General features: G+C 58.0%; 43 protein-coding genes, 2 tRNA genes and 1 rRNA gene (1 of these 46 running past the window's edge). 12 read left to right on the forward strand and 34 right to left on the reverse strand.

The window, feature by feature from the left end; all coding sequences use genetic code 11:
- Positions 1 to 81: 81 nt before the first annotated feature.
- The 11 genes from ACTNDJ_RS05490 to ACTNDJ_RS05540 form a co-directional block, all read right to left on the reverse strand.
- Positions 82 to 1,587, reverse strand: a 16S ribosomal RNA gene (locus ACTNDJ_RS05490).
- 775 nt (positions 1,588 to 2,362) lie between these two features.
- A tRNA-Lys gene (locus ACTNDJ_RS05495) sits at positions 2,363 to 2,438 on the reverse strand.
- Positions 2,439 to 2,466: 28 nt separating this feature from the next.
- Positions 2,467 to 3,747, reverse strand: coding sequence for an aminopeptidase (locus tag ACTNDJ_RS05500; protein ID WP_441063298.1), 1,281 nt, complete (start codon positions 3,745 to 3,747; stop codon positions 2,467 to 2,469).
- Between the two features lie 93 nt (positions 3,748 to 3,840).
- Entirely contained in the window at positions 3,841 to 4,416 is a 576-nt protein-coding gene (locus ACTNDJ_RS05505) for a hypothetical protein (RefSeq protein ID WP_427717870.1), read from the reverse strand.
- Entirely contained in the window at positions 4,417 to 5,295 is an 879-nt protein-coding gene (locus tag ACTNDJ_RS05510; protein WP_154516897.1) for a phosphoribosylaminoimidazolesuccinocarboxamide synthase, read from the reverse strand.
- A 118-nt stretch (positions 5,296 to 5,413) separates the two neighbouring features.
- Positions 5,414 to 6,979, reverse strand: coding sequence for a sensor histidine kinase (locus ACTNDJ_RS05515; protein ID WP_441063297.1), 1,566 nt, complete (start codon positions 6,977 to 6,979; stop codon positions 5,414 to 5,416).
- A gap of 11 nt (positions 6,980 to 6,990) precedes the next feature.
- A complete protein-coding gene (locus ACTNDJ_RS05520; RefSeq protein WP_271744359.1) occupies positions 6,991 to 7,713 on the reverse strand; it encodes a response regulator transcription factor in 723 nt (240 codons plus the stop codon).
- Between the two features lie 152 nt (positions 7,714 to 7,865).
- Positions 7,866 to 9,077, reverse strand: a complete 1,212-nt coding sequence (locus ACTNDJ_RS05525) for a hypothetical protein (RefSeq protein WP_427748135.1) — start codon at positions 9,075 to 9,077, stop codon at positions 7,866 to 7,868.
- On the reverse strand, positions 9,077 to 9,340 hold the full coding sequence (locus ACTNDJ_RS05530) for a TIGR03905 family TSCPD domain-containing protein (protein ID WP_427717875.1): 264 nt from the start codon (positions 9,338 to 9,340) through the stop codon (positions 9,077 to 9,079). The genes ACTNDJ_RS05525 and ACTNDJ_RS05530 overlap by 1 nt, the downstream gene beginning before the upstream one ends.
- 129 nt (positions 9,341 to 9,469) lie before the next feature.
- Positions 9,470 to 10,816 (reverse strand): adenylosuccinate lyase, encoded by a 1,347-nt coding sequence (gene purB / locus ACTNDJ_RS05535; protein ID WP_427729011.1) that lies wholly within the window; start codon positions 10,814 to 10,816, stop codon positions 9,470 to 9,472.
- Positions 10,817 to 11,008: 192 nt separating this feature from the next.
- Positions 11,009 to 11,083 (reverse strand) — tRNA-Gly (locus ACTNDJ_RS05540).
- A 298-nt stretch (positions 11,084 to 11,381) separates the two neighbouring features.
- On the opposite strand from ACTNDJ_RS05540, the gene ACTNDJ_RS05545 reads away from it, so the two are divergent.
- Entirely contained in the window at positions 11,382 to 14,813 is a 3,432-nt protein-coding gene (locus ACTNDJ_RS05545) for a SpaA isopeptide-forming pilin-related protein (protein WP_441063295.1), read from the forward strand.
- A 62-nt stretch (positions 14,814 to 14,875) separates the two neighbouring features.
- Here the strand turns inward: ACTNDJ_RS05545 and ACTNDJ_RS05550 are convergent, their stop codons facing one another.
- On the reverse strand, positions 14,876 to 15,094 hold the full coding sequence (locus ACTNDJ_RS05550; protein ID WP_427729007.1) for a hypothetical protein: 219 nt from the start codon (positions 15,092 to 15,094) through the stop codon (positions 14,876 to 14,878).
- A gap of 20 nt (positions 15,095 to 15,114) precedes the next feature.
- The gene (locus ACTNDJ_RS05555; RefSeq protein WP_441063294.1) at positions 15,115 to 18,225 is read right to left on the reverse strand and encodes a hypothetical protein; all 3,111 of its coding nucleotides are present in this window, start codon (positions 18,223 to 18,225) and stop codon (positions 15,115 to 15,117) included.
- A gap of 198 nt (positions 18,226 to 18,423) precedes the next feature.
- Here ACTNDJ_RS05555 and ACTNDJ_RS05560 point away from each other — a divergent pair, with 198 nt between their 5' ends.
- Positions 18,424 to 19,446 (forward strand): helix-turn-helix transcriptional regulator, encoded by a 1,023-nt coding sequence (locus tag ACTNDJ_RS05560; protein ID WP_441063293.1) that lies wholly within the window; start codon positions 18,424 to 18,426, stop codon positions 19,444 to 19,446.
- Positions 19,433 to 20,350, forward strand: a complete 918-nt coding sequence (locus tag ACTNDJ_RS05565) for a helix-turn-helix transcriptional regulator (protein ID WP_441063290.1) — start codon at positions 19,433 to 19,435, stop codon at positions 20,348 to 20,350. Before ACTNDJ_RS05560 ends, ACTNDJ_RS05565 begins: the two co-directional genes overlap by 14 nt.
- On the opposite strand, the gene ACTNDJ_RS05570 is transcribed toward ACTNDJ_RS05565, so the two are convergent.
- Both ACTNDJ_RS05570 and ACTNDJ_RS05575 read right to left on the reverse strand, forming a co-directional pair.
- Positions 20,347 to 23,241, reverse strand: a complete 2,895-nt coding sequence (locus tag ACTNDJ_RS05570; RefSeq protein WP_441063289.1) for a helicase C-terminal domain-containing protein — start codon at positions 23,239 to 23,241, stop codon at positions 20,347 to 20,349. The two genes, ACTNDJ_RS05565 and ACTNDJ_RS05570, sit on opposite strands and share 4 nt — an antisense overlap.
- Entirely contained in the window at positions 23,235 to 24,200 is a 966-nt protein-coding gene (locus ACTNDJ_RS05575) for a D-alanine--D-alanine ligase family protein (protein WP_427748142.1), read from the reverse strand. The genes ACTNDJ_RS05570 and ACTNDJ_RS05575 overlap by 7 nt, the downstream gene beginning before the upstream one ends.
- A gap of 85 nt (positions 24,201 to 24,285) precedes the next feature.
- On the opposite strand from ACTNDJ_RS05575, the gene rlmN reads away from it, so the two are divergent.
- Positions 24,286 to 25,338 (forward strand): 23S rRNA (adenine(2503)-C(2))-methyltransferase RlmN, encoded by a 1,053-nt coding sequence (gene rlmN / locus ACTNDJ_RS05580; RefSeq protein ID WP_441083426.1) that lies wholly within the window; start codon positions 24,286 to 24,288, stop codon positions 25,336 to 25,338.
- Between the two features lie 191 nt (positions 25,339 to 25,529).
- Here rlmN and ACTNDJ_RS05585 read toward each other — a convergent pair whose 3' ends face one another.
- The 9 genes from ACTNDJ_RS05585 to rpmH all read right to left on the reverse strand — a co-directional run bounded on the left by ACTNDJ_RS05585 (position 25,530) and on the right by rpmH (position 30,565).
- Entirely contained in the window at positions 25,530 to 25,784 is a 255-nt protein-coding gene (locus tag ACTNDJ_RS05585; protein ID WP_441063287.1) for a hypothetical protein, read from the reverse strand.
- Positions 25,774 to 26,652, reverse strand: coding sequence for a ParB/RepB/Spo0J family partition protein (locus tag ACTNDJ_RS05590; protein ID WP_441083427.1), 879 nt, complete (start codon positions 26,650 to 26,652; stop codon positions 25,774 to 25,776). Before ACTNDJ_RS05590 ends, ACTNDJ_RS05585 begins: the two co-directional genes overlap by 11 nt.
- A gap of 19 nt (positions 26,653 to 26,671) precedes the next feature.
- Positions 26,672 to 27,472 (reverse strand): ParA family protein, encoded by an 801-nt coding sequence (locus ACTNDJ_RS05595; protein ID WP_427729019.1) that lies wholly within the window; start codon positions 27,470 to 27,472, stop codon positions 26,672 to 26,674.
- Between the two features lie 130 nt (positions 27,473 to 27,602).
- The gene (rsmG, locus tag ACTNDJ_RS05600) at positions 27,603 to 28,340 is read right to left on the reverse strand and encodes a 16S rRNA (guanine(527)-N(7))-methyltransferase RsmG (protein WP_441083428.1); all 738 of its coding nucleotides are present in this window, start codon (positions 28,338 to 28,340) and stop codon (positions 27,603 to 27,605) included.
- A 96-nt stretch (positions 28,341 to 28,436) separates the two neighbouring features.
- The gene (locus ACTNDJ_RS05605) at positions 28,437 to 29,006 is read right to left on the reverse strand and encodes a Jag family protein (RefSeq protein WP_154516793.1); all 570 of its coding nucleotides are present in this window, start codon (positions 29,004 to 29,006) and stop codon (positions 28,437 to 28,439) included.
- A gap of 44 nt (positions 29,007 to 29,050) precedes the next feature.
- Complete coding sequence (locus tag ACTNDJ_RS05610; RefSeq protein ID WP_441042215.1) at positions 29,051 to 29,821, reverse strand: YidC/Oxa1 family membrane protein insertase; 771 nt, start codon at positions 29,819 to 29,821, stop codon at positions 29,051 to 29,053.
- A gap of 29 nt (positions 29,822 to 29,850) precedes the next feature.
- A complete protein-coding gene (yidD, locus tag ACTNDJ_RS05615) occupies positions 29,851 to 30,075 on the reverse strand; it encodes a membrane protein insertion efficiency factor YidD (RefSeq protein WP_154516787.1) in 225 nt (74 codons plus the stop codon).
- Positions 30,072 to 30,410, reverse strand: coding sequence for a ribonuclease P protein component (rnpA, locus tag ACTNDJ_RS05620; protein ID WP_154516785.1), 339 nt, complete (start codon positions 30,408 to 30,410; stop codon positions 30,072 to 30,074). Before rnpA ends, yidD begins: the two co-directional genes overlap by 4 nt.
- 20 nt (positions 30,411 to 30,430) lie before the next feature.
- On the reverse strand, positions 30,431 to 30,565 hold the full coding sequence (gene rpmH / locus ACTNDJ_RS05625) for a 50S ribosomal protein L34 (protein ID WP_019127408.1): 135 nt from the start codon (positions 30,563 to 30,565) through the stop codon (positions 30,431 to 30,433).
- 366 nt (positions 30,566 to 30,931) lie between these two features.
- Between rpmH and ACTNDJ_RS05630 the strand changes: the two genes are divergently transcribed.
- The 7 genes from ACTNDJ_RS05630 (at position 30,932) to gyrA (ending at position 42,013) form a co-directional block, all read left to right on the forward strand.
- Positions 30,932 to 32,287: an ATP-binding protein gene (locus tag ACTNDJ_RS05630; protein WP_441083429.1), complete on the forward strand. Its 1,356-nt coding sequence runs from the start codon at positions 30,932 to 30,934 to the stop codon at positions 32,285 to 32,287.
- A gap of 15 nt (positions 32,288 to 32,302) precedes the next feature.
- A complete protein-coding gene (locus ACTNDJ_RS05635; protein WP_441063280.1) occupies positions 32,303 to 34,006 on the forward strand; it encodes a DnaA ATPase domain-containing protein in 1,704 nt (567 codons plus the stop codon).
- Between the two features lie 238 nt (positions 34,007 to 34,244).
- A complete protein-coding gene (dnaN, locus tag ACTNDJ_RS05640) occupies positions 34,245 to 35,348 on the forward strand; it encodes a DNA polymerase III subunit beta (RefSeq protein WP_427748154.1) in 1,104 nt (367 codons plus the stop codon).
- Positions 35,349 to 35,357: 9 nt separating this feature from the next.
- A complete protein-coding gene (gene recF, locus ACTNDJ_RS05645) occupies positions 35,358 to 36,464 on the forward strand; it encodes a DNA replication/repair protein RecF (protein ID WP_441063278.1) in 1,107 nt (368 codons plus the stop codon).
- Positions 36,451 to 37,014 (forward strand): DciA family protein, encoded by a 564-nt coding sequence (locus ACTNDJ_RS05650; RefSeq protein ID WP_427795194.1) that lies wholly within the window; start codon positions 36,451 to 36,453, stop codon positions 37,012 to 37,014. Before recF ends, ACTNDJ_RS05650 begins: the two co-directional genes overlap by 14 nt.
- 104 nt (positions 37,015 to 37,118) lie before the next feature.
- Entirely contained in the window at positions 37,119 to 39,149 is a 2,031-nt protein-coding gene (gyrB, locus tag ACTNDJ_RS05655; RefSeq protein WP_427717924.1) for a DNA topoisomerase (ATP-hydrolyzing) subunit B, read from the forward strand.
- A gap of 209 nt (positions 39,150 to 39,358) precedes the next feature.
- Positions 39,359 to 42,013 (forward strand): DNA gyrase subunit A, encoded by a 2,655-nt coding sequence (gene gyrA / locus ACTNDJ_RS05660; RefSeq protein WP_441063300.1) that lies wholly within the window; start codon positions 39,359 to 39,361, stop codon positions 42,011 to 42,013.
- 148 nt (positions 42,014 to 42,161) lie between these two features.
- Here gyrA and ACTNDJ_RS05665 read toward each other — a convergent pair whose 3' ends face one another.
- From ACTNDJ_RS05665 to ACTNDJ_RS05710, 10 genes are all read right to left on the reverse strand, one after another.
- On the reverse strand, positions 42,162 to 43,106 hold the full coding sequence (locus ACTNDJ_RS05665) for an IS3 family transposase (protein ID WP_441083430.1): 945 nt from the start codon (positions 43,104 to 43,106) through the stop codon (positions 42,162 to 42,164).
- Entirely contained in the window at positions 43,034 to 43,351 is a 318-nt protein-coding gene (locus ACTNDJ_RS05670) for a helix-turn-helix domain-containing protein (protein WP_441063273.1), read from the reverse strand. The genes ACTNDJ_RS05665 and ACTNDJ_RS05670 overlap by 73 nt, the downstream gene beginning before the upstream one ends.
- A 2-nt stretch (positions 43,352 to 43,353) precedes the next feature.
- Positions 43,354 to 43,524 (reverse strand): hypothetical protein, encoded by a 171-nt coding sequence (locus ACTNDJ_RS05675; RefSeq protein ID WP_441063272.1) that lies wholly within the window; start codon positions 43,522 to 43,524, stop codon positions 43,354 to 43,356.
- An 84-nt stretch (positions 43,525 to 43,608) separates the two neighbouring features.
- The gene (locus tag ACTNDJ_RS05680; RefSeq protein WP_441063269.1) at positions 43,609 to 44,682 is read right to left on the reverse strand and encodes a type IV pilus twitching motility protein PilT; all 1,074 of its coding nucleotides are present in this window, start codon (positions 44,680 to 44,682) and stop codon (positions 43,609 to 43,611) included.
- A gap of 17 nt (positions 44,683 to 44,699) precedes the next feature.
- Positions 44,700 to 45,200: a hypothetical protein gene (locus ACTNDJ_RS05685; protein WP_441063268.1), complete on the reverse strand. Its 501-nt coding sequence runs from the start codon at positions 45,198 to 45,200 to the stop codon at positions 44,700 to 44,702.
- The gene (locus ACTNDJ_RS05690) at positions 45,201 to 45,611 is read right to left on the reverse strand and encodes a hypothetical protein (RefSeq protein WP_441063266.1); all 411 of its coding nucleotides are present in this window, start codon (positions 45,609 to 45,611) and stop codon (positions 45,201 to 45,203) included.
- 1 nt (position 45,612) lies between these two features.
- Positions 45,613 to 46,152, reverse strand: a complete 540-nt coding sequence (locus tag ACTNDJ_RS05695) for a DUF4860 domain-containing protein (RefSeq protein ID WP_441063264.1) — start codon at positions 46,150 to 46,152, stop codon at positions 45,613 to 45,615.
- Complete coding sequence (locus tag ACTNDJ_RS05700; RefSeq protein ID WP_441083431.1) at positions 46,149 to 46,415, reverse strand: hypothetical protein; 267 nt, start codon at positions 46,413 to 46,415, stop codon at positions 46,149 to 46,151. The genes ACTNDJ_RS05695 and ACTNDJ_RS05700 overlap by 4 nt, the downstream gene beginning before the upstream one ends.
- A gap of 74 nt (positions 46,416 to 46,489) precedes the next feature.
- Positions 46,490 to 47,542 carry a type II secretion system F family protein gene (locus ACTNDJ_RS05705; protein WP_441063261.1) on the reverse strand — a complete coding sequence of 351 codons (1,053 nt, stop codon included), beginning with the start codon at positions 47,540 to 47,542 and terminating at the stop codon, positions 46,490 to 46,492.
- A gap of 31 nt (positions 47,543 to 47,573) precedes the next feature.
- The gene (locus tag ACTNDJ_RS05710) at positions 47,574 to 48,506 is read right to left on the reverse strand and encodes a transglutaminase-like domain-containing protein (RefSeq protein WP_441063260.1); all 933 of its coding nucleotides are present in this window, start codon (positions 48,504 to 48,506) and stop codon (positions 47,574 to 47,576) included.
- A gap of 268 nt (positions 48,507 to 48,774) precedes the next feature.
- Between ACTNDJ_RS05710 and ACTNDJ_RS05715 the strand changes: the two genes are divergently transcribed.
- Positions 48,775 to 57,671 carry the 5' portion of an Ig-like domain-containing protein gene (locus ACTNDJ_RS05715; RefSeq protein ID WP_441063258.1) on the forward strand. Its footprint extends 5,602 nt past the window's final position, so 8,897 of the gene's 14,499 nt are visible here — the first part of the coding sequence; the start codon lies at positions 48,775 to 48,777; its stop codon lies off the right edge, out of view.

Here is a 57,671-nt window from a genome sequence, read left to right on the forward strand (position 1 = left end):
ATCCGGGCCAGACATCAACCGGACGGGCTCCTGCCCCTATTCGAGTTAAAGTGTTCTCTCTCTAAGAATGTGTCTCCCTAGAAAGGAGGTGATCCAGCCGCACCTTCCGGTACGGCTACCTTGTTACGACTTCACCCCCCTCACCCTCCACACCTTCGGCGCCTCCCCCCTCTCGGTTGGGCCGGCGACTTCGGGTGCAGACGACTCGGGTGGTGTGACGGGCGGTGTGTACAAGGCCCGGGAACGCATTCACCGCGGCATGCTGATCCGCGATTACTAGCAACTCCGACTTCATGGGGGCGGGTTGCAGCCCCCAATCCGAACTGGGGCCGGCTTTCCGGGATCCGCTCCCCCTCGCGGGGTGGCATCCCTCTGTACCGGCCATTGTAGCACGTGTGCAGCCCAGGGCATAAGGGGCATGATGACTTGACGTCGTCCCCGCCCTCCTCCGCCTTGACGGCGGCGGTCCCGCGTGGGTTCCCGGCATCACCCGATGGCAACACGCGGCGGGGGTTGCGCTCGTTGCGGGACTTAACCCAACATCTCACGACACGAGCTGACGACAGCCATGCACCACCTGTATGGGCTCCTCTCGGCCACGGGGTCTCCCCCGCTTCACCCATATGTCAAGCCCTGGTAAGGTTCTTCGCGTTGCTTCGAATTAAGCCACATGCTCCGCTGCTTGTGCGGGCCCCCGTCAATTCCTTTGAGTTTTAGCCTTGCGGCCGTACTCCCCAGGCGGGACGCTTAATGCGTTGGCTGCGGCACGGGGGGATCGTCCCCCCACACCTAGCGTCCATCGTTTACGGCTGGGACTACCAGGGTATCTAATCCTGTTCGCTCCCCCAGCTTTCGCGCCTCAGCGTCGGTCTCGGCCCAGAGGGCCGCCTTCGCCACCGGTGTTCCACCCGATATCTGCGCATTCCACCGCTACACCGGGTGTTCCACCCTCCCCTACCGGACCCAAGCCGCGGAGGTTCCGGGGGCTTCGGGGGGTTGAGCCCCCCGCTTCGACCCCCGGCCTGCCGGGCCGCCTACGCGCGCTTTACGCCCAATGAATCCGGATAACGCTCGCCCCCTACGTATTACCGCGGCTGCTGGCACGTAGTTAGCCGGGGCTTCTTCTGCAGGTACAGTCTCGTCTCTTCCCTGCTGAAAGCGGTTTACGACCCGAAGGCCTCCGTCCCGCACGCGGCGTCGCTGCGTCAGGGTTGCCCCCATTGCGCAAGATTCCCCACTGCTGCCTCCCGTAGGAGTCTGGGCCGTGTCTCAGTCCCAATCTGGCCGGTCGGTCTCTCAACCCGGCTACCCGTTGTCGGCACGGTGGGCCGTCACCCCGCCGTCTACCTGATGGGCCGCGGAGCCATCCCCTCCCGTCGGGGCTTTAGCCCGGGCGCCATGCGGCACCCGGGGGTATCCGGTATTACCCGTCCTTTCGGGCGGCTATCCCGGGGGAGGGGGCAGGTTCTCCACGTGTTACTCAGCCGTTCGCCACTCGCCTCTATCCGAAGATAGGTGCCGTTCGACTTGCATGTGTTAGGCGCGCCGCCAGCGTTCATCCTGAGCCAGGATCGAACTCTCCGTCCAAAGTAAATGGGCTTCGAGCCCGTCCGGTCCTCTCAGTCATTCGCTGATCGGTTCCGTTCGATTCATATGGTTCTGTTTGATAGGAAAAGGAATTCCTCGGGGCCGCCTCTCGGCGGCCTTGCGAAAAACGAATCCAAGTCAGACCATTTCAAATGGTTCGATGTCTGCCCGGATGCGACACATCATGTGTGTCCATCCTCGCAGTATCCGGTTCTCAAGGTGCACGCCTGCGCCGGTTCCCGGTTCGACCGGGCCGCGCGGCAAGGAGATATATTGCCAGACCGGAGGGGCCCGCGGGGCGGGAATCACGCACTCCATATTTTGTTCACAAATAAATTGATCCTTCAGCTGTTCCACTGAAGTCATATCTGAAGCATCGGCTTCCGGTATTGGCGATGACCAGCTGGTTTATAGGTGTTGAGGTATCGGTCATCTCTGGTGCGCTACTTTACTCTAACGGCATCTGGTTTTGGTTTCCTGTCGGTAAAAGGCTGGTTTTGGCCGCCAGGCGTCCTTATATATAGAGAAGATCGGGTTCGAACCCGTGCACCGGCAACAAAAAAGCGGCCGGCATCCGCCAGTCGCTTTTCTATTCTATGGTGGGCCGTCAGGGGTTCGGGCCCGCTGCGCGGGCGGCCGCTTCGGCGCCTCCGCGCCTCGCGCGCTGCGCTGGCAAACGCTGACGCGTTTCCTCAGCTCCGCGCCCTTTCGGGTTCGAACCCGTGCACCGGCAACAAAAAAGCGGCCGGCATCCGCCAGTCGCTTTTCTATTCTATGGTGGGCCGTCAGGGGTTCGAACCCTGGACCTTGGGATTAAAAGTCCCCTGCTCTGCCAGCTGAGCTAACGGCCCGCGGATGGCATTGTACCACGGTCTGAGACTATTCCCAACTCCATTGGCCGTTCTGGAAAATCACAATTTCACGTCCATCAGGTGTAATGCCCGTAATATCGATGTCGTCCGTGCCAATCATAAAGTCAACGTGCGTGCTCGAAACGTTGACGCCATGCTCCAGAAGTTCCTCTTTGGACATGTCATACCCGCTTTCGATGCACTCGGGAAAACCGACACCCAACGCAAGGTGACAGCTGGCGTTCTCGTCATAGAGTGTGTCGTAGAATAGAATGCCGCTTTCACGAATCGGTGTGTTCTTGGAAATAAGCGCGACCTCGCCCAGATGAGCAGCACCTTCATCGGTTTCAATAATGCTCGCAAGCGTTGCCTTACCCACGCGAGCGTCATAGTCCACTACGCGGCCGTTCTCGAACTTAATCCAAAAATCGTCAACCTTATTGCCGTGGTGAATGAGCGGCATAGCCGAGTACACGATGCCGTCGGCGCGCATACGATCGGGCGAGGTGAAGACCTCCTCGGTGGGAATGTTGGGGAAGAAAGGGTGACCGTCGGGAGTTTTTCCCTTGCCGCCGGCCCACTCATGGCCTTTCGTCATTCCAATCGTCAGATCAGTTCCATTCGAAGCGGTGTAGTGCAGGCAATCAAATTGATTATCGTTTAGGAAGCGCAGGTTCTTTTCGAATGTGGCGTCATGGAGCTCCCAGTCGCTCTCCGGGTCCTGGCCATCAGCACGAGCGGTGTGCAGAATCGCATTCCACAGCTTATAGACCGCAACCTCATCGGCGTCTCCCGGGAATACCTCGCGCGCCCAAGCAGCGACCGGAGCGCCGGCGATGCACCACGGGTTAATGTTGTAGTCCAGTCCACGGCGGAAGACCTTACACTGCATGTTCCTCGCCTTAGAAGCTGCGGCAGGCCTAGCGGGATCGATGCCCTTGAGGGCAGCAGGGTCCGTGCCCTCAATAAAGATAAAGCAGGCACCGTCCTGGGCAAACGAATCCAGCTGTATGCGCTTCCACTCGGGAGTCTGCTCAAAATAGCTTTTCTCGACATGCTCGTAGGTAAGCCTCGTCACGGCATCGTCAGCCCAGATGACCGTCACGTGACCGGCACCGGCGTCATAAGCCTCCGCAACCACCACGCGCGCAAATGACGCGCACTCGACGGGAGACTGAACGACGACCTCCTGACCGGGCTTAACGTTGACGCCCTTGCGGACAACGAGACGCGCATAATTTTTAATCTTGGGCTCCAGGGACTTCATACCCTCCAGAGCCTCTTCGACCGTCAGGGCAGCTCGAATCATGTGCCACTCCATCTATCTACAGAACAGTAAAAAGGCACGCCGCAAAAAACGACGCGCCTTATATCTTAGCGATATCTATAGGTTGTAACGCTACTACTTCTTCTTGGAGGCCTTCTTGTCCTCTTTGGCAGCCGAGCGCTCGATGATAGCGTTGAGCTTGTTATCGGACATGCCCTCGGCCTGCGCGCGATACATATTACGCAAGGGACGGATGCGCACGAAGTCGTAGATGAAGTCACCCAGAATGACGATGTAGGACAAAACAATGCCGGCCATCTGGACGGGGCTGGACACCATGCCAGCGGGAGCGAAGTACAGCGAAGACCAAATGGCCACGACGAGCACCATGCCGATAGTAAGCACGGCCCACCAGATGCGGCGGCGCTTGGTGTAGTCCTCATCCTGCTTGAGAAGGATGCTCGACACCGTGTAGATGCGGTCCTCCTTGGCGCGCCGCTTAGCCTTGCGGGCGCGCTTCTCCTCTTTAGAGAGGCCCTCAAGGCTCTCGCCCTTCTCGAGCTCCTTGCGGCGTGCCTTGGATGATGCCGGCACGACGCGAACAGAACTCGCTGCCTGACGAGCTGGCTTGGCGGATGCGGCGGACTTGCGCGCAACCCCGGTAACCTCGTGGGATTGCGTGCGCTTGTTCGTGGCGCTGCGGGTACTCACTTACGCGTTCTCCTTCATGCTTGTAAACTGGGAGCCCGTGATGATCTGGAAGGCCTCGCGATAGCGCTCGGACGTGCCATCGATGACCTCGGCGGGCAGATGCGGGGTCTCCCCCGTCATATCCCAGTTGGCCTTGAGCCAATTGCGGACGAATTGCTTGTCGTAGCTAGGCTGAATCTTACCCTCCTCGTAGCTGGCGGCAGGCCAGAAACGGCTGGAGTCGGGCGTGAGGCACTCGTCGATCAGCGTGACCTTGCCATCGATGACACCAAACTCAAACTTGGTGTCGGCAATGATGATGCCACGGGTCGCTGCATACTCGGCGGCAGCTTTGTAGATCTTAAGAGACAGATCTCGGATCTGCGTGGCGATGTCCTCGCCAACGATCTCGCAGCAACGCTCAAACGAGATATTCTCGTCGTGATCACCGATCTCGGCCTTCGTGGACGGGGTGAACAGCGGCTCGGGGAGCTTGGAGGCCTCGGTCAGGCCCTCAGGCAGCTGGATGCCGCAGACGGTGCCGTTCTCGTCGTAGGTCTTCTTGCCCGAACCGGTCAGATAGCCGCGGACGATGCACTCGATAGGAATCGTCTGGGCCTTCTTAACCAGCATGGCGCGGCCTGCGAGATAGTCACGATACTCGGCAAACTCCTTGGGGAAATCCGCCGGATCGATGGAGACGAGGTGATTGGGGACGATATCGGCAAACTTGTCGAACCAGAACGCCGAGATACGGTTGAGCACCTCTCCCTTAAACGGAATTTCGTCGGGAAGAATAAAGTCGAACGCAGAAATGCGATCGGTGGCGACCATCAACAGGTTTTCGCCGGCATCGTAGATATCACGAACCTTGCCACGGGAATCCGGACGACGCTCCATCGTTGTCACGTGAGTCACTCCTTACCTAAATACGATAGAAATGCGGGTTCTTTCCCGCACGTTTTCGCAAACTCGGAGCGGCAGGGACGCGGCCCCTCCTTCACCGAATAGCGAAAAGCTAGTGCTCCATTGTAGTAGATGCCGCGTCCGCCGTGTGCTCGCGGGACAGATGAATCGTAAAAGTCGTACCCTTTCCAAGCTCCGACTCCACGGATATGTAGCCATGGTGACGCTCGACGATCTGTTTAGTTACGGCGAGGCCGACGCCCAGGCCGCCAGCTTCGCGGGCGCGGCTGGCATCGGCGCGCCAAAATCGTCCGAAGATACGCGACAGATCGTCCTTGGCAATACCGATACCGGTATCCGAAACGGCAATACTGACATGCTTGCGGTCACTGAGCACCGACACTACGACCCAACCACCCTCGGGGGTGTAGCGCATGGCGTTGCTCATGAGGTTGATGACGCATTGCGTGATCATGTCGGGATCGGCCTCGACGACATCGTCGTGCCCCTGGGTTTCATCTGCAAAGCGAAGGCGAAGGTCACGGTCGGCAAACAGACGCTCCTGGCCGTTCACAATCGATCGCACGAACGGAACCATGTCCACCGGTTCGAGATTGAGCGGAGCCGTGCTGTTTTCCATACGCGATAGGTCGAGCATCTGCTGCACCAAACGAGCGAGGCGACGCGTCTCGGAAGCGACCGTCTCCAGATGCTCGTCGTCGGTGGGGTACACGCCGTCTTGCATGGCCTCGACCGTTGCAAGCATGGCCATGAGCGGTGTACGAAGCTCGTGTGCGACATCCGAGGTCAGGCGCTTTTCGTGCTTCATATCTTTCTCGAGCGAGGTGGCCATCTCGTCAAAGGTCTCACCCAGCTGATCGATTTCGTCATCGCCGCGCAAGCCCGTACGAGCAGACAGATCGCCGTCGCGAATTTGCTTGGCTGTGCTCGTAATACGATGAATCGGCTTGGTAAGCATGCGCGACACGAGCGATCCGATAACGACCGAGATGCAGATTGCAACAACCGCGGCAAGAGCCATGGCGTTAAAGGTCTTCTCCCTAAACGCAGAATCTGCCTTAGTGAGCAGAGCGTCGGAGCCGATAGCCCATAGCTTTACCTGTCCGACATGCTCGCCAGAGGACGTAACGATTTCGACGTTGGCAACGCTATCGGAGTCGGTGGGCGCTGACGAGACCGGGCTATGCGAGGCCTTTTTACCGCTCGAGCTGCTCGACGGCAATTCGCTCTCGCGCACATCGGCGGTCGCACTTGCCGAAGGCCATGAGTCGTCATAAACGACAACGCCCTTTTTGTTGACGACCTGCATACCCAGGTCGTCGGACACCAAGCTCGATGTCGCGACCGTGCGCAGCTCGCCCGCAGTCCAATTGCCGTTTTCCCCATACGACGTCGCAAGCTTTTCGGCAGCAGAATTGGCGATCTCGACGATATTGGAGCGCGTGTAATCTGAAAAGACGGTGCCCCACACAACGGAGACAACGCCCACCAGCACCAATACCGTCATGAGCGATGTCAGGGCAAAAGCCAAAGCCATACGCGAGGGATAGCTCATCGCCGGCCGTGAATCGGAACGAGGCGTGTTCCAACTTGCCTTGGAACCCGCCTCGTTCTCCTGCTTGTGCTTTTGTCCGATTTCAAAGCGCGCAGGTGTCATATGTGATTTACCTATTTCTCGTCCGGCTTATCGGTCTTGGCCGGAGCCTCGAAGCGATAACCGACGCCGTGAACGGTATAGAGCCACTTAGGCTTCTTGGGGTCGTCGCCCAGCTTGGCGCGAAGGTTCTTCACGTGGCTGTCGATGGTGCGCTCGTAGCCCTCAAAGTCGTAGCCGAGCACCTTCTCGACCAGTTCCATACGGTTATAGACGCGACCGGGATGGCGAGCAAGCGTGGTAAGCAGCTTAAACTCGGAAGCGGTCAAATCAACTTCCTTGCCCTCGACCAAGATCTTGTGGCCCGAGATATCGATGACCAGATCGCCAAAGTCGAGTACCTCAACGGCGGGCTCGTCTGCCTGGTGAGCACGACGGAACAGGGCGCGAACGCGGGCGACGAGCTCGCGCGGCGAGAACGGCTTGATCAGGTAGTCGTCGGCACCAAGCTCGAGGCCGATGATGCGATCCTCGATCTCGCCCTTGGCGGTAAGCATGATGATGGGCACATCCGAGGTATCGCGGATAGTGCGGCAAACGCGCTCGCCGGGGATCTTGGGGAGCATAAGGTCGAGCACAACCAAGTCGAACTGGTGCTTCTCGAACTCCTCGATCGCAGACTGGCCATCGCCAACGCCAACAACCCAGTAGCCCTCGCGCTCGAGATAGGCAGCGACAGCGTCACGGATCGCCTTCTCGTCCTCGACCAGCAGAATCTTTTTTGCATCTGAAGCCATAACACGGCCCCCCTGTCTCAATTAGCTAAGAACAAGCCCATTTTAACGCACCTGAGCCCACCGGGCATCGCATGGGCGCGACAGCTCGGCGGGCGGTACTCACGGTTACAATGGGCTTATTCCCCCGTTGGCGCCTTTTTAACCCCTCGGCGCTAAAGAGAGAACAGGCGAGCGGTAACCGTCTCGGGAATTCCTTGGCTATTACGCACCGTGGCATAGGTTAAAAACGTATTCGATTTTCCCGCCGTAGCTGGATAGTCGCCATATTCGAGAGCGCGGTCGGGCGACAGCAGCGAACCATAGGTTTTAGCGGAGGTATCGATCAGAAAATGCGACGCCTGAACCTTAACCAGATATTTGCCCTTCCTGCCGGCGGCGCACGCAAGCGGTTCGCGCGATAGAAATTGATACGGGCCGCCCTCGTTGCCAATGTAGGTACCCATATTGCCCAGGCCGCCCACGCCGGCATAGGTCGCCTCAATGGAGAACACAAACGTATCGCCCATATATACGGCCTCGAAAGGTGACACCGACGAAGGAAGGACCAGCTGAGCCCTCTTGGTATTGTTGCCGTCCGTCAGGTCGATCGCCGTCATGCCGTAGTAGACGCCCTCGTCATTGCGCACGCGGGGTGAGATAGTCAGGATGCCATCGCTCACGCGCGGTGCAGACGCAAAGCGGCCTGTCGACTTCCAGATTGCCTCCGCTTTAGATTCATCGAGCGAACGGCGGTAGCAATATGAATCGCTGCCGGTCTTATTGCCACCGGTCGAAGGCATCTTGTACCAGATGACCGACGAGTCAAAGGCGGTAAACAGCGGAGGGTCGTAGTCCTCACCGCCGCGATCAAGCTCAACGGCATTACCAGTAAGCGCCGCGCCCGACAGGGTTTGCGCATAGAGCTTCCACGACGAATTCGCGTAGTTCATCTCAACCCACGCAAACACGCTATCGGTGGCGCGAACGTCGTAAAACGCATAACCGGAACCCTCGACAGGATCGTCAATCAACGTGGTGAGTGAGCCGTCCCCCATGTTGAACACGCCAAGCGTGTTGGCATGCAGCGCAGATGCGGGCGCCATCATCGCCGCAGCGTAACCGCCATCGCAGTAGTACAGGAGCGTCCCCAATGGCAACGTCCACGACGCCGTCGGCTTAAGATCAATGTCGACGGCCTCATACTCTTCGGTAATCGAGACGATCTTGGAATCATCTTTGATAACCTGCGGCTCACCGGCAGCATCATCGCTGGTGCCCGTTTTTTTCGAGCACCCCGCAAGCAGCGTGGCAGCACTCGCGGCAGCACCACCCAACACAAATCCTCGGCGCGTTACCCCATTCTTAACGCGATCAAAAATACTCATTAGGCAATCTCGGCACGCGCGGCCTCGATGGCACGCGTAAGCTGGTCGGCACAGGAGGTCTTTTTCGTGCCGCACGTATTGCCGGCCAACACCTCAATCACACGATCGGAAGAAACACCTTCGACCAATTTAGAGATGGCCTTGAGGTTGCCGTTGCAGCCGCCGGTAAACTCAACGCCCAGCACTTTGCTGCCGTCATCGGAAAGATTGAGGTGAATATTGCGAGTACACACGCCCTGGGGCTTGTAATCAAACGAAATCATGCGATCTCCTTCTCAGAATGTCATTCGAGACGACTATTATCCCCGTCTTTCCATGAATGCAACGAGGCGCTTTACCGGCAACACACATTACCAGCAAAGCGCCCTAAAAAGCTAACGTTATGCCCGAACCTACTCGAAGCTCAGCTGCTCCAGACGATCGAAGACCGTATCGATGCGGGTGAGGAAGTCCCACGGATCAAAGATCTCGTCGAGCTTCTCCTGGCTGACGGTGCAGCGCGGATCGGCCTCGAGGCGCTCCTTGAAGGTGGGGCCGGAAACGCAGTCCTGCACCTCATGCCAGGTCGCCATGGCGTTTTCCTGCACGATTGCGTAGGCGTCCTCACGGGTAATGCCCGTATCGACGAGGGCCAACAGAACCTTGGAGGAGAAGATGAGACCGCGGGTCTTGTTGAGGTTGGCCATCATGCGAGCCGGATACAGCTGGAGGCCATCGATAACGCGGATAAGGCACTGGAACATGTGGTCAAGCGCGATAAAGCTATCGGCCTGGGCGACGCGCTCGGCAGAAGAGTGCGAAATGTCACGCTCATGCCACAGGGCAACGTTGTCGAAGGCGACCTGGGCGTTGGACTTCACGATGCGCGACAGGCCACAGACCTTCTCCATGGTGATGGGATTACGCTTGTGCGGCATGGCGGAACTGCCCTTTTGACCCTTGCGGAACGGCTCCTCGGCCTCGAGTGTATCGGTCTTCTGCAGATTGCGAACCTCGGTAGCGATGCGCTCGCAGGTGGCAGCCGTGGTGGCAAGGACGCCGGCGAGGTAGGCATGATGGTCGCGGCTGATAACCTGCGTGGACAGCGGGTCGTGAACCAAACCCAGGTGCTCGCAGACATACTCCTCGACAAACGGCTCGATGGAGCTGTAGGTGCCAACGGCACCCGAGATGGCACCGAAGGCGACGTTCTTGCGAGCGTCCTCAAGGCGATCCAGATCGCGCTTGAGCTCCCAGGCCCAAGAGCCAAACTTCATACCAAAGGTCATAGGCTCGGCGTGGATGCCGTGAGTGCGACCGGCGCAGAGCGTGTTACGCTCCTCGAAAGCGCGACGTTTGCAGATCTCGCCGAGTTTCTTGACGTCCTCGATAATTAGGTCGCAGGCCTGGGTGAGCTGATAGCACAGGGCCGTATCGCCCAAGTCAGAGCTGGTCATGCCATAGTGAACCCAACGGCTGGGTTTAGGCTCGCCCTCGGGAACATCGGCGTCGATATACTCCTTCATATTGGTCAGGAAGGCAATGACGTCATGGCGCGTGACTTCTTCGATCTCGTCGACCTTCGCCTTCTCAAAGTTGGCGTGGTCGCGGATCCACTGAGCTTCTTCTTTAGAAATACCGATCTTGCCGAGCTCCGCCTGGGCCTCGCAGGCCAGAACCTCAATCTCCTGCCAAATGGCGTACTTGTTCTCGAGGGAGAAGATGTGTCCCATCTCCGGGCGGGTATAGCGATCGATCATAGCGGCTCCTTTTTGGTTATTGGCACGTTGGTCGTAACTCAACCATTGTACCGTGCGCAGGTGCAAGTATAGGCAGCAGGTATTAACCTAACATTTTGCCATTTGCCTAACGTTCACACCCTGTCGGGTTCGAGTCCCGGCACTTTATTGAAAAAAGCACGGTACCGCAGCGGTGCCGTGCTTTTATTTTTTTGGAGCGGGCAACGGGACTCGAACCCGCGAGTGTCAGCTTGGGAAGCTGATGCCTTACCACTTGGCGATGCCCGCATATGTGGGGGATAGTATAACGCGGTTGTCTTGTTTGATACAAGGGCGCTAACCCTTGTTTTACGCATGGAAAATCATCTTCTTGTTGCTCGAATTGCGAAAACAGGGACTCGAGTAACCTGTTTTACACCGTCTTCTACCTGCTTTTTTGTTTGATTATCTAAAACCGGTCTCCATTTGTTGGGAACTTGGCAAGTTCTTGGTCAGCTCGCGGTACTTACCCGTATGACCCCCGGCGCTAATCTCATCCCACGCGCCGCAATCTCCCAGCGCGGCGCACAAAGGATAAGGAGCAGCCATGTCCAATGCACCCACGCACTCTGTCCACAGCGCAATCGCAACAGCACCGCTGCTCCTATTCCTCTTGTTGTTTCTAGCCTGCGCCACGCCTGGTACCGCCTGCGCCGTCGATGGAAACGATACGCTTAGTTTTCGCACCATCAGCGATATGTGCGGACCGTTTGGCATTGGCAAGTACGAGGCACAAGACGCCTCGATTTCTTACTGCATGAACCAAGACTGCCCCGGCCCCAGCAGCCCAGGAGGACCATGGCGGACCTACAATCAGGGTTGGACATGGCTCGACAACGAGTTTGCCGCCGTCATCTGCCATGGATACCCTTCCGCCACATCATTTGGCGGCCATAACCTAACGGCCGAACGCGCCCGCGCCGCAACCCAGATTGCCGTGTGGATGCTCAAAGGAACCACGCGCCCCGACGGCTCTTTTGCGTATACAAACAACGCCGGCGTTGCCAAAAGCGGCAAGTTCGATCAAGACGCCGAGGTTGTCGCGGCGGCGCGCTGGCTCTACGACAACGCAAAAGCCGGAAATATTAAGGCCGACCCGCATCGCGCCAGACGCTATCACGGACCCGTCTCTAACGAAGGCCGTCACCAGGATATGCTCTACGTTTTGCCCACCATCAACGTATCCTTTGAAAAAAGATCTGCAAACACTGTCATTACCAGCGGGAACGATACGTATCAGTTAGGTGGGGCGACGTTTAACATCTTTGAGAAAAACACGGACAAACACGTCGGCAGCATCAAAATGGACGGCAACGGTCGTGCACGGGCAACGCTTTTGCCCAACACGGCATATTACCTAATCGAAACCAAAGCGCCGACAGGCTATCTGTCCCGACGCGATCGCATTGACTTTACCACCGGAAAAAGCGGCGGACATGTCACAATCAACGAGCAGCCAGGTTCTATCACGCTGCGTGTCGTCAAAACCGATGCCGCCACGAATGCCGGAGCGCAGGCGGGAACCTCGCTCGCCAAAGCCGAATTTACCTGTGTCTCGCAGTCTACCCCTGGGTGGACGCGCACCTTCACGACCGAAGACGATGGCCAGGCGACCTTAAGCGGCATTCCCCTGGGAACCTTTACCCTCTACGAATCGAAAGCACCAGAGGGCTACCTGCTCCCCCATGACAGCTGGACCTATACGGTCGGCCCCAATCAACTAAACGACATGGGCGTCGTTGAGCTCGAACGCCGCATCCCCAATACTCATGTTGCGTTTGACATCGAGATTTCCAAGTTCAAGGATTACGGGAACGGCGAGCAATCGGGATTAGAACAGCCAGCGGAAGGCGTCGTCTTTGAAATCGTCAGCAACAGCTCTAAGCAGGTCGTAGGCACATTGACGACAAATATCTATGGCTTCGCATCCACCAAAGACCAGCCCAAGGCCTGGTTTGGCGCGGGCACACGACCGGACGGCGTCCACGGCGCCATCCCCTACGATCGTGAGGGGTATACCGTTCGCGAGGTCCCGGAAACTGTTCCCACAGGCTTCAAGCGGGCAGAGGATTGGACCATCACGCCCGAGCAAATCGCCGACGGAGCCAAGCTTCAGTACATAGTGGACAATCACACCCTTTCGACACATCTCCAAATCATCAAACGCGATGCCCAGACGGGAGCTTCCGTCCCCCTTGCCGGCTTTAGTTTTCAGCTGCTCAACAGCAACCGTGAACCCATCTCTCAAACATGCTGGTATCCGACGCACAACGTTATGAACACCTTTACCACCAATGCGACCGGCACCGTCACGTTGCCAGAATCGCTCAAGCCGGGCACATATTACGTACGAGAAGTCGCAGCCAAAGCGCCCTACCTTGTGGGCGACGAACTGAAGGTGACGATTCCTGCCGATGCAGATCTCACACCTATCGCCGCCGTCTCGTATTTCAACAGCGCGGCAACCGGAAGCATCGAGATCGCGAAGGCTGACGCAGTAGACGGCAGTGCCCTATCTGGTGCCAAGTTTGAAATTCGCGCTGCCGACGATATCGTTTGTCCCGATGGCCACATTGCCGCCCTTGCCGGTGAAGCCGTTGCCGCCGTCACAACTGATGAACAGGGTAAAGCTCGCGTAGACAACCTTTCGCTGGGTTGCGGAACGGCACGATACGAAGTCGTTGAAACCCAGTCTCCCGACGGCTATCTACTTGATCGGACAGCACATATCGTTGAGCTTACTTATATCGACCAGAAGGTCCCCGTGGTCGAGTCGCAGATCGAATTGCCTAATGATTACACCAAGGTCGATTTCTCCAAGGTCGATATGACAGACAAGCATGAAGTTAAAGGCGCCCGACTGGTCTTATGCGACGCCGATGGAACAGAAATTGATTCTTGGATATCATCCGAGCAGCCCCATCGCGTGGAGCACCTTGCACCCGGTTCTTATACCCTACGCGAAACAATGTCCCCGCGCTCCTATGACCTCGCTGAAGATGTATCCTTTGAAGTCGAGGATACGGGGAAGATCCAGGCCGTAACCATGACGGATGCACCGATTGAGATTAAGGGGAGCGTCGACAAGCGACAAGAAATCGCGCGGCCAACCGCAAAGGGAACAGTGGCGAACGGCGACGGTAAAAACCGGGCGGCGACGCAACCCGACAGTAAGGGCTCCTATTCCTACACCATCGACGCTCAAAACGAATCGAGCACCTGGGTCGACGAGTTCACCGTCACCGACGATCTCGAATGTGCCAAAGACGGCACGGCCAAACTTGTCGCCATTAAAACCCCGATCGCCGTCGGCGACTTAAACGGGCTCTGCAATGTTTGGTATCGAACGTCACCGGCAGACAAGTTGGGCATAAAGGAAAAGGCCAACGCCACACTTGACGATGAACACACCAACCCGTGGCTCGAGACAGCCGAGGTCGAAGAGCGGCTGGGCGAGGATGTGCGGATTGTCGATTACGACGGCTGGAGTCTTTGGAAAGCCGATGTCTCGACCACAGAGTCTTCCACCCTCGAAGTAAAGGACCTTACGCTTTCGGACGACGCTGTTATCACGGGGATTCGCTTTGAGTATGGCTCGGTTTCCGCAGACTTTACGACCCGGCGCGACAACGATTCTTGGAATCGCAATGGGCTTAAAGACGAGCATGACGACCTTGACGACGCGACGGCATCCCTCAAATCGGATTTACACGGAGCAATCATCCGGATGTGTGCAACCTCATCCTATACGCCCCAAACCGCACTCGCCAACAGTGCCCGTGTTGACCTTTGCCGCAACGGAGGAGGCGAAAAACTCGAGTCGCACGATAAAGATCGTGTTGTTCAAAAATGCGCCATTCCGCAGGATCTTCCAAATACGGGCAATGCACCCATCATCTCTTTTCTCACCGCATTATTGACCGCCGGTGGCACAGCAATTTGGCTCACTTGGCTAAGCTCGGCATCAAAAGAGGAGTAGGTAGAAATAACGGGCGAGCCGATATGCCGGCTCGCCCGTTATCTGGCGTATGTAACCAAAGGCTATTCCGTAGACGCAGACCCGCCGTCAACAAGTTCCAGATCGCCATCCGAAATGCCGTCGGCACCCAAACTCTGCTCTTGCTCCACCTCTTCGCTCATCGTGGACCTGGGCGTCGACCCCTTAGCGCCCACGATATATGCGGCCCCCAGACCCATAGCGATGGCGATCAAAAACAGAACCACATAGACGGGCCAATGGCGTTTGATGTATGAAAACACGCTAACTCCTTAGAGGTCCGCTACGAACGGCGGATGACCTCGGTGACAACCTCGGACACCGTAGCGATGTTCGTCGGGTTGACGTTGTACGGCAAATCGTCTTCGGTGCGCGCGCAGGCAAGACGCGGGCCATCGACACCGGCAATTGTGAGGGCGCGACGGCTCGCCTCGAGCGCGGCATAGGCATCGGTCTTGGCATAGGGCATCTCAAACGCGCCACAATCAACGTGGAACGACTTGCACACCTTGCTGACCAGATTCATGATGCGGCGATCACCCTTGAGCAACTGCTGCTCGCCTTCGACCGTCACGACCGAAAGCCTACCGGCTCCAATGGACTCAAGATTGATAAAGAACACACCACGCAGCTTATCGCGATGGGCTTCGAGGAACGCCTTCATACCGGCGCCGTCACAATCCGAGGCACCCGTTGCCACAAACCAGATATCGTGACCAAGCAGCTCGTCATCACCCATGGAGGCAACAGCCGAAAGCATGTCCTCGGCAGAAGCGCCGTCAGAAGAGGTGGCACCGCCCTTCCAGCCGTTATCATCGTCCTCAAAGTTATCCCAAGAGCCGATACCGCGGCCAGACTTCTTGGCATCGTAGTCATCCTCGACGCCCAGCCAGTCGCTCATGCTGTTCTGCTCATTCTTCTTTTTGCGTCCGAACAAGCCGCCCAGACCGCGCTTCTGAGGCTTTGCCTCCTTGGCGACGGGAGCCGAGATGGTTTCGATGGGCTGAGCGCCCGAAGAAACGAGCATGGAGGGGGCAACCGGTGCCGACGTGGGCTCGGGCCCCTGAGCCGTCGCGAAAGGATCGTCGGCCTGAGCCGAGGGGTCAGGGAGATCGAAGAGGGATGTGCGGGATGCGACGTTGGCCTGCTGCATCGAGGGCAGCGACGGATCGGGGACCGAGGCAAGCGGCGAAGAAGAAGGTGTGGGCACCGGAGCAGAAGCGGGATCGGGGATATTCATCTGCGGACGCGGTGCGGCCTTTGACGAAATCTGTGCCATGAGCGAATCAACCGTCTCGACCTGCGCCGATGCGGGGTTGGCAACCGTGGAGCCGGGATCGCTCGGGGCAGGCATGGTAAAGATCTGCGTAGAGTACGGCCTGGACTCATCGGCGTTAGAAATCACCGGGGTCTCTTCTTGCTCAACGACGACCGTCGCGTCGGCTTCAATCTCGTCGGCGGTGTTCGTCTCGGCGTCAACGTTCTCAACCTGCTCGGCATCGAAACTCTCAGCCGGCTCGGCTTCGGGCGCCTCGATCTCATCTGCAGCATCCTGGGACTCATCGGAAACAGAAAGGGGATCGGCGATGGCAGTACCCTGCTTCTCGAACGTTATCGTGGCATCGAACTTCGCGGCATCGAGCGTCTCGGTGGCGTCGATTGGCTGCTGGGCCTCAAAGGACGTCGTAGCCTCGGCGACCTCCGTCGCGGCAGGCTGCTCAGCCTCATGCTGTTCAAATTCCCGCGCCGCACGCTCACGCTCGGCCTCGGCAGCCTGCTGGTGGGCAATAGCCTCCTGCTCTGCCACCTCGCGCGCAGCGGCACGCTTTTCCTCAAGGTCGTCGACAAGTTTTTTACCCTTAGCGAGTGCGCCCTTAAAGAAGCTTGAAGCGCTGGCTCCAATCGAAGAGAACGCAGATGCTATATCGGCATGGGGCGTCGCGACCGGTAGATCGGCCGAAAAATCGGTATCGCTCTCATAGGAAACGCGCTGCGGATACTCATCGTAATCGCTGGCGGAATCGTCGTACACATCCTGAACCACCGGAGCGGGTGCAGCGGTGTCCGGCTCGGGTGCAGGGCTGGGCTCGGGTTCCGTCTCGGGCTCGGTATCGACGACGGGCTCGTCGGCGGGCGCGGCGACAGGTTCAACCGAAGCAGGCGCGGGATCGATCGTCGGCTCCTCGCCCTCTTCGTAATCAAGCGTGCACGACTCGGGAAGCATCCCCAAGGCACGAATGGCATCAGAACCAAAGCGAATATTACCGGCAGCATTGCGATACAGCTTGGGCTCGGGCTCGCTCGGCCCAGCGACAGCGGGCGCCCCAATCGACTCGACGACATCCTCATCCGCGACCGGCTCGGCAGCAACCTCGGCTTCGACCTGAGCCTCGGGAGCAATGACACCAATCAGGGTTTCGTCAGCTGAGGCACCCTCAAAGCCATCGATCTGCTCGTCAAAAACTTCGCCCTGCTCGGATTCGGGAGCGATCGGCTGGCCAAACTCGTCCTCGGTGTAGGAGGGCTCTTCATACTCGATCGTGTTACCGTAGTCGTTTTGCTGCTGGGCAGCGGCATACTCAGCCGCCGCGCGCGCCATCTCCTCGGCACGACGCTTTTGCTCACCAAAATAGTCATCAAACGGAATGTCGTTGGGGAACTCGTTTTCGCCCTGGTAAGGGGCAACGTTATCCATGACACCGAGCATCGCGGCTACAGAAGACTTATTGCAGACCGCACCGGACGTATAGGGAAGAACAAAACGGTTGGCAATGATATTGGCCGCGTTGGCGAGCGCCACAAGAGAGGCGAGGATCGCAACGATCCAAAGCAGAACCTTAAGAGCGCCGGGGAGCGGCAGAATGCGCAGAATGGCGACGGCAGCGGGGACAATCGTGGCGACCGGCAGCATCTTGGCGATGAGTGCGCGATACGGCGCATACGGTTCGCGAGCGAGGAGCTCGGCACGCGGAGAATCGTAATGGGCGACAACAACCACCGGACGGTTGCGCGGAGATGCAAGCGGACCTGTGGCCTTGTGATAGGCAATGACATTTTGACTCACGCCCGTCTTGCCCAGGCGAGAAATAACAGGGCGACCGGTACGCTCGAGCACATACAACACGGCACCGACGATGGCCAGCAGAACACCGATTAAGCCGATGCTGCCGCCAATACCCATAAGCAGGGCACCGGCAAAAGACAGAATGCCTGTGACGGCAAATGCCAGCCTGCTGGGTGCAGGAGCGTTAAATTCCTGGACTTCGGGATCAAAGCCATGATTGCGGAAGATCTGGGCGATATCCTCGGCAGCCAAACGCTCTTCTTCGCTGCACGCCGGCGTGATGCCCGTGCCCTGTAGCAGATGATTGATATAGTTCTGGGTGTTCGCCATGTGCGCTCCACATCCATAATCCGACAAATAGGCCCAATGCTTGCACATTAGAACCGTATATAGTCGAAAGTATACCCCGAGCGAACGCAATCGGCCGAAATCTGGGCATCTTAACGCACTGAGCGGACAAGGATATAGCCTAATCTCCATATCGGATTAAAATCATGGCATCAAATAACCTTCCCATGCGAGGATTCTATGACGGTAAGCGATATGACCGCGACAAACAAAACAAATGCGCCAGAACCCGGTTTCGACAAAACCGCCCAGCGTATCCTCAACCTTTTCTTTGTCCTCAACAGTTCCCCCGAGCCCTTAACTACCGAGCAGATCGTGCTGGATTCTGACCTAGGCTACGGATCGGGCAACGTCGACTCGGATAAGCGAAAATTTCGCCGCGACCGCGACAAGCTACTCGAGCGGGGCATTGTGATCAAGGAAGTTCGCGCCGCGGGTGCCCAGGAGACCGAGGAGAGCGCCTGGACAATCGACCGTGAGCATACGTTTGCCGCGGGCGGCTTGATCACCGCAGACGATGCCGACATTCTGCTAAACGCTATCGATCAGACCCTCACCACGGGCTCTTCGGCCTTTGCAACCCCGCTCGCCGACATACGCTCCAAAATTGCCTATCTTACCGGCGAGACGAATACGGCCGAGCACCCCGTTCTTCACTCGCCGACGGTCGATGCGGTATGGAGCGCGTTTGCCGACCGATGCGCGCTGCGTTTTTTGTATCAAAACGGACGGGGTGAGCAACGACAACGCACTGTTTGCGTCTACGGCATGTTCGAGCGTGAAGGAACAGCCTACTTTTGCGGCCTAGATGATGCCACCGGAAAAATCAGAACCTTTCGCTGCGATCGCATCGTTCGTGCGTGGCGCCCATCGCGGGCCTACGCCATTCCCGCAGACTTCAATCTCAACGATTACCTCTTCTTTGAATTCGATTTCTCCGATTGCCAACCCGTCACGGCAACTTTCTCGTTTGCTCCGCAGGCTCAATCCGACATGGTCCACGGCCTCACACGCGGGCGAGGCAGGCTCGAGCACGCCAAAGACGGCTGGACCTGGACCGTTAACGTTCGCGACCTGAATGCGGCGGCGTCATTTTGCATGGAACACAGCGTTGACGGTATGAGGCCCGTAGAGCCCAACGAACTCAAGCAGGCGTGGAACCGCCTCATCGAAAGGACAGTGAGCGCTCATGGCCGTGCGTAAGCTCACCAGCGAACAAAGGCTCTCGCGCTCCATCGACATTATGGAGGCACTCTATGCCGCCGGCGAGGCGGGCATGACGCGAGACGAAATCTGCAGTCGCTTCGATATCTCCGGAGCTTCGCTCGACCAGATCATCGGCATCATCTCGACGCTCGCAGACCGCGAATCGGGCGCGCGCATCATTTGCGAATGCCACGATGAACGTGTGGTTCTCATCGGCGATGCGGGCCGTGTGCTGCCGCTTCGCCTGAGTGCCGCCGAGGGCGCCGTACTCAATCATGAATTGGAGTCACTCGGAATCGAAGAGTGCGCGGCGGCGCGCATCCGGCGCGCACTCCTTCCGGCGGAACTCGGATACAACCAACGCGTTGACGATACCGTCGCCCGCGGATCTTATTGGCAGCAACTCTGCTGTGCAATTCAGGATGGCGTGCGATGCCTCGTCACCTACCGCTCCCTGGACGACCAGCATCCACGCAGGCGATTGATCGACCCCCTAAAGATTACGACCAACGGCGACCAAACGTACCTGATTGCCTGGGATGTCGAGGCAGACGGGCAGCGCTCCTACCGTATGGACAAGATCGAGGAGCTTCTGCTGACGGAAGACTCCGTCGTGCGTCACACGACCGAAACCACGTCCCTGCACGATTCCCTTGCACAGGCAAGCCAGAGCGTTAAGCTCCTGATGCCGCTCGATATGGCAGAACGCGTGAGGTGGGCAGGTATCAGGTCAATTAAAGCCGATGGGGAGGGTACGGCAAGCGTGACCGTTTGCTATAGCTCCGAAAACTGGCTGTTTAGCCAGATTATCGCAGCGGGCGGAGCCATCCGCATCGCAGACGACCCCGCCCTTTCAAAGCGTCTATGTGATGCCGCCGAGGCAATGGCCTTCCGTTCTTAGCGATGGCGTTCGTGCGCTTGGCGCCATAACTGAAGATAGTGGCCGATCTGCGCCGTTTCGATGCGCTGATACGAGCTCGTAGGCAGCGATGTCAGAAATTTCTTTCCGTAACCCTTCGTCACCAGACGCGGGTCGGCCAAAATCAACACGCCGCAATCGGTCGATGAACGAATCAGGCGACCGGCCGCCTGCTTGACCTCGAGAACCGCCTCGGGCAGCGAGTAGCGTACCCAGGCGCGGTCCTCGCGCAGATTGCGCTCGCACGAGAGAGGATCGGTGGGGCTCGAGAATGGCAGCTTGGGGATAATGACGCATCTCAGCGTCTCGCCGCTGGCATCGAAGCCCTCCCAAAATGCTTTGAGAGCAAAGAGCGACGAGGTCGACTCGTTGATAAAGCGATCGCGCAAGCGACGGGGAGACGAATTGCGCTGCTGACAATTGAGTTCCAGGCCGGCACGCGCCAGCTTGGGCTCAACCCGAGCGTACAGGTCTTCCATATCGCGGCGATTGGTGAACAGCGTGAGTACCGACCCGCCCATGGCAAGATGGGCATCGACCAATACGCGCTCGAGCGCGGACAGATAGCCCTCGCGGTCGCGAGGGTCGGGAATGTCCCCCGCCACGACTACGGCCATGTTCGAATCGAAGTCATAGCTCGAATCCAGGTGCAGTGACGAGGATGCCGAAGCGCCAATGCGATCGAGGCCTACGGCATGGTTAAAGTGCTCAAAGCTCTTGGACACCGTCATGGTTGCCGAGGCAAAGATGGCCGTATGCACCTCGGGCAGCCACTCGTTCGCCAGGGCCTCGCCGATGTCGATGCGCTCGGCGGTCATGGATTCTCCGCCCGCACGTAGGCGGCGGTTGACCTGCAGCGAGTACACATAATGCTCGTCGGTGCCGTCAATGATGAGCTTGAGGTTCTCGGCCAGCTCGTGCAGACGGCGCGAAATATCGCCCAGGTCGACGACGACCTCGGGTTTATCGGCAGCGAAAGCCTGCACCAGCGCGGCAACATTTTTATCCGCCTGCTCCAGGGCATCGATAGCAGCGCTGGCAGACTGCAAGAAGTCATGCCAGTCATCCGACTCGCGCAACTCGGGGCCAATCCACAGATTTGCGCTGTCATAGCCACCGCGGGCGCGACGGCCGAGCTCACGCACGCCGTCAAACACCTCGGCGAGTGCCATGCTCGCGCGTGCGACCGTAGACGTCGCCTTCGCGGTGAGCCCCAGATAAAGCGTGGAGCCTTCGGATGTCGCCAAATCACGAGATACCTGGCTCAATGCACCGGAGCTCGACCCGCCAAGGCGCTCAAATAGCACGCGAGATTCGTCTGCCGAGACCACGCGCGCCCACTGGCGGCGCGCCTCGCGCTCGATGGAATGGGCCTCGTCGATTACCCAGTGGCGGATGGGAGGCAAAATTCTCCCTTCGGCCGCAACGTTGCGAAACAGCAGGGAATGATTTGTGACCACGACATCGGCATGCGCCGCGCGACGACGGGCACCGTGGACGAGGCATTTATCGGGGAAGAACGGGCACAGGCGGCGAGCGCATTCGCGTGAGGCCGTCGTAAAGTCGGGACGGTTGACGCTGCGCCAGCGAATGCCGAGCGAATCGAGGTCACCATCGGCAGATTGGCACACATACGCCATGATCACCGCAACCGCTGTGAGCGTGTCGGCAGGATCGCGCTTGGTGGTAATCTCGGCCTGACTTCGGCTCATGCGCTCGAGTTTGCGCAGGCACGGATAGTGGTCATATCCCTTGAGCGCACAGAATGACAAGCCTCCGTCCAGCTGTTCGGCGAGTTTTGGCAGCTCGTGGTACATAAGCTGATCGGCAAGATTATTCGATTTGGTCGCAATGCCAACGGTAATGTTGTTTCGGCGGGCGGCCTCGGCAAAGGGCACGAGATACGCCATCGATTTACCGACGCCCGTACCGGCCTCTATCACGCGATGCGTATCCGTAACCAACGCGTCGCGTACCTCGAGCGCCATGGCAATCTGCTCGTCGCGCGGCTCATAAGTGGGATACATGCGATTGACTAGACCACCGGGGGCATAATCCGCCTCGATCTCTTCGCGGCTCGGCATGTTAAGAACCGGCAGCTCGTCGGCATCCACGCGATCATCGGCGCGATCGGCCTTGAGCACGTCGGCGCGGGCGGCGGCAAGCGAGAAAATCGAGCCGGGGTTTTGACCTGCCAAAAACGAGAAAATGGGACGATAGGACCAAGGAACATCCGCGTGCATATCCGCCAGACGCGCCATAAGGCCCTGCGGCAAGTCCGTAAGGGCAACCAGCAGCACGCGCCACACCCCACACAGGGCATCGACATCGGCATTTGCACGGTGCGACACGGAGTCGCAGCCAAACAGATCGGCCATAAAGGACAACTTGTGCGATGCCAGGCGCGGCAGCGCGATACGGGACAGCGCCAGCGAATCGATCCAGATGTCGCTGACGTTGACACCGCCCTTGACCGATTCGATGAATGATCGGTCAAACGTGGCATTGTGCGCGATAACCGGGCACCCGCCCACAAAATCGGCGAGCGCAGCCACGGCCTCTACAGCCGAGGGGGCATCGGCCACATCGGCGTTTGTGATGCTTGTGAGCTCAGTGATTTCGGCAGGGATCAGCTGCTTGGGATGCACAAACGTGTCAAAGCGGTCAACGACCTCGCGGCCCGAAAGACGGGCCGCGGAAATCTCGATAAGCTCGTTGTCCTGGACCGAAAGACCCGTGGTCTCGGTATCGAGGACGATAACATCCTCCTCGATAAGGCCAAACGATTGTGTGCGGGCACGCTCGGCAAGCGTTGCATAGGAATCAATGACAAACTGCGGCGTTCCAGGAGATACAGCATCCTCGATTAGCATGCAATGCCCGCTCGACGGAGACCCATGCGAATCAGACTGTCACAGACCTGCGGGAAGGTCATGTCTTTGGTATGACGAATCTCGTCCGGATACAGCGACGTATCGGTCATACCGGGAATCGTATTGGTCTCGAGGATGACGGGGCCGTCCTCGCTCACGATAAAATCGCTGCGCGAAATGCCCAGACAGCCGAGGGCTTTGTGAGCCGCACAGGCTAGTTCCTGGGCACGAGCATAGTTTTCGGGCGAAATCTGCGCCGGAATACGGTGGATATCCGTGGGATCGACGTACTTCACATCCAGGTCGTAGAACTCACAGTCCTCAGGCTTGCGAATCTCGACGATCGGCAGGGCGCGCACGTCATCCTCGCCGTAGACTCCTACGGTAATCTCGGTTCCCTCGATGCACTTTTCGACCAGCACCTTATCGCCGTACTCAAAGGCCTTGGCGATGGCGGCAGGCAGCTCAGAGGGCTCGTGTACCAGGGAGATGCCGTAGCTGGAGCCGTTGACGGCGGGCTTTACAAAGCAACGCTCGCCGCAAATCTCAACGATGCGATCGATATCAACCTCGTCGCCCGCCTCAAGCGCCAAACCGGGGGCAATGGGGATGCCTGCCTTGGCATACAGAAGCTTTGAAACCTCTTTATCGGCGCCACACGCGCTGGCGAGCACACCCGACGCCGTATAGGGGATACCCAGCGTCTCCATGGCTCCCTGCATGGCGCCATCCTCGCCGCCGGCGCCGTGCATGGCGATAAACGCCACGTCAAAATCGCCAGTTGCCATAGTCACCATAAAATCATCGGCAGCCGTATCGAGCAGCTCCACCGAAGTGTAGCCAGCCTCCTTTAGGGCCACCACGACGTTCTTTCCCGAATTGAGCGAAATCTCGCGCTCGGCGGAATGGCCGCCCGCCAAGACCGCTACGTGCATGTTCTCTAGGCTTTTACCCGGCATGGGCAGACTCCTCCTCTATGATTTCTGCAGCTGATACCATATTGTAGCGATACCCCCTACGTTTCCCCAAAATCGAAAGGCTTCCATGAATCCCAGGACTAAATCTCAGGACATTCGCGACTTGAGCCAAAACGATATTCGCGAGCTCGTGGCCGAACTCGGCCAGCCCGCTTTCCGCGCGAAGCAGCTCATTGAATGGGTTTTTGAGAAGAACGTTTGTTCGTTTGACGATATGACCAACCTTCCCAAGGCTTTCCGCGAGCAGTTAAAGGAGGCATTTGCCTTCGACACGCCGACCGAGCTCACCAAGCAGGTGTCCAAGGACGGCTCTCGTAAATACCTACTCGAGTACCACGATGGCATTTCTGTCGAGACCGTCGGCATGCCCCGTCGTAACAAGCTCTCTGTCTGCGTATCCACCCAAGCCGGCTGCGGAATGGGCTGTGCTTTTTGCGCTACCGGTCTCAACGGCCTCAGGCGCTCGCTGACCGCCCAGGAAATCGTCGACCAGGTACTTCACGTTTCCAATGACTTTGGCGAGCGCGCGACAAGCGTAGTGTTCATGGGCCAGGGCGAGCCTTTTGCCAAATACGATGAGGTTCTTAAGGCGCTGCGCATCCTTAATGACCCCGACGGTATCGGCATTGGAGCGCGCCATCTCACCGTGTCTACCAGCGGTGTTATTCCTGGCATCCGTAAGTTTGCCGACATTCCCGAGCAGTTCACCCTAGCTGTCTCGCTGCACTCCGCCATCCAGTCCACACGCAATAAGCTCATGCCCGGTGTCAAGAAATACACACTCCTGCGCCTTCACGAGGCACTGCAGCTCTACACCGAGAAGACCGGCCGCCGTCCGACGTACGAATATGCCATGATCGAGGGCGTCAACGACACCAACCCCGAAATGCAGGCGCTCTGCGACTTCTGTGAGGGCACACTGTGCCACGTCAACCTGATTCAGCTCAACGATATTGAGGGCAGCCCGCTCAAGCCGTCACCGATCCATAAGGTAGAAGACCTTCAACGCCGTCTTGAGTCCCGTGGTATCGAGACCACGATCCGCAACTCTCGTGGCAACGATATCGATGCGGCTTGTGGCCAACTCAAGCAGCGTTTCAAAGTTCAGAAGAACGCGTAGGGGAGACCAGCCTAAACGTTTCATGTGAAACATCAGAAAGCCCCGGTTGCTTAATTGCAACCGGGGCTGTTTCATATTCATCGATTATCTGCATCATACGATTGTCCAGCATTTTTTAGGACGAAATTAGGAATCCCTGTTCTAGTGATCAGACAATGGCCACTCAGAATAGGCGATTAATTGTTAGGTACCTAAAAGCCTACATTTTCCCATTGATGATTAACCCAATCTTGGTTGATCTTGGGATTCTTAGTCATCTGGGCCGTACGCATGGCAACGTCCTCGGTCATAACATCCATTTTCTTTTTTGAGGTATCAACGATATCCTGCGCTCCGCGAAGTAAACGGCCACGCAATTCATCATCTGTCGCAATCTTATAACCGGCAAAAGCGCCAACTGCAACAGTAACAGCCAAAGCGACAGCAGTCAGAACTTTATTCCTCATCCTGACCTCCTTGATCACACTGAATGATTTCGCCAAGAATGCGAGAGAGTTCCTCTTCATCCTTAAATTCAATCTCGATCTTGTTCTTGCCGCGCGAGCTCTTTACGCGAACGTTCGTGTTAAACACCTGACGCAGAACGCGCGCCGCCTTCTTAAAAGACTGAGGCGTTGCGGTTCGAGGCGTTTTTGGTGTCTCTCCGGCAGAAAACAACGGAGCAAGATTTTCTGTCGCGCGGACGGACAATCCTTCCGCAACAACCTTCTCAGCTAACTTAATGCGTGCATCTTCGTATGGAACTGCAAGAATTGCACGAGCATGGCCAGCAGTCAGCTTACCTTCAAAGATCATCTGCTGAACAACCTCTGGAAGATCAAGTAGGCGCAGCGAATTGGTGATTGCAGAGCGAGACTTGCTAACAGCCTTCGACAAGGCCTCTTGAGTCATACCACTCGTATCGATGAGCTGTCGATATCCCTTAGCCTCTTCGACGGGATTGAGATCAGAGCGTTGCAGATTTTCAATCAATGCAAGCGCAAGCATCTGTTCATCATCAACATCTTTTATGATGACAGGAACTTCCTCAAGTCCAGCGAGCTTAGAAGCCTGATAACGGCGCTCACCCGCGATAATCTCATAGCCATTACCGTGCTTGCGTACAAGAAGCGGCTGAAGAACACCATGCTCCTGAATCGACTCACTCAACTCTCGTAGCTCGGTCTCATTAAAATGAATTCTGGGTTGGTTGGGGTTTGGAACGATATCTTCGATTGGAAGTTTAGTTTTCGAAGCAGTATTGGATGCGGACGTCGCAGATCCACCGGTCTCATATTCTGCTTCGGATACCAATGCATTGAGTCCGCGACCCAAACCGCCACGCTTCCTAGGACTAGGCACGCTTGATCACCTCTTTGGCAAGGTTCATATACGCCTTTGCACCCTTATTTTGCGGCGCATATGTAATTACCGGCTCACCGAACGATGGTGCTTCTGATATTTTAACCGTACGCGGAATCAAGGTCTTAAATGCCTTATCGCCAAAGTACGACTGCACTTCTTCGACAACCTGATTTGAGAGCGATGTGCGCGAATCATACATCGTCATAAGCACACCATAGGTATCAAGGCTCTTATTTAGGCGTGTTTTGACCATTTTCATCGACTCAAGCAGCTTCGTGACACCTTCGAGTGCGTAATACTCGCACTGAATCGGAATCAGAACACTGTCCGCCGCCGTCAACGCATTAATGGTCAACAAGCCAAGTGAAGGCGGACAGTCGATAAATATGAAGTCAAACTCATCCTTAACAGGCTCAAGCAGATCCTTCAAGCGTGTTTCTCGTGCAATTGCGCTTACAAGCTCAATTTCGGCACCTGCAAGCTGGATAGTAGCCGGAATTACAAATACCTTACTGCAATTTGTATCCAGAACAAGCGATTCTGCCGGAACATCATTCAGCAATGCATCATAGATGCAGTTATCGAGTTCTTCTTTTTCGATTCCAAAGCCGCTCGTGCTATTACCCTGTGGATCAAAATCGACAATCAGCGTCTTTCGACCCTGTTCACCCAGTGCTGCTGCAAGGTTTACTGCTGTGGTGGACTTACCCACACCACCCTTTTGATTGATGATTGCAATGATACGCGTGTCTTTTGCGCTCTTTGAACGCTTAACGTCGCGAAATCCCACGGTCCCTCCTGGTGTATTTTAAGCTGTTAAACGGAGGATGTTTCACGTGAAACATTCCGATTCATCATCTGTTATGTTTCACGTGAAACATAACAAGTAATTACTATCCATTATGTTTCACGTGAAACATCTAGGCAAGCGGATTCTTCTTCGCCATGCCATTAGCACGTGGAAGCGAAATAGCTGCCGGACGAGATTTATTTAGAATGATAAACTCGCGATGACCCAAGCCATTTGGCAAATCTAAATCATCTGTCATAAGTGTGGTGAACCCGCATATGCTAGCGGCGGTTAGACCAGACTGAAGTTCGACGTCTGACGGGTTTCCCTTCGTGATAACAAAGAGACCACTATCTATTAGAAATGGTGAAGCGTACTCGACGAGAACTGGTAACGGTGCAAGTGCACGAGCAGTGACAACAGCAAACTGTTTCTTATGGCTTCGGGCATATTCTTCAAGACGATCATGAACCGCGTAAGCATGCTTGAGACCGAGAGCCTCAACAAATGAGTTGACAGCATCAACCTTCTTGCCAACCGAATCGATATAGGTAGCCTTACGTCCGCAAGCAATTGTCAAAGGGATACCAGGAAACCCAGCACCAGTACCCATGTCTAACAAAGCGCCTTCTGGAGCTATGTCAATATAGGGAAGCAACACAAGCGAATCAAGAATATGAAGAACAGCCGCATCTTCGATATTTAGGATGCGCGTAAGATTGGTGGTCTTATTAGCCTCCAAAACAAGATCAAGATGCTCAATACAGGAGCGTAGGGCATCATGGGAGACCTTCAAAGAATAGTCTTCGCAATACGAAATTAGACGACTAAGCATCTGGCTTGTCTGCTTATCGGTTAGTACAAACAAGACAAACTCCTATCTGACAAAAATCAGTGTATCAAGAACTTTTGACAAAAAAAGGGGACGTGGAAACCACGCCCCCTTAAGATAAGCTCGTTTAGGTTATCGAGCAACAATCACAACATGACGATCGGGGTCAGAACCCTCAGAATGCGTGTCGACGGCGTCGTTGCCGCGAAGAGCAATATGAACAAGACGGCGCTCGTAGGCATTCATGGGAGGAAGTGAAACGCTTTTGTGAGTGCGAACTGCCCGCTCGGCAGCAGACTGAGCCATAGAGGCAACCTTGTCCTGGCGGCGGCTCTTATATCCCTCGACGTCGACGACAACCGGATACCTAAAGCCAAGCTTGCGGCTCACCAACAGCGAGAACATAACCTGAAGGGCATCAAGGGTGCGACCATGACGACCAATTAGGACGGCAAGGTCGGGAGCCGTTACATCAAGAATCAGTTCGCCCTCGTCGCCCTCATACTCATCGATAGGAGAGTTGGCGGCGTCGAAATGCGAAAGGATGGAACGAAGAATAGAAATCGCAACATCGGCAATGGTATCGAGCTCTTCATCCGTAAGCTCTTCACCAGCCTTGTAGCGCTGTGCAATCTCGAGATAATCGCCCGCGGCCTGCGGGGCAACCTCCTCAAGCATATCCTCGACGATCTCTTCAGACATAACGTACTCCAAAAGTTAGGTACCTAAATAAGATTACTATACCGCTACTTCTTCTTGTGCGGGCGCGGCTTCTTCTCGCGACGCGTGACCTCAACCTGCAGCGGGGCGTTCTTAAGACGCTCCTCCTCTTCGGCCTTAGCCTTCTCGATAACCTTCTGCGTCACAAAGATCTGCTGGATGACCTGCCAGGCAGAAGACACGTCGTAGTACAAAAGAACACCAACGGGCAGGCTCCAACCCATCCAGAGCATCATGACGGTCATGACGACAGCCATCATGCGCATGCTCTGGGCTTGCTGACCGGTCTGATTGCGCGACATGTACAGCTGCGGAATCAGGGTCAGGACAGCAAACAGAATCAGGCAAATCAGCGCAGGCAGTGCGACCATAAAGCCATCGGCAAAAGAGGCACTCGGCGTGGTAGTCAGATCGGGCAGAATGTTGAAGAACGAGAAGGTGCCCTCGTTAAAGTACTGCGGCAGGTTGCGCAGAAGTGTAAACAGGGCGATGAGGATAGGCATCTGAATCAGAAGCGGCAGGCAGCCGGACAGCGGATTGAACTTGTTCTCGCTGTAGAACTTCTGCATCTCCTCGGCCTGACGTTGGGGATCGTCGGCGTAGCGCTCCTGGATCTCGAGCATCTTGGGCTGCAGCACCTGCATACGGGCCGTCGACTTGGTCGACTTGAGCATGAGCGGCGTCAGCAGCAGACGGACGATGACCACTAGAATAATGATGGACAGGCCCCAGTCGACCGCAAAGGTCTGGATGAGCTTAAGCAGCTCGAAAAGGATGTTAACGATCCAATCCCACATGTAATTTTTCCTCCGATAGCGAGTGCCCGCTAGGGCACAGGGTCATAACCGCCGACGTGCAGGGGATTGCAGCGAGCGATGCGCCTCACGGCAAGCCAGCAGCCTCTACAAACACCGTATTTCTCGATAGCCTGAACGGCGTAATGAGAACACGTTGGATAATAAATGCAGGCGTCAGGCAATAAGGGCGAAATAACCTGTTGATATATGCGAATAGGAGCGATGGCAACACGTCGCAAAACGTGATTGCTCATCGCTCCTCCCCGGCAACGCCGGCGCGTATCACAAGCGAACGCAATGCCTCGTTCATCTCCTCCGGCGACGAGATCCTCGTCTTGGGGGTCGCGAACAAGATGATGTCATAACCCGCAACGGGAAATCCGCAGCTGCGGGCGGCCTCGCGCATCACACGCTTAGAACGATTGCGCACAACTGCGCAACCGAGTCGTTTAGCACCAACGAAGGCGACCCTTCCAGAGTCGCCTTCGCCAACCGATTCACATATGGTCATTCGAATCAGAGGGTGATTGAAACGACGCCCCTGACTGAACACATGCTCGAAATCTTGCCGAGACTTAATAGTCTTCATGCGAGATGTGTGTATCGCTGCTAGACAGTGAGACGCTTGCGGCCCTTGGCGCGGCGACGGGCGAGCACGGCACGACCACCCTTGGTGGCCATACGGGCACGGAAGCCATGGGTCTTGGCACGCTTACGCTTATTAGGCTGATACGTACGCTTCATCTTAAGTTCCTCCTGCTGCATTTCGAGTGTCCGCGAGGGCGCGGACGCAGATATAGACACGTGAGCTTGAAGATTGTAGGGAAATCAATGTTCAAATGTCAAGAAATCAAAGGTAAAAGGTTGCGCAGTTCACACGGTTCCGCCATAAGCCGGATGTGTTTTTGAGTATGACTCCAACTTTTCACGATATTTCACCGAGTTTTCAACAGGTCATGTTGCCAATGTTGAGAACTTTTCGCCCATTTTCCAAAGTTTTCAACATGTTTTGAAAACTTGTCGAAAGATGAGAAACATTGCGCGGTGAGCTACTATTTATCCGAAACCTTTTGAAAGATTGCGAGCGGCATGTCTGACGACTTTTACACCATGGTCGATTCCGGTGACCCGGCACCCGACAACGAGCACATCAACGGCGTACGCGAAGAGCGCAAAGAGGGCGAGCAGACATCGAAACAGACACCGAAAACCATGTATGCGGCGCGCATCGCCGTCTATGACGACATGCTTTCGACCCCGCGCGTGATCGTCATCGAGCCGCAAGACATCCGCACGTATCTGGAAGAGACGACTAACACCGTCTACCAGTGCATGAAAGAGCAGGGCGGACACATCTCACTCATGGTTATCCGCGAGATTGTCGAAAACTTTATCCACGCCCACTTTGCCGAGCCCATTATCTCGATCCTGGACGGCGGGGAAACTATCCGCTTTGCCGACCAAGGTCCGGGCATCGACGACAAAGAGCGCGCCTTCGACTTTGGCGTCACCAGCGCAAACAGCAAGATGAAGCGGTATATACGCGGCACCGGGGCAGGTTTTCCCATGGTGCAGGAATACCTGGAAAACGCCGGCGGGGCAGTCTCCATCGAAGATAACATGGGCAACGGCACCGTCGTCACGGTGAGCCTCGATCCCAAGCGCGTGCAGGAAATTGAGCGCGCGGGAGGGCGCGGGGCAGCCGTGCGCCCCGAGGCCCAGGGGTCGGAATACCCACTGCCGGGAGCATTTCCACAGCAAGCAATGATGACTCCGCAGCAAACCGTGGCCGCGTCCCCACTACAACGGCCCATGGTTTCGCAGCAGATGCATCAACCCGGCATGCCGCCCATGCAGGACCCCCAGCCCGCGGGACAGACGACAACTCAAGGCTCGGCAGAGTCCATGGTCCCGGCCGATTCGGATGCAGCCGCGATGCAGCAGGTGACGGGCATGCAAGGAGCTCGGCAGATGGGCTTCCAACCGTACCCGCAGGCATATCCGGGACAATATATGCCGCAGCAGGGATACTCCCAGCAATATATGCAGCAGTATCCCCAGGGCTATCAGCAGCCGTATCAGCAGATGCCGCAGCCGTACAATCCCTGGGCCCAGCAGATGCCGCCGCAGCCATACCAACAGTGGCCGCAAAGTTTTCAACAGCCGATGCCAACCATGCAGAGTTCTCAACAACCAGCAGCTCAAATGATGTATCCTAATGCGGCGAATCAATACGCACAGCCGCAACCGGACGTATTTGTGAGCGAGCGCGGCAACGCGGCGCTGGGATATCTGGCTCAAAACCAAGAGTGCGGCGCCACCGACCTGGCGCGAGCATTTGGAAACTCCGCGCCCACGTGGTCACGCACACTCAATGACTTGGCGCAGGCCGGCTTGGTAATCAAACACGGCCAGAAATACCATCTGACCGAACTCGGCAGCGCTCGCATGCGTGCCCAAAGTTAAGGAACGGGAGAGACAGTGGACGAGGAAGCAAGCATCATCCTGGAGGATGCCATCGCCTTTTGCCAGCGCGACGGCCAAGATGCACGCCTCATCAACATGTTGGGGCAATCGCGTGCCGTGAGCTTGACCGAGGACACCTTGACCATCGAGGCACCGTCGCGCTTTGCCATTGCGCAGCTCAAAAAGCACCAGCCGACTATCGAGCACTACCTAGAAGAGATTGCCTTTGCGCCGATCGCGCTCAACATCGTGGCCCCGCAGGGTCCCACGACAGGCGCCACAGGGGCGGCACCCGTCACTCCCCCTTTGACGACCGTCGCCCCCGTGGCGGCTCCGGAGACCAATGCGAGCGATGTTTCCCGTGAAACCATGCCCCACGCAACAGCCGTGCCGGTAGCAACCGCTCCCAGTGTTTCGCACATGCCCGTCGCGCACGACGCGACGCCGGGCGAAGAACCGGGCGTCGCGATCAAAAACACGCTGTCGGCCGACGATTTCCGCCGCATGATGAATCAGATGAAGGGCGTGGCACCCGCCAAGAGCGCAAAACCAGTCTCGACATCGCCTGTGAGCGTGCCTGCGGCTGCGGCGCCGGGCGAGCAGAACGCCGATGGCGCGCCCCTCGTGGCCAACTCAAAATTCACCTTCGAAAACTTTGTCTACGGCCCCGAAAACAGCCACGCCTATCGTTCGGCGCTTAAATTCGCCGCACTCGCAGACGAACGCGGTACTTGCACATCCCTGTTCATCTATGGCAAATCGGGCTTGGGCAAGACCCACCTGCTGCTCGCCATCAAAAACGAGCTCGCCGAGAAGTCGCCCGAGATCAAAGTGAAATACGCCAACTCACAGGCATACATCGATGATCTGATGACAGAATTCGACCGCCAAAAGAAGAGTAACGCTCCCATCATGCAGGCATACCACGGCGTGGACGTGCTCATCATCGATGACATCCAAAACATCATCGGCAAGCGCGCGAGCGTGGATTACTTTTTCCAGCTCATGGACGAGTTTATCCGCAACAACAAGAAGGTCGTGATTGCCGCAGACCGTGCGCCCAAGGACCTGAACATGGACGAGCGCCTGACCAGCCGCTTTAACGCCGGCATGCTCTGCTTGGTAGCAGAGCCCAGCTACGAGATGAAGTACAAGATTCTGCAGCGCTATTACGAGAACACGATCGCGGCGGTGCCCGAGGCGGGCGACGACTCGCTGCTGGCGGTCTACGGTGGCGACAGCGGACATCTAACTGACGAGCACTTTAAACACATGGCGGAGGTATCGGGCACCAACATCCGTGAGCTCGAGAGCTTCTGCGAGCGCTGCGCCGGGGAGGCGGGCGACCGCGAGCGCGAGGGTAGCGAGCTGAGCTTCGACGACATCGATGCCATCGCCAGCCAGTACTTCGACACGTCGGCCAAAAAGATCAACGTGCAGACAGTTCAGTCTGTTATCGAGGAGCAGTACGGCGTGACGCATGAGGAGCTCATTGGTCCGCGCCGCAATGCCAATATCGCCAAGGCGCGCCATATCGCCATCTACCTAGCGATCGAGATGTGCGAGATGACAACCACCGCCGTGGGTGCGGAGTTTGGCAACCGCAACCACTCGACCGTCAGCACGAGCTACAAAAAAGTCCAGAAGATGATCCAGGAAGACCGGACCGTGACCGAGGACCTCAAATCGCTACGAGACAAAATTACACTGCGCTCGTAGGGAAATAGGCACACCTGTTGAAAACTTGTCGAAACCGCGGGCATAAGGTGTCTAAAACCCAGCCCGCTCCGATGAAAAGTTTTGCGCAGGTTTTGAACGTGGAAAACGACCCCTGTTGCACACAGGGAACTGTCGATTCTCTTTTTGGGTTTGACCTGCATGTTTGGGAGTAATCAACAGTTTCGTCAGTACTATTACTATTATTAAGATATTTATATCTATAGAAAGGTATTAAAAGATGAAGTTCACCGTCAGCCAGAGCTCGCTTACGCAAGCAATCGGCGTCGTCATGAAGGGTGTCGCTTCGGCATCCACCCTCCCTATTCTGTCGGGCGTGCTCATCAAGGCACAAGACGGCATCTTGGAATTCCAGACCTCTAACTACACTATCTCGATTCGTCACCGCATCGCGGCACATGTGGAAGAGGAAGGTGAGATGGTAATCCCCTGCAAGATGCTCTCCAACATCACCAAGACCCTTCCCGATGCCCCAGTTACCTTTGAGCTTTCGGAGCGCCAGGTGCTGATCGGTTGCGAGAAGAGTTCCTTCCGCCTGAATACGCTCGATGCCAACGATTTCCCCGAGTTCCCGGCCTATGCCATCGAGAGCGCCGTTGAGCTCCCGACCGACATTCTGTCCGAGATGGTCAGCCGCGTGTGGCGCGTCACCTCGACCGACAAGGCCCGCCCCATCCTGGGCGGTGTGCATATGAGAGTCGAAAACAACACCGTGCGCCTGGTGGCGACCGACTCCTTCCGTCTGGCCGTGTGCGATACGCAGGTGGAGACCTCGACGCTCGAGGGCTCCTTTGAGCTCAACGTGCCGGCCGATGCCTTCAACGACGCCCTGAGCATCATGGCGAGCCAGGCGACCATTATGATCGGTGCCACCGACACCCAGGTTGTCTTTGAAGCCGGCAACACCACCTACGTGTCGCGCCGCATAGAGGGTGTGTATCCCAACTACAAGCAGCTCATCCCCGATTCGTGCGTAACGAGCGTCAAGATCGACGTGGCGGCTTTTAATGCCGCCCTCAAGCGCGTGGCGGTCATCGCGAGCGCCAACCCCGCCGTCAAGTTTGAGATCGATGTCGAGAACGGCCAGATGGGCCTGTCCTCCATCTCCAATGACCAGGATCTGGCGCAGGAGACGATCGATGTCGAGGCTGAGGGCGAGTCGGGTACCATTGCCTTTAACTACCACTACATCTTTGGCTGTCTCAACGCCCTGTCCAAGGAGAAGGAGATCACGCTGGAGCTCAAGAGCTACTCGCAGGCCGGCATCTTTAAGTCCTACGACAAGATCAACTATCTGTACCTGGTCATGCCGGTGCGCATCTAGCGGCGCCCTATGGCCATGTTCGCCCGCGATCTTTCCGTCGCGCGCTACCGCAGCTTCGATAGCTATCGCCTGGAACTGAGCGATGGCGTGACGGTGCTCGCGGGGCCCAACGCGGCGGGAAAGACCAACCTCATAGAGGCGCTGCAGCTGCTAACGAGCGGCACCTCGTTTAGGCATTCCACTGCCGTCGAGCTTGTGCACGACGGCACGGGTTTGTGCAAGGCCGAGCTTAGGCTCGAGGGCGATGGCCGCGTGCTGGACATGGGCCTATGCGTGGAGGACGGTAAGCGTTCGTTTAGCCGCAACGGCAAGCGATGTGCCGCCTCTGGTGTGCGCGGCGTGCTGCCGAGTGTTTTGTTCTGCCCCGATCATCTGGATATGGTTAAGCGCGGTGCCAGCGTGCGTCGCGCCGCGCTCGACGACTTTGGTGTGCAGCTGAGCGCCCGCTATGCCGATCTGGCAAGCGCCTACGGCCGCTGCGTGACGCAGCGCAACGCCCTGCTCAAAGAGACATGGTGCTGCCGTGAGATGCTCGGTGCGTGGAATGAGTCGATTGCCCGCGCCGGATCGGCCCTGCTGGTGCACCGCTTAGCCTTGCTCGATCGCTTGGATGCCCACGTGCGCAATGCCTACGGGCTGGTTGCGTCCGGGGAGGAGGCCGATGTGGCCTATGCGTCCACGTTGGGGGAGCTGCCCCAGACCGATGACCGCGAGGAGCTGAGGGGCTGGGCATACGAGCACATGCTCGCGGCGCTCGACGAGCGCGCCGACGAGGAAATCCGCCGCGGCGTGACACTCGTGGGTCCGCACCGCGACGAGATTGAGTTTTCGGTCGCCGGCCGCTCGGCTCGCTCGTTTGCCAGTCAGGGTCAGCAACGTACGTTGGTTCTGGCTTGGAAGGTGGCCGAGGTGGCCGTAGCCCGCGATATTCTGGGTACCGCCCCGCTGCTGCTTTTGGATGACGTGATGAGCGAGCTCGACGGCGATCGCCGCGCCGCTTTTTTGCAGCTGATCGGCGACGACATCCAGACAGTCATAACCACCACCAATTTGGGATACTTTACCGATGAGTTACTTGATCGAGCCAAGGTGGTGAGCATGGGTGAGGCATGCTAATTACGAGCGTGAGAACGGCACGGCTGCCTTCAGTGACTTTTTGGGTGCCGAGCGCCAGCGCATCTTGGCGTCGGCTACGCCCGAGCGTCGTGCGCAAATGGAGGCCGCCGAGGAATCGCGTACGGTCTACCGTGCTTGGAACGCGGTGTGCTCGGGCACGCGCGAGGGCCGGCACGTGACGGGGCTACGTTATCTTCCCGAGTCCAACGAGCTGCTGGTGTATCTCGATTCGCCCTCGTGGACACAGGAGATGACACTTTTGCGCGAGATAATCCGCGCACGCATGGAGCGTGCCGGCGCGCATGTGGATGGCCTGGTATTTAAGACGACCCGCCCCGGCCACACGCCGCCCGCGGCAAAAGAGCGCCTGCGCCCGGTCGCGCCCCCGCGCCCGCCCGCGCCGCATGCCGACCTGAATGAAGCCGAGCGCGCCGAGATCGAGCGCCAGGTGTCGCCCATCGAAGACCAAAAACTGCGTGAGGCCCTCCAGAACGCCATGAGGGCCAGTGCCGAGTGGGCCAAGGGCGTGCAGAGCAAAAAAGAGTCTTAAATCGCATCTGGTGGCCTTGTATAGGCAAATACCCTCGTCCCCGAGGGTATTTTTTACGATAAAATAGTAAGGCTATACAGATTTTCTTAACCGAAGGAGGACGTGTGGCAAACGAAAACGATTACGATGGCGGCGAAATTAAGATCCTCGAGGGTCTCGAAGCCGTCCGTAAGCGCCCGGGCATGTATATCGGCTCGACGAGCGCCAGCGGTCTGCACCACCTGGTGTGGGAGATCGTTGACAACTCCGTCGACGAGGCCATGGCCGGTTTCTGCACCGAGATTCAGGTGACGGTCCACGCCGACAACTCCATTACGGTCGTCGATAACGGGCGCGGCATCCCCGTCGACGAGCACCCTGTCAAAAAGATTCCGACGCTCGAGGTCGTCATGACGATCCTTCACGCCGGCGGTAAGTTCGATAACTCGGCCTATAAGGTTTCCGGCGGCCTGCACGGCGTGGGCATCTCCGTTGTCAACGCCCTGTCCAAGCGCGTGGTCGTGCAGGTGCGCCGCGACGGCAATATCTACGAGATGGAATTCTCTCGTGGCAAGACCGTCAAGAAGATGGAGGTCGTGGGCACCTCGGATTCGACGGGCACCACCGTCTCCTTCTGGCCCGACGACGAGATCTTCGAGACCTGCGTCTACGATTTCGATACACTGCACAATCGTCTGCAAGAGACGGCGTTTCTCAACAAGAACCTCAAGATCGTGCTGACTGACGAGCGTGAGGCGGCTCCCCGCGTGGAGGAGTTTTGCTACGAGGGCGGCATCATCGACTTCGTCAAGTTCCTCAACGACGGCAAGGACGTCCCCGAGGCCTTTAAGGAGCCCATCTACATTGAGGGCAAATCGGACCCGGATGCGCCCGTGGCCAAGATGGGCGAGGTCGAGGTGTCCCTGCAGTGGAACGCCGGTTATGGCGAGAACGTCATGTCATTTGCCAACGACATCTACACCCCCGAGGGCGGCATGCACCTCGAGGGCTTCCGCACCGCCCTCACCCGCGTGATTAACGATTACGCCCGCAAGCAGAACCTGCTTAAGGAGAAAGAGGCCAACCTGAGCGGTGACGACGTGCGCGAGGGTCTCTCGGCCGTCATCTCGGTCAAGCTGCCCGATCCGCAGTTTGAGGGCCAGACCAAGGCCAAGCTCGGTAGTTCCTACATGCGCGCGCTTACGCTCAAGATTGTGACCGACGGTCTTGCCGACTACCTTGAGGAGCACCCCAAGCCCGCCCGCGAGATCGTCAAGAAGGCGCAGCAGGCCTGCAAGGCCCGCAACGCCGCCCGCAAGGCGCGCGAGGCGACCCGTCGCAAGAGCCTGCTCGAGACGGCGTCGCTGCCCGGCAAACTTGCCGACTGCTCGGTGCGCGATGCCGAGCTGACCGAGCTCTTCATCGTAGAGGGAGACTCGGCAGGCGGTTCGGCCAAGGACGGCCGCCGCCGAGACATCCAGGCGATTCTGCCCCTGCGCGGCAAGATTCTGAACGTCGAGCGCGTGGGTGACCATCGTGCGTTCTCGAGCGACACCATCCAGTCGCTGATCACCGCGATCGGTTGCGGCGTCACGACGAGCGCCGGCGACGGCGGCGACTTCGATATCACCAAGGCGCGCTACCACAAGATCATCATCATGACCGATGCAGATGTCGACGGTGCGCATATCCGCATCCTGCTGCTGACGTTCTTCTACAAGTACATGCGTCCGCTGATCGATGCCGGCTATGTCTATGTTGCCTGCCCGCCCATCTTTGGCATTAAGGTGCGCAACAAGATCCACTACGTGTATCCCAACGGCCGACAGCCCGAAGACGAGATTCTGCGCGACACCATTCAGAGCCTGGGCCTGAACCCCGACGACAACGACGAGGACGGCAAGGCCAAGGATGGCAAGATCACCAAGAAGCGCAAGGGCTATACCGTCCAGCGCTACAAGGGCCTGGGTGAGATGGACCCCAAGCAGCTTGCCTCGACGACGATGGACCCCAAGACCCGCATTTTGCAGCGCGTGACGATCGAGGATGCCGTGGTGGCGGACCGTGCCGTACGCGAGCTCATGGGTTCCGAGGTGGGCTATCGCCGCGAGTACATTGAAAAACACGCGCATGATGCACGCTTCTTAGATGCCTAACCTGTTCGGCTTTCCCAGCCACCGCACCTTCGCCCTCAATCGTCGGTCGCGTACCCAAGTACGCTTCCCTCCTCTTTCGGGCGAATCTGCGGCACCTGGAAAAGCCGTCTCCGTGGTAGGGAACTAATGGACCACGCAAACCATGAGGAGGTAACGTGGCAGACGATATCAACAACAACGAGGGTGTGGACGAGGCCGGCGACGCCGGTATGCCCGATGATCTGAAGCGCCTGCTCGCCCGCGCCGAGCAGGGCGAGGACGGCGATCCGGATTCCTACAACCCCGATGTCGAGGATGAAGAGGAAGAGGATGACGACGCCGAGCTCGAGGAGAGCTTTGGCGCGGTCGATCGCGGCGCCTCGGCCGGCGAGGACATCAACGGCGGCCAGCTCCAGATTTCGGAGTTTGGCCGCGAGATGAAGCAGTCGTTTATCGAGTACTCGATGTCGGTCATTACGGCACGCGCCCTGCCGGACGTGCGCGACGGCTTAAAGCCGGTGCACCGCCGCATCCTGTACGCCATGAACGAGAGCGGCATCTACCCCAACCGCCCGCACAAGAAGTCGGCCTGGACGGTCGGCGAAGTTATCGGTAAGTACCATCCCCACGGCGACTCCGCGGTCTATGAGACCATGGTTCGTCTGGCGCAGTGGTTCTCCATGCGCACGCCGCTTATCGACGGCCACGGCAACTTTGGCAACATCGACGGCGACGGTGCCGCAGCTATGCGTTACACCGAGAGCCGTCTGGCAAAGCCCGCCATGGAGCTGCTCCGCGACCTGCAGAAGGATACCGTCGACTGGCAGCCCAACTACGACGAGTCGCTCGCCGAGCCCGTGGTACTGCCCGCACGCTTCCCCAACCTGCTGGTTAACGGCAGCCAAGGCATCGCTGTAGGCATGGCCACCAATATCGCCCCGCATAATCTCACCGAGGCGATCGAGGCCACCTGCTACCTGATCGACAACCCCGACGCCACCGTCGACGAGCTCATGCAGATTATGCCCGGCCCGGACTTTCCCACCGGTGCCATCATCATGGGTAGCGCCGGCATTAGGCAGAGCTACGAGACCGGCCGCGGTTCCATCACCGTGCGTGCCAAGGCCCATGTGGAGTCCACCAAGACCGGCCGCAGCCGCCTGGTCTTTACCGAGATTCCCTACATGGTCAACAAGGGCACCCTGCAGGAGAAAATCGCCCAGCTCGTAAACGACAAGCGCATCGAGGGCATCTCGGACATGCGCGACGAGTCCAACCAAAAGGGCATCCGTCTGGTCATTGAGCTCAAGAAGGGCGTTATCCCGCAGGTCGTACTTAACAACCTGTATAAGTACACCTCGCTGCAGACCACCTTTGGTGCCAACAATCTGGCGCTCGTCAATGGCGTTCCCAAATGCCTGAGCCTGCGCGAGATGCTGCAGCACTACATTGACCACCAGGTCGACGTAGTCACCCGCCGCACCCACTTTGACCTTAAAAAGGCCCAGGCCCGTGCACATATCCTTGAGGGCTACCTTATGGCCCTCGACCATATCGACGAGGTCATTAGCATCATCCGCTCCTCGCAGACCGATGACGAGGCCAGCAGCCGCCTGATTGAGCGTTTTGGCTTTACGCCCGAGCAGACCACGGCCATCCTCGAGATGAAGCTGCGTCGCCTGACCGGCCTGGAGCGGGACAAGATCCAGGAAGAGCTGGACGGCCTGCGCCGTGCTATCGCCTACTACGAGGACCTGCTGACGCACGAGGAGAAGATTCTGGGCGTCATCAAGGAAGAGATGCGCGAGATCTCCAAGAAGTTTGGCGACAAGCGCCGCACCGAGATCAGCCAGGTCGAGAAGGATCTGGACGTCGAGGACCTCATCGCCGACGAGGACATGGTCGTGACGATCACCCACACCGGCTATGTGAAGCGTATCCCGGTGGCCGCTTACCGCGCCCAGAAGCGCGGCGGCAAGGGCGTGTCGGGCGTCAACCTTAAAGAGGACGACGTTATCGACGAGATGTTTATCGCGTCCACCCACGAGTATGTGCTGTTCTTCTCGAGCAAGGGCAAGGTCTACCGTCTGAAGGTGCACGAGCTGCCGGTTGGTACGCGCCAGGCGCGCGGCACCGCAATCGTCAACCTGCTTCCCTTTGAGGAGGGCGAGAAGATCGCGAGCGTCATTAGCTGTCGTGAGTTCCCCGCCGATGAGTACCTGATGTTTGCCACCAAGAACGGCATGGTCAAGAAGACCGTGATGAGCGCCTATGATCGCAGCCGCCGCGATGGCCTAATTGCTATCAACCTGAGGGACGACGACGCGCTGCTCGCCGTGCGCCGCGTGCGCGAGGGCGACAAGATCATCATGGCCACCACTGCGGGCAAGGCGATCATGTTCCCCGAGGACCAGGTTCGCGCTACCGGCCGCGACACCAGCGGTGTCCGCGGCATTGGCATGAAGGACGGCGCGAGTGTCTTGGGCATGGAGGTCACCAACGGCGAGGGCGACCTGTTTGTCATTACCGAGTGCGGCTACGGCAAGCGCACGCCGGTCTCGGATTATCCGGAGCAAAACCGCGGCGGCCAGGGTGTCTACACCATCCAGATGACCGAGCGCAAGGGCAACCTTGCGGCCATGAAGGCGGTCGGCCCGCAGCACGAGCTGTTTATCGTGACGGAGGGCGCGACGGTCATTCGCGTCAAGACCGACGAGATCAGCCAGACCGGTCGAACCACGCAGGGTGTCAAGATGATGACCGTCGACGACAACGACCGCGTATGCGCTGTGGCCCGTATGGATGCCACCAAGGAGAAGGACGCCGAGGGCGAGGATACGGCGGAGCCTACGGAAGACATTGTTGAGCCTATGCCCGAGGCATAAAAGAGCTTCTGACGCGGGGCATATAAGCCAAGATCGGGGCCGGGTGCAGTTCGAATGGACTGTGCCCGGCCCTTTTGTATCTCGTTAAAGAAAAAGCCCGCCCCCAGTGATGAACTGCGCCCCAAATCTTGGACGCCCTAAATAGCGACTAGGCCGCAAGGGCCTGATTCCGGAACTCCTCCGGGGTCAGGCCCTTCAATCTTACCTGCCTCCGGCTCGTGTTCCAGTGGACTATGTATTCCTCCAGGTCGCGTTTGAAATCCTCGAACGTCTCCCACTCGCGGCCCCTGTAGAACTCGTCCTTGACGTGGCCGAAGAGCTGCTCGGTGGCGGCATTGTCGATGCAGTTCGCCTTCCTGGACATGCTCTGGACGATGCCGGCGGCCTCGAGCCTGGATGTGTACGAGGCGTGCTGGTACTGCCAGCCCCGGTCCGAGTGCATGGTCGGGGCGGCGCCCTCGGGGATCTTGGGCAGCAGCTCGTCGAGCATCCTCGCCTGCTGGGCCATGTCGGGCGTGGTCGATATGTCGCTCGCCACGATCTCCTTGGTGCAGAAGTCCAGCGTCGGGGCCCAGTAGGCCTTACCGCCAGCCACCTTGAACTCGGTGACGTCCGTCCCCAGCTTCTGCCACGGGGCCCCGGCGTCGAAATCCCTCGCGATCACGTTCTCGAACGTTCTGCCGACGACGCCCCTGTACGAGTTGTACCTGTGGTAGGCCGTCTCGCGTCTGATCCCGCAGCGAATCCCCATCTCGCGCATCATCTTGAGCACGGTCTGGTTGGCTATCACGGCCCCCTCTTCCGCCCTGAGGCACATCGCTATCTGCCGGTGCCCGCAGCCGTTGGCGGTGCGCGAGAAGATCTCGGCGGCCGCCTCCCGGAGCTCGGGGCGCGTGGGCCTCGGCGGGTGCGCGAGGGCGTAGTAGTAGGTCGACCTCTTGAGCTCGGCGCATGCGAGCAGGTGCCCGAGTGCGTGCCCCTCGGCGCTCAGGGCCGCGACCGCTTCGGCCTTCGCCCTGGTCAGAGTCCGTCCCTCTCGACCAGGGCGCGTAATTTTTTTAGGTAGGCCACCCCGCCCTCGAGCCTGCGGCACCGCTCCTCGAGCTCCTCCTCGCGGGTCCGCGGCCTCGCCCTGGAACCGCTCGGCCGGCCCTTGGGCCTCGGGCGCAGGGCCTCCGCGCCGCCCCGGCGGTATAGCGCGTACCACTTCTTGAGCGGCGACATCGACATTATGCCGAACGCCGCCATCGCCTCGGTCTTCGTCATGCCGCCGTCGACGACGGCGGAGGCGGCGGCGACCTTCTGCTCGTATGTGTACCTGCCCTGCTTTCCGTCCATGCTCAGAGCACCTCGCTCCCGAACGCGCGGTATATCTCCTGCCATCTTCTCACGGCTTCCGCGGGAAGCGAAAGGGCAATCGCGGCAGATTTATACCCGTGCCCGAGCTCGAAGAGCCCTATGGCCGCCTTCCTGGCCTCGATGTCGTGCTTCACCCTCAAGTCGACGCGCATAAAGAAAGCCTCCCATTTCTCATGTCCAAGAAATGGGAGGCAGTTCATGACTGGAGGCGGGCTGTCTGCCTGCGATGCGGGTCTTTACATGCCCTCTGCTGCGAAGCGGCGTGCGAGGGCTTCCTGATGGTTTGCGTGCTGCAGGGCGACGTCTTTGGCGACGACGCCCTGTTTGACGACGTTGAACAGGGCCTGGTCCATGGTCTGCATGCCATACGCGCCGCCCGCAGCAATGACGGAATCGATCTGGTGGGACTTCTCTTCGCGGATTAGGTTGCGGATGGCGGTGTTCATGAGCATGACCTCGAACACCGGCGTGACGCCGCCGTCGACGGTGGGCACCAAACGCTGGCTCACGATGGCCTGGAGCACCATGGAGAGCTGGATACGGATCTGGCGCTGCTGGTTGGGCGGGAAGGCGTCGAGGATGCGCTCGACGGTGTCGGCCGCGCTGGTGGTGTGGAGCGTCGAGAGCACGAGCTGTGCCATTTCGGCGGCGGAAACGGCGGTGCTGATGGTATCGGGGTCACGCATCTCGCCCAGCAGGATTACATCGGGGCTCTCGCGCATGGCGGAGCGCAGTGCCTCGGCATAGGTGGCGATATCCATGGGGATCTCGCGCTGCGTGATGATGCAGTTGCCGTGACGGTGCACGTACTCGATGGGGTCCTCCATGGTGATGATGTGGCCCGAGCGCGTGTGGTTCATACGGTCGAGGATGCAGGCGAGGGTGGTCGACTTGCCCGAACCGGCGGCGCCGGTGACAAGAACCATGCCGCGGTTGAGGTTTGCGAGGCTGAGAACCGTCTCGGGGATCTGCATCTTGCGGGCATCGGGTAGGCCAAAGGGGATGACACGGATCACGGCGCCGAAGGAGCCGCGCTGGCGGAAAATGTTCACACGGAACCGTCCCACGCCGGCCACGGAGAAACTGAAGTCATCGTCGTGGTTGACGTTGCCATGGAACAGCTCGAAATCGCGCTCGGCGATTCTGTAGATGGCACGCACGGCGGCCTCGGTGTCTGCCGGCTTGAGTGCGGGCGAGTCACTGCGCACGTGGATGCCGCTCTTGGAGTAGGACAGGGGCAGCCCGGCGATAATGAAGACGTCGGACGCCTTGGCGTCGATCATCTGCTGAAGCAGTTCATTGAGTTGCATGGAGCTTCTCCTTGTCGCTAGTTGGATGAGCCGTTGCCGGACCAGAGGCCCTGCTGCTCGGACTCGTGGGTACTGGTTACTTTCCATTGCGTGATGGAGTAGGTGAGGTTGTCGCTCACCGTGACACGTGCGTCGAGGCGGTGCCCGTCGCTATCGCTTACGGTGAGCACGATGTCGGCGTCCTGGGCGGAGATGTCGACGGTGAGGTTCTTGTCCTTGCAGGTCGCGACCGCATCGGCCGCGATACTGCTGCCGACCGCCTCGATGTCCGCAGCGGCGGTCGAGGCGTTGCCCGTCGCGCCCTTGAGGTGCTCGTCGATGCCAGCGAGCGCAGCCTGACCGCAGCTCTCGAGCTCATAGGTGCCCGTGACGGATGCCGACTGGCGGCGCGACATGGCGTCTGCCGCGTTTGATGTGGTCACGCAAAGCATCGCCAATACGGCGAGCAGAAGCACGGATATGAGTGTGAGCAGGCTGATCGGTCCTATACGGACGCTCTTTGCGTTTTGTGCCGCCATCTACCTCGCCTCGCTCACGTAGCGCTGGGTGTCGAGCTCGTAGGCCTTCCCCGCATCGTCCGAGACGGTGATGTGAGCGTGCCAGAGCGTGCCGGCCTCGCGCTTATCCTTGGTAACCTTGGTCTTCACGGTAAAGCCGTCGCTCGTGCCATTGGCGATGCCGAGTCCTGTGCTCTCGCCGCCTTCGACGGCGGCGGGGTCGGCCGAGAACTCCTCGGCCGCGTTCTCGGCGACCGAGACGGCGCGACAGAGGCGGGAAGACGAGGCCGCGGTCTGGGTCGAGGCGGCGAAGAGCTGCGTGAACACCGCCATCGAAGCGACCAGCACCGCGAGCAGCGCGAGCGCCTCGATGATATAGGCCGTCGTTGCGCGCATGCGCCCGGACGGCGCGGAGCCGTTGTTTGCTGCCATGCTACTCGGCCTCCTCAAGATAGCGGAGGGCGACCTCGCAGGTGCCTTGGTCGGTGGTGACGGAGAGAAGCCCGTGCGAATAGGAGAACGAGAACGTCTTGGACGCCGTGACCTCGCTCGCCTTCTGAGGCGTATAGGCCGTGCCCGCGGGGCTGTATTCCTGCACCACGTGACCGTGGTAGAGGTAGAGACGCGTCTCGAACGTGCCGGTGTCGAGTGTCTCGACGATCACGAGCGCACGACCCTCGGGACCCTCACTCGTGGCGATGGCGCCCTTGGCATCGTTTGCGCGCACGATGTTCGAGATGAGTTCGAGCCCCTCGCGCCGTGCGACATTTTGTTCCTGGATGCCGCTGATGTTGCGGTAGACGGTGACGCCGGCGATCAGTGCGCCCAGCAGTGCCACAAAGAAGACACCCAGAAGGAGGACGGGGAATGCTCCCTGCGCCCGCGTACGTTTCTCGCTGCGCGCCGTAATCTGCGGCAGCCGCGACAGCGCCTCTACGCGGGAGAGGTTGTGATCGATATCGTTTGTGCTCATTGCGGTGTCACCACCACACTGGGCATCACGTTGCCGGCAAACCACTCGTAGGACACGACGTAGTCGTCTTCGTTGATGGTGAGGCCGTACTTCTGCTCAAGGTATTCGAGCGACGAGGGATAGCTGCCCTCGATTGCACAGCATTGTTTGGCGGCCACGAGCACGGAATCGCGCAGCGCCACGGCGCCCTGCTCGCGCGCGTTGGCGCGCACGGCGGAGAAGATCCCAAACGCCGCTGTCGCCAGCGCCACCACGAGCGCCACGACCGCGATCCTGCGGTTTCGGCGGCGCCTGATGTCTTTATCTGTCAATTCGTGGAACATAGCAGGCCGTCCGGTTATGCGATAGAGCCCATGATGCCGATAAGCGGCAGCATGACGGCGATCAGCGTGGCGCCCACGGCCACGGTCAGGAAAGCGGCGAGCGCGGGCTCGACGCGGTCGACGACGGCGTCGATCTGGGCGGTGGCGTCGTCAAAGAACGTCTCGGCGAGCGAAGCCAACACATCGTCAGCCGATCCTGCGTGCATCCCGACGGTGAGCATGCGGGCGTAGATGGGCTCGAAGATTTCGTGTTCGCTGATGGCCTGGGCCATGCTGCGGGGGTTTTGGATGTCCGCCATAGACGCGCCCGCGGCCTCGAGCTTTTTCTTGAGTTTGGGGTGGTCGACAGTTGCGGTGGCGCGCTCCATGGCGACTTCGTCCTGCACGCCCGAGGCCACAAAAGCGGCGAGCGCGTTGGTGAAGTGCGAGAGCGCCAGCTGGTACATGGTGCGCTTGGTCACGGGAACCTTCTCGAGCAGCTTGACCACGCGAATGCGGCCACTCTCGGTATACGTGAGTACCGAGAGGCAAAGCGCCGCGGCGGCGGCGACGAGCACCACAACGAGCGCGACCCAGCCGATGATGGCCGAGGCGCTCACCATCGAGAACGAGCCCGAGGTGAGCGAACCCGAGAGGTTGGCGTAAGCGCTGCTGAACGTGGGCTGGATGAGGATCACGGTGAAGGCGAGGATGCACTCCATGATCACGAGCAGGGCCGCCGGGTAACCCACGGCGCTGCGGAGCTTTGCGAACGTACGATCCTCGCTGTCGTAGTAATGTCCGAGGCTGCGGAGTGCACGCTCGGTGCGGCCTGAGACCTCGCCGATCTTCACCATCTCGATGGCATACGGCGGAAACGCCCCCGTACTCTCCATGGCACCGGCGAGACCCTCACCGGCGATGAGCTGGGTGTAGACCTTGTCGCAGACCGTTTTGAACGGCGATGCCTCGCGGTTCTCGACCAACATGTGCACGGCCTCGTCGACCTGGATGCCGGCCGCGAGCATGGTGGCCACGCTGTCGCAGAACGCGCTGATGGCGCTGCTTTCCAAGAGCTGATCGGCCATTTACTCTCCTGACGTTGCTAGATGGATGTTGTCAGTAAACATATCGGTCAGTATATTCCTTTCCGTCTCCCACGTTTTTATCGTCACCGCTCGCCGCGAAGGTGAGGTCCACGCGCGACCACGTTTTGGGCTCCACATCGAACGGCGCACTCTTCCACGTGCCATCGATATAGACCATGATCCAGGCGTGGTAAATACCGTCGGGCGAGACGTTGCCCGTGACGATTTTGGTGGGGATGCCGAGTGCTCGCAGCATAGCGGCACCCAGGCTCGCGTAGTCAAAGCAGACGCCCTTCTTGGTCTTGAGCGTCGAGTCGGGGTCGGGGATGTAGCCCGTGGCGTCTTTGAGCTGCGATGCCTTGGCGTCATCGTAGGAGATGTTCTCTACGATCCAGTTGCAAACGTCCTCGATGGCCTCGGCCTGCGTTTTTGCTTTCTTGGCGAGCTTGCGCGCTTGGGCGGTGGAGGCGCTTGCGTCGTCGAAGTCGCAGTAGATGTTGGGGCGGAGGAACGGTTCGAACTCGCTCGAGAGCTCGACGCTCGCTTGGGCGCTGAAAAGCTCCACGTAGTTTTCACCCGAGGTGTTCTGCATGATGCGAAAGCTGTATGGCCCGTCGCCCAGGCTCAGAGGGCACACAATGGGGGTGCCGTCCTGTGGAAGGTCGTAGATCATGGTGGCGTCGCCACAGGCGATCAGAAACTTGAGCCGGCTCGACGCCTGCGCGCTCGCACCCACGTAGCCGGATGCAACGGACGAGGTGTCGATGGCACATGTCCCCGAGGTTTCAGCGGCATTGGCGTCGAAGGTCGCCGTTGCCACGTGCTCGGGCATGCTGAACGCCGTGCCCGATACCTCATCTGAGATGGAGCCGCAGCCTGCAAGGTGGGTCGCGGCAAGGACCAGGGCAGCCGCGGCGAGGGCGACCTTCGTAAGGAAAGGGCTGTCGAAACTCAAGAACTTCATCGGTCTGAGTATAGCCCCTCCAGAGGGCTCATAACTGCAGCGCCAGACCGTTTGGGCGACAATCGGCGCCCGTCGCAACGATTGAATTAAGCGAGACTTAATGGTTCGTGAAAATGGGTTGATTTCGGTGCCGAATATGATGAAAACATCATGCGTATTCACTAATATTTCATTTGTATGATTCTGTCGGATTCTGCCTATTTGTCCTGAATAGGTGGTGAGCTCGAGTGGTCGTGCGGTTGGGGCCGAGCGACCAAAGGAGATACATATGCGCAAGCAAAGTTGGGTCGAGGAGGGCGGCGCGAGCAGGGGCAACGGGTCCTTCGTGCGCCATGCCAAGGTGTTTGGCATCAAGACGATGGCGACGGTCATGACGGCCAGCATGATACTGTCTGGTGTACCTGTCCAGGCTATCGCCGAGGGTATCCAGACGGATGACACATTTGTGGAGTCGAATGTCGAGTCTTCGCAGGGCGATACCGCCGCGACGGCAAATGATGCATCGTCTGGCCAGGCGTCTGACCAAGGCACCACGGAGAACAACTCCGCCGTACAGGACGATGCTGCCGATTCTGGTCAGAACACGCAGACCTCGCAGGCCGTCTCTCAGGACAAGGCGACCACGGCCGACATCGCCCTCGCACTCAACAACGCTTCGATTACCTATCAGGGTCAGGTCATTGCGCAGCCGTCCCAGAAGGTGACGGCTCCCGCGAGCGTCGATTTCAAGTTCTCCGTTACGGCCGATAACGGCTTTAAGCTGAACGAGGCCAAGCTCACGGTCGACGGTGTCGAGACCAAACTCAAGGCGGACGCGAACGGTGAGTACACCGTTCCCGCCGCCGAAGTGGCCAAATCCCCCAAGGTCACGCTCGAGACCGAGCAGGAGAAGCAAGCTGAGACGACCGAGGCCGCCACCCCGATCGAGCAGAACGCCACCGACACGAACGCCGTGGCTGTCCAGGCCGCGACGGATGCCGATTACACCGTCGAGGTCGGCGATAGCATCACGTTGAAGGCGACCGGTGCTTCGAATAGCGGTTGGTGGTCATTCTCGGACTGGAGTATCATCTCGCAAACGACTTCTGGCAACAAAGCGGAGCTAGCCACAAGGGGCGTTGGCCGCGTTACCGCCACCTATACATATCAGGATTCGCGGTGGCAGAACCAGACTAAAACTTTTGTCGTCGACATCATTGACCGTAAAGATGCGACCACTCCGGGTATTGAAGGACCTTCTTCTGTGGTCGTTGATAGTGAGTTCGAGCTGACCGAAACGAAGAATGCTTCCGAATGGGAATGGCATCTCATCGGGGACGGCGACTACACGGCGGCAAGAATAGACTCCGGTGCTGGGACGAAGAAAATCAAACTGACAGCTCTGTATCAGTTTGCGGGAGACGGCAAGGTCGTTACGGTTCAGTGCAAATATAAGGTTCCCGGTACGAACAACACGGTTTATTCGGACACGTTTAACGTCACGATCCGTAAGCGCCAGTGGAAGGTTGCGGACTGGACGTATGTAGATGGGACGTATAAGGCTATTCCGACGATTGTAGATGCCGAGACAAACGAGCCCGTCAAGGAATGGCAGACAGGTTTCCAGGTCACCTACTACATCAATGGTGAAGACAAGGGATGCAACCCCTGGAGCGGTGACTTCTCCGATCCGAACAAGACCTATGAAGTAAAAATCGCTCCCTTTGGCGATCAGGGCTGGAACAGTAAATATTCCGGTGAAGCGAAGACTTTCGACGATCCTGTGCCCGTTAAGGACAGGACTCCTATCGCGTCCGACAGCCCCAGCGATGTCGATTATGATGGCCAGGAGCATAAGTGGGCTCCGACCGTAACGGATAAGAATACGAAAGAGACCCTCGACGATACCGAGTACGACGTTATTTATAAGCGTGACGGCAAGGAGACTGGCGACTTTACGTCGCCCGGCAAGATTACCGTCGAAATCAAGGGCAAGCACCATCACGAGGGTGAGATCAAAAAGACGTACGGGATTTGTGAGAAGCAGATCAAACTTTCCGTCTCCGGTCCCGACACGGTCGAACAGTTCAACACCATCCAGCTGACCCCGACGTTGGAGCCTGCCCAGAAGGGCGGCGGCACGTACACTTGGACGTCGAATAACGAGAATATCCTTACCGTCGACAAGAACGGTAAGGTCACTGGTGTCTCCGAGGGCAAGGCTACCGTTACCGTCATGTGGACGAGCGCGGATGGCAAGACCGTCCTGACTGCCGATCACGATGTGACGGTAACGCACACCACAAGTGGCGAGACGGACGCGATGTTTTTCTATCTCAACGACCCGTCCGGTCAGCTCGACTCCATCAACACGGGAAATTGGCAGAAGCTCGGAAAAGGCAAGATCAACCTGACTGGCTATAACAACTCGAATTTCCCCAAGGACAATGGCGCGACAAAAAAATACGATGCTCAAGCTCGCGTGACCAAGTGGCCCGGCGGCTCGACATCCTCGAAGCTAGACGTCAAGCGCGGGAGCATTGACTGGAATAAGATCGTCAAGATGTACCAATCGGTGATCAAGAGCCAGCTTCCGAACGTCGAAGTCAAGGATTCCGACATCGAGTCCATCGAGCTTCTTCCCTACAAGTTGACGCGCAATGACGACGGCTATCATGTCGACTGTCAGGTCGTCGTCAAGTGCAAGGGCCTCTACACCGTCAAGTACTGGGTCGATGACCCGACCGCCTCGGGCGAGGGCTATCAGCAGGTCGCGGTGACCACGACGGCTCGCGAGGGCGACTCCACCAACATTAGCGACTTCAACCAGAGCTACCCCGAGACCAAGACCGTCAACGGTGTCGAGTACACCTTCTCCGGCTGGTTCCTCGATGCAGCACTGACCAGGTCTGCGTCGCTGCCGTACGTTGTTCGTAACTCGAACCTTAATTTCTATGCGAAGTACGTTGCTGGTCGCATGGTCATGTATGACCTGCAGGGTGGTTCTTGGAAGAGCGGTGCCGGTACAACGTATAAGGTGAATGCCGGCAAGACACATACCGTTCTTACCGAGCCGAAGCGTGAGGGTTACGAGTTCGAAGGTTGGAAGGTTTCCGGCCTGGGTGACCAGATATCGGTCAATTCTGGCGACATGTTCACTATGCCTGACAACAACGTGACCATTACGGCGCAGTGGAAAAAGAAGAGTGCGACCGTCACGGTCAATTACCTGTGGGGTGACAAAGATTCTCACGAGTTGATCGAGAGCGATAAGCTGGCGGGCGATTATTCGTTCGATGACGTTATCGATGTTGCCGATGTTGCCAAGGATTTTGGTGGCTATACCATCAAGCCGAGCAAGAGCACCAAGCGCGTACTCGATGCGGGCGAGAACGTCATCAATATTTACTACTACAAGAATGTGACGTTGACGGCGAAGTCTGCCAGCAAGACGTACAACGGTGAACAGCAGGCGCTTGAGGGGTATACCACAAGCGAGGGTGCGGCGAAGTTTGACGACATCACAGCCAAGGGCTCCGGTACAAATGCCGGTGAGTACAAAGTCGCCTTTAACGAGGGCGCTCAGGGCGCGGTGTCCAAGGACGCTAAATATATAGTGTCCGAGACGGTTTCTGGCAAACTGACGATTACTCCGGTGACTGACAAGGTCACGATTACGGTCAAGGGTCACAAGGGCGGCAAGGAGTACAACGGCGAAGAGCAGACTGTCGAGGGATATGACATCGACGCCTCCACGTCGCCGGCCGGTGTGGTTAAATCTGATGTGAAGTGCAGCGGAACGGCATCTGTCTCCAAAACCGATGCCGGCAAGTACGCCATGGGTCTGAAGGACACCCAGTTCTCGCTTTCCGGTGATGCCGCCAAGAACTACACCAATGTCAAGTTCGAGGTCGTCGACGGCGAGCTCAACATTGCTCGGAAAGACGTGACGCTTAAATCCGACGATCTCTCTAAGGGGTACGACGGCACGGCGCTCACAAACAATGGAGCCGCGCTTAAAACTGAGGAAGGTTTTGTTAAGGGTGAGGGCGCAACCTACGCCTTCTCTGGTTCCCAGACCACGGTGGGTTCCAGCGCCAATGCCTTCACCTATGCGCTAAACAGCAACACCAAGGCCGAGAACTACAACATTACTAAGACCGAGGGCAAGCTTGAGGTTACCGATCGTTCCCAGAAGTACGAGATTACGGTTACCGCCAACTCTGACACTCAGACGTATACCGGCACCGAGCATTCTGTTTCAGGTTTGTCCGGCACCACCTTCACCAACGATAAGGGCGTTACCTACACCGTTGAAGGTCTGAGTGCAAGCGTATCCGGCACCGATGCGGGCGAGTACACCAATAAGGTGTCCGGCACTGCCGTGGTGAAGGATGCCCAGGGCAACGACGTCACTTCTCAGTTCAACGTGAAGACAGTTGACGGTAAGCTTACCATTAACAAGCGCGAAGTGACCATTAAGCCCAAGGATGTCTCCAAGGTCTACGACGGCAACGCTCTTGTCGCAAAGGATTGGGTGGTCGCAGAGGGTTCCTTCGTCGACGGTCAGGGTATTGCCAACCCCAAGTACACGGGCTTCCAGACCGCTCCCGGCACTAGCGAGAGCGGAATCTCCGAGTGGGGTTACAAGGACGGCACCAACTCCAACAACTATGACATCAAGTCAGCGCCAGGTACCCTTAACGTGACTTCTCGCGGTGCGACCCAGACCATCACGGTCGAGGCCAACTCCGCTGATGCCAGCTACGACGGCAACGAGCACTCTGCTAAGGGTCTCAAGACCAATGAGTTCGAGGTCGACGGCAAGAAGTACACCGTCTCTGGCCTTGAAACTTCTAGCCCGGCCAAGACTGACGTCGGTACTTATGCTAACAACATCACCGGCACCGCCAAGGTGACCGATGCCCAGGGCAACGACGTGACGAGCGAGTTCGAGGTCAAGACCAAGAACGGTACGCTCACCATTGCCAAGGCCGATGTGACCATTGCACCCAAGGACGCTTCCAAGCCCTATGACGGCCAGCCGCTCACTGCGACCGACTTCACCGCCACTGGTTTTATCGGCGACGACACGGTGGCCAACGTTGTCTATGGCGGCTCCCAGACCGAGGCCGGCACGAGCGCTAGCTCCATTACGAGCTATGAGGCCGCCAAGGGTACCAACCTCGACAACTACAACATTACTAAGGGGAGCGGCGCCCTCGAGGTGACCGCCTCTCAGAAGGCCGTTGTCGTTAAGGTCAAGGGCAATATCGACACCGAGAAGTACGACGGCACTGAGAAGAACGCCTCTGGCTTCACCGTTACAGACGTGACCGTCGATGGCCAGGAGTCCACGCTCTACGGCGCGGTCGCTGGCACGGACTTTACCTTCAACGGCACCGCTACCGCGGCCCGCACGGATGCTGGCACCACGTACATGGGCCTCACGGCGGATCAGTTCGCTAACGTTAACAAGAACTTCTCCAACGTTACCTTTGAGGTTGTCAAAGACGGTTCTATGACCGTTACCCCGCGAGAGGTCACCCTGACTTCCGCTAACGATGAGAAGCCCTACGACGGCACCGCGCTCACCAACAGCAACGTTACCGTCTCTGGTGACGGCTTTGCGCCGGGCCAGGGGTTCACGGCTCATGTGACCGGTTCCCAGACCAACGCCGGTTCGAGCGACAACACCTTTACCTACGAACTTACCGAGGGAACGAACGCTGACAACTATCAGATAACGACCTCCAACGGAACTCTGACCGTTAAGCCCATCAGCGATCCGATCACGGTGACCATTGTTGGTAAGACCGCGACCGGTACCTACAACGGCAAAGAGTACAAGGCCGAGGGCTACACTTTTAACTCCACTAACGACCTCTTCACCAAGGACAAGGTGACCTTCTCCGGTACCGCAGAGGCCGCTCGCACCGATGCTGGTAAGACCGTCATGGGGCTTACCGCCGCGCAGTTTACCAACGATGACGCTACGAACTTCACCAATGTCACCTTTGTCGTGACTGACGGCTACGTTGGCATTTCAAAGGCTGAGGTGACCTTGAAGTCCGACAATCTCACCAAGTCCTACGACGGAACGGCGCTTGTCAACGGCGAGACTGCGCTTGCGACCGAGTCCGGCTTCGCCGAGGGCGAGGGCGCGACCTATAAGTTCACCGGCTCCCAGATCGTTGTCGGCTCGAGCTCCAACGCCTTTAGCTACACGCTGAACGACAACACCAAGGTTGATAACTACAACATCACCACCATCCCTGGCACGTTGACCGTCACCAACCGTGACGCCAAGTACCAGATCACGGTCAAGGCAAACTCTGGCAAGGCTACCTATGACGGCAAGCAGCACTCCGCCACTGGTATCGAGAGCACCGAGTTCACGTTCGACGGCAACAAGTACACGGTTTCCGGCCTCACCACCGAGGACCCGACTCAGACCAACGCTGGCACCTACTCCAACAACATCACCGGCACCGCCGTGGTGAAGGATGCCAAGGGTAATGACGTGTCGAGCGAGTTCGAGGTCACGACTGAGAACGGCTCTCTCGTCATCAATAAAGCCACCGTCACCATGAAGTCTGCCTCTGATAAGTGGACCTACGATGGCAACGAGCACACCAAACAAGAGATGGAGCGTGTGACCGGCTTTGCCGAGGGCGAGGGCGCAACCTTTACCTACACCGGTGCCATCACCAACGTTGGCGAGGCGAAGAACACCTATACCTACACGCTTAACGCCAATACGAGCGTAGACAACTACATTTTCTCTGAGCCTGAGTACGGCACCCTGACGGTGAACCCGGTTACCGATAAGGTCACCGTCACCATCAAGGGCAAGCAGGACACTAAGACCTACAACGGCTCCACGCAGTTCGTGACTGGCTATGACTTCTCTGCCGATAACGGCCTTTACGCTCAAAGCAACCTTAAGTTCACGGGCGATGCGACTGCTAAGGGTATCGCTGTTGGCAGCTACAATATGAACCTTGCCAAGGAGCAGTTCTCCAACACCAATGAGAACTTCTCCAACGTCGAGTTCGTGGTTGAGGACGGCTGGCTCAAGATTGAGGGTGGCGAAATCGACCAGGGTGGTGTTGTGTGGGACACTCACGATAACCAGAAGGTCTACGACGGCACGCCGCTTGCCGCCTGCGCCGTGACCGCGACCGATAAGCATGGCAATGCCCTGAATGTCGAATACAGCATTGATGGCAAAACATGGACGAGCGATCCGTCCCAGATCACGATTACCCACTTTGGTTACCAGGCCGTGCAGCTGCGCGCCACTGGCTCCAACTATGCAGAGGGCCAGTACGCCACCAGCTTCGAGGGCATCGCGATCACCAAGCGTCTTGTGACGCTGACTTCCGAGGGCGGCAACAAGCCGTATGACGGAACTCCGCTTACCAACGGCACCGTCACCGCAACCGCCAAGGGTGAAGGTGTTGGCTTTATCGACGGCGAGGGCGTTTCCTTTAACGTTACTGGTTCCCAGACCGAGAAGGGCGAAAGCGATAACACCTTCGACTATACCTTCAACGAAGGTACCAGCGAGGCCGACTACTGGGTTACCACCAAGTGCGGCAAACTCATTGTGACCGCTGACGAGAACGAGGTCGTCGTCACTATTGCCGAGAACAGCGGCAACGTTGAGTACGATGGCACCGAGAAGTCTGTCTCTGGCTATGAATTCTCGGCATCTAATGAGTTGTACAAGAAATCCGACTTCACCTTTAGCGGCAACGACACTGTCAAGGGTACAAACGTCGGCACCTACGACATGGAGCTCAAGCCTAGCGACTTCAGCAACAACAACCAGAACTTCTCCAAGGTTACGTTCGAGGTTGTCGATGGCCAGCTGAACATCACGCCCAAGGATATCAAGACTGGCGTGAACATGACAGTGGAGGCTCCTGCGAACGTCACGTACAACGGCCAGCCTCAGCAGGAGGAGCCCGTCGTTAAGGACGGGGATAAGACTCTGGCGAAGAACGTTGACTACACGCTTTCTTACAGTAAGGACGCTACTAACGTCGGCACCGTTACCGTTACCGTTACCGGTAAGGGCAATTACTCCGGCAGCGCCGACGTGAAATACCAGATTCTCAAGCGCTCTGTGGTTCTCGAAAGTGCGACAGACTCCAAGCCTTACGACGGCACCGCTCTTACCAGGCCTAATGTCACCGTGGAAGGCGACGGCTTTGTCGACGGCGAAGTCACCAACGTTCGCGCTACCGGCTCCGTGACCACGGTTGCCGAGGGCGAGGTTACCAACACCATTGATTACGACACCAACGCCAACTTCAAGAAGGGTAACTACAGCATCACCAAGAAGGAGGGCAAGCTCTCCATCACTTCACTCTCTGCAGAGGACGGCCTTACCATCAAGCCCAAGAACGCCGAGTACACCTACGATGCCGACTCGCATACTGCCGGCAAGGCCTCGGCGAGTGCCTCTGTCAACGGCATCAAGGTGAATCTCGAGTACCGCGTCAAGGGCAGCGCCGACAGCGAATGGCGCGCCGATCCGTCACAGATCACGGCGATTAACGCCGGTACGTTGACGGTCGAGGTTCGTGCTTCTGCCGATAACTACAGTGGATACCAGTACGCTGAGCAGACGCTCACCATCAACAAGCGCGATGTCGAGCTGACCTCTGCCAGCGCTTCTAAGGTCTACGACGGCACGGCGCTCACCAAAGACTGGGTCGACATGGGTCCCAACCGCAAGGGTACCGGCTTTATCGGGACCGATCTTGCCGGCGACGGCCAGGTCCACGCGACCGGCTCCCAGACCGAGGTCGGCAGCTCCGACAACACCATTTCTTACCAGCTCAAGAAAGGTAAAGAGAACAACTACAACATCATGGACAACAAGCTCGGCACCCTTGAGGTGACGGCACAGTCCATCGTGCCCGATCCGGAGAACCCGGATAGCTACAAGGGCAACACCATCAGCGACCCGTCCGACCACGTCTACGACGGCAAGGCACACAAGTGGACCCCGACGGTCAGGGATGCCGAGGGCAACGAACTCACCGAGGGCACCGACTACACGGTCTCCTACGACACCGATGACTTCACAAACGCGAAGACCATCAAGGTGACCATCGCCGGCGCCGGCAACTATACCGGTACCGTCACCAAGAAATACAAGATCACGCCTGC

It is taken from the genome of Collinsella sp. HCP3S3_D1 (assembly GCF_052064015.1).
Taxonomy (GTDB): Bacteria; Actinomycetota; Coriobacteriia; order Coriobacteriales; family Coriobacteriaceae; genus Collinsella.

Excerpts from the sequence above, each read along its gene's own strand:
- ACTNDJ_RS05500 (WP_441063298.1), bottom strand. The coding sequence starts at position 3,747 with ATGATTCGAGCTGCCCTGACGGTCGAAGAGGCTCTGGAGGGTATGAAG.
- ACTNDJ_RS05510 (WP_154516897.1), bottom strand. The coding sequence starts at position 5,295 with ATGGAGCGTCGTCCGGATTCCCGTGGCAAGGTTCGTGATATCTACGAT.
- ACTNDJ_RS05515 (WP_441063297.1), bottom strand. The coding sequence starts at position 6,979 with ATGACACCTGCGCGCTTTGAAATCGGACAAAAGCACAAGCAGGAGAAC.
- ACTNDJ_RS05520 (WP_271744359.1), bottom strand. The coding sequence starts at position 7,713 with ATGGCTTCAGATGCAAAAAAGATTCTGCTGGTCGAGGACGAGAAGGCG.
- ACTNDJ_RS05525 (WP_427748135.1), bottom strand. The coding sequence starts at position 9,077 with ATGAGTATTTTTGATCGCGTTAAGAATGGGGTAACGCGCCGAGGATTT.
- ACTNDJ_RS05530 (WP_427717875.1), bottom strand. The coding sequence starts at position 9,340 with ATGATTTCGTTTGATTACAAGCCCCAGGGCGTGTGTACTCGCAATATT.
- purB (WP_427729011.1), bottom strand. The coding sequence starts at position 10,816 with ATGATCGATCGCTATACCCGCCCGGAGATGGGACACATCTTCTCCCTC.
- ACTNDJ_RS05545 (WP_441063295.1), top strand. The coding sequence starts at position 11,382 with ATGTCCAATGCACCCACGCACTCTGTCCACAGCGCAATCGCAACAGCA.
- ACTNDJ_RS05555 (WP_441063294.1), bottom strand. The coding sequence starts at position 18,225 with ATGGCGAACACCCAGAACTATATCAATCATCTGCTACAGGGCACGGGC.
- ACTNDJ_RS05560 (WP_441063293.1), top strand. The coding sequence starts at position 18,424 with ATGACGGTAAGCGATATGACCGCGACAAACAAAACAAATGCGCCAGAA.
- ACTNDJ_RS05565 (WP_441063290.1), top strand. The coding sequence starts at position 19,433 with ATGGCCGTGCGTAAGCTCACCAGCGAACAAAGGCTCTCGCGCTCCATC.
- ACTNDJ_RS05570 (WP_441063289.1), bottom strand. The coding sequence starts at position 23,241 with ATGCTAATCGAGGATGCTGTATCTCCTGGAACGCCGCAGTTTGTCATT.
- ACTNDJ_RS05575 (WP_427748142.1), bottom strand. The coding sequence starts at position 24,200 with ATGCCGGGTAAAAGCCTAGAGAACATGCACGTAGCGGTCTTGGCGGGC.
- rlmN (WP_441083426.1), top strand. The coding sequence starts at position 24,286 with ATGAATCCCAGGACTAAATCTCAGGACATTCGCGACTTGAGCCAAAAC.
- ACTNDJ_RS05585 (WP_441063287.1), bottom strand. The coding sequence starts at position 25,784 with ATGAGGAATAAAGTTCTGACTGCTGTCGCTTTGGCTGTTACTGTTGCA.
- ACTNDJ_RS05605 (WP_154516793.1), bottom strand. The coding sequence starts at position 29,006 with ATGTCTGAAGAGATCGTCGAGGATATGCTTGAGGAGGTTGCCCCGCAG.
- ACTNDJ_RS05610 (WP_441042215.1), bottom strand. The coding sequence starts at position 29,821 with ATGTGGGATTGGATCGTTAACATCCTTTTCGAGCTGCTTAAGCTCATC.
- yidD (WP_154516787.1), bottom strand. The coding sequence starts at position 30,075 with ATGAGCAATCACGTTTTGCGACGTGTTGCCATCGCTCCTATTCGCATA.
- rnpA (WP_154516785.1), bottom strand. The coding sequence starts at position 30,410 with ATGAAGACTATTAAGTCTCGGCAAGATTTCGAGCATGTGTTCAGTCAG.
- rpmH (WP_019127408.1), bottom strand. The coding sequence starts at position 30,565 with ATGAAGCGTACGTATCAGCCTAATAAGCGTAAGCGTGCCAAGACCCAT.
- ACTNDJ_RS05630 (WP_441083429.1), top strand. The coding sequence starts at position 30,932 with ATGGTCGATTCCGGTGACCCGGCACCCGACAACGAGCACATCAACGGC.
- dnaN (WP_427748154.1), top strand. The coding sequence starts at position 34,245 with ATGAAGTTCACCGTCAGCCAGAGCTCGCTTACGCAAGCAATCGGCGTC.
- recF (WP_441063278.1), top strand. The coding sequence starts at position 35,358 with ATGGCCATGTTCGCCCGCGATCTTTCCGTCGCGCGCTACCGCAGCTTC.
- gyrA (WP_441063300.1), top strand. The coding sequence starts at position 39,359 with ATGCCCGATGATCTGAAGCGCCTGCTCGCCCGCGCCGAGCAGGGCGAG.
- ACTNDJ_RS05670 (WP_441063273.1), bottom strand. The coding sequence starts at position 43,351 with ATGGACGGAAAGCAGGGCAGGTACACATACGAGCAGAAGGTCGCCGCC.
- ACTNDJ_RS05675 (WP_441063272.1), bottom strand. The coding sequence starts at position 43,524 with ATGCGCGTCGACTTGAGGGTGAAGCACGACATCGAGGCCAGGAAGGCG.
- ACTNDJ_RS05680 (WP_441063269.1), bottom strand. The coding sequence starts at position 44,682 with ATGCAACTCAATGAACTGCTTCAGCAGATGATCGACGCCAAGGCGTCC.
- ACTNDJ_RS05685 (WP_441063268.1), bottom strand. The coding sequence starts at position 45,200 with ATGGCGGCACAAAACGCAAAGAGCGTCCGTATAGGACCGATCAGCCTG.
- ACTNDJ_RS05690 (WP_441063266.1), bottom strand. The coding sequence starts at position 45,611 with ATGGCAGCAAACAACGGCTCCGCGCCGTCCGGGCGCATGCGCGCAACG.
- ACTNDJ_RS05695 (WP_441063264.1), bottom strand. The coding sequence starts at position 46,152 with ATGAGCACAAACGATATCGATCACAACCTCTCCCGCGTAGAGGCGCTG.
- ACTNDJ_RS05705 (WP_441063261.1), bottom strand. The coding sequence starts at position 47,542 with ATGGCCGATCAGCTCTTGGAAAGCAGCGCCATCAGCGCGTTCTGCGAC.
- ACTNDJ_RS05710 (WP_441063260.1), bottom strand. The coding sequence starts at position 48,506 with ATGAAGTTCTTGAGTTTCGACAGCCCTTTCCTTACGAAGGTCGCCCTC.